Genomic DNA, 56,621 nt, shown 5'->3' on the forward strand with positions numbered 1-56,621 from the left:
GATGGCAATCACCAAGCGGAGATGCGAAAGCACCAACTGCCGTGCCGCATCGAGATCTTCCTCATCACGAAAGCGGGTGGCCAGACGAAATTCTTCTTCCTTGCTCAGCAGCGGAAACTGCCTGGCCGCCTGGATATAAGCGTCAATACTGCCGACGGCAGAAACCGTCGGAAATGCCAAGGCCTGGGTCATGTGGATGATTCCTCCTGCACGTTACTGATGACAAGTTTCATTTTAGCACTCGTTGCCTGAGAGTGCTAATGGACAGAAAAGTTCGTCCAACTAACGGTCATGACTTTTCCAGACACCCCCGATCATGAAAGTCATGACCGTTTCCCTCTCCCCCGACCCCTCCCACGGCCCGCGCTGCATCGCGGGCCGGCTGCGGCGGCGCGGAGCAGTGCTCCGCGAAACCCCGCCTTCGCCCCCGCGAGGGGGGAGGGGAGATTCGTGAATCGCATACGCGACTTCCACATCAAACCCAAGCTCCAGAATGGCGGTGAAAAAATATTTGCCTTTGGTGTAAGTAATTCCAGCCTGCATGCGTCTAAGCAATGTCAGAGAACTGGTTTCAGAACGGCCAGCTTTGACCCAATCCATCCACTAAAGAGGAGAAAGAAATGTCGAATCAACTGTCTGGTGTCGCTATCGCCGCCGCTGCGGCTGCCCTTCTTGCCACTGGCGGCATGCTGGCGCCGACCGTCCACGCTGCGGAAGGAGGCCCGGTACACTGTGCCGGCATCAACTCGTGCAAGGGCCATTCCGAATGCAAGACGGCCAAGAGCGAGTGCAAGGGGACCAATGCCTGCAAGGGCCAGGGCTGGGTGACCAAAGCCAGCGCCAAGGAATGCACCGATGCGGGTGGCAAGGTGGTCAAGTAAGCTCGATGCAGGGGGGCGTGACCGGGCTGCCGACCGGCAGGTGGTCACCCCCGGCGCCAACCTGAAGGAGACGCCATGCGCGAGACCATCAAAGGCTTCGGCCTGGGCCTGCGTACCGAACATTACCGGGATTTTGTCGAGTCACCACGAGGGGTGGACTGGCTCGAGATCATATCCGAGAACTATCTCGTCGCGGGTGGTAAACCGCTTTACTATCTCGATCGCATCCGCCGCGACTATCCGATGGTGATGCACGGTGTTTCGCTCTCGATCGGTGGCAGCGATGCCCTGGATCCGGAGTACTTGCGGCAGTTGCGGGCGCTGGTCGACCGCGTTGAGCCTGCCTGGGTTTCGGACCATCTGTGCTGGACCGGAACCGGATCGTTGAACCTCCACGACCTGCTGCCACTGCCTTACACCGAGGCGGCACTGCGGCAACTCGAGCCACGCGTGGCACAGGTCCAGGAGGCTCTCGGCCAGCCGCTGTTGCTCGAGAACGTTTCCAGCTATGTGCGCTACCGGGTTGACGAGATGAGCGAATGGGAGTTCATTCGCGAGTTGGTCAGGCATACCGGCTGTGAGTTGCTGCTCGACGTGAATAATGTCTACGTGAGCAGCGTCAATCACCATTTCAATCCGCACACCTTCATCGATGCCATACCGCCTGCGGTGGTTCGCCAGATCCATCTGGCCGGACACGAGGAGCATGGCAGCTACCTCATCGATACTCACGATCAGCCGATTTGTGAGGCCGTCTGGGATCTGTACGCCTATACCGTTGGGCGACTTGGTCCAATACCGACGATGATCGAGCGCGACGACAACATGCCGCCGCTTGCGGTGCTCATCGCCGAACTCGATTATGCTCGCACGCGGGCACAACACACCCAGATCGAACAGGCCGCATGAGTACCCTGGCAGAGTTGCAGCAGCGTTTCCAGAAAGCCATTCTGCTGGAAAATTTCACCCCGGATTTGTTTGCTGCGGAGGGAGCACTGCTGGCGGGTGGTATCGGCGTTTACCTGCAGGCTTACCGTGCCCGTCTGACGGCGGCCCTGCGCGACAATTTCCCGGTTCTGCAGCGGGCGCTCGGCGATGACGCTTTTGATCTTCTGGCGCGCGCGTATATCGATGAACATCCATCACATTTCCGTTCGATTCGCTGGTTCGGCCACAGGCTGGTGGAGTTTCTCGACGCTGCGCCAGGGCGCTTGCCACACCCCGCGCTGCTCGACCTGGCGCGGATGGACTGGGCGATGCGTACGGCGTTCGACGCTGCAGATGCTGCCGCTCTCACCCGTGACGACCTCGCTGCGTTGCCGCTGCAAGACTGGCCTCTGCGGCGATTCAGACCCCTGCCTTCCTTGCAGTTGATCGATCTGGCGTGGCGTGTCGAGCCGGTCTGGAAAGCGCTCAATGCGAATAGCGAAGTCGCCAGCGAGGAACCGCAACGATTGCCGCATGTGCTGCTGATCTGGCGACCGGCGCTCGATTGCTGCTGGCGATCTGCCGAAGCCTGCGAAGCGGCGGCCCTGCAAGCCTTGACCCAAGCGGCCAGTTTCGCCGACTGTTGCACGTTGATCGCCGAGTCCGGTGTGCCGGAACCGGCGCAGACGGCCGCCGGTTTTCTCCAGCGCTGGATCACCGAAGGCCTGCTGGCTAAGGATTGAGAGGAGGACATGCCAATACTCCCGGAAAACACCATGACGACGCGGTGTACGGACTGCGGCACCGCCTTTGTCTGCGGTGCGGTGGTCGGCCACTCCACTTGCTGGTGTATGGAAAAGCCGACGCTTACCCTGGAACCGGGCGCTGCTGCTGTCGGCTGTTACTGCTCAACTTGCCTGGAGCAGCGGCTCAGCGCACAGACATCCGCTCCGGCAGCATGAGAATTGCGTCGCGGTTGCTCCACGAAAAACATTTCGCGGCCGCTTCGCGCCACGGCAACCAGCAGTAACGCAAATGCTCTTCGGCAGCGACGGTGACCGGCTGTGCTGCCGGAAGCAGCAGCGAGAAGACGTGCTCGGTATTGTGCAGGACCCCCGGAGCGTAACGATGACGCCACTCGGCAAAAATCTCGTAGCAGTTGCTGAGCCGCCAATCCAGCAGATCCTCGGCGCGCACCTGGATCCCGGTTTCCTCGCCGACTTCCCGGATGGCAGTTGTCAGCAATGGCTCATCGTTTTCCTGGCTGCCGGTGACCGATTGCCAGTAGCCTGCATGGGCAGCACGTTCGAGCAGCAGCACCTGCAGATCCCGGGTATGGATCACGACCAGCACCGACACCGGTCGCTTGTATTGCTTCATGCCAGGGTCGGGAGAACCGCCAGTCCGTCAGCACGAAGATCGTAAAACACCCACATCGGTAAACCCTGCAAGCGCCATTCGGCAATGGCCGCGGCAAATACCTCGTTTATGGCATGAAAAGCCGCCGGGTCCTGGGCTCCCAGGATTTCAGCCCGGGTGATGATCAGTACATAACCTGCGGCTTCACACCACGAAAAATCGGTCAGACAATCCTTCAGGGCATCGAGGTTGTGTCCGTACCACTCGGGAAAGTCGAGATCTCGTCCGAGTTTAGCGAGTACGATGTCGACACGGTCGGAGTCGCCAAAACTGAGGTCAAAGCAGGCGAAGCCGGCGGCTTCCGCAGCGGCTTTGACGACTCTGTGAGCACTCCAGGGCAAGTGGTAGATCCCGGCTTGTGTTGCATCTTCGAGCAGGTTCTGCAAGTCGTTCTGGCTCATGGCTATTCGCGTATGCGGCGGAAACTGCGGTAATGATCATCCGTGTAATAGAACTCGCTGGAGTTGGCGACATCACCGCCGCGCCCATCGCCGGCGATGATTCGGCGCGCTCCACGGTCTCGGCTACCCGGTGTCGGTACCGTGTACTCCCGATAGTAGCCGTGTGCCTGCAAGGGCAGGCGTTTCTCGAAATTGCCAAAAGTACTCCCATCCTTGCGCGGGTAGGGAAAGGGTCCACCCTGCCGGATCAGAAGCAGGGTCTGCATTACCTCCGGTGGCAAGTCGGCCAACGCGACCCTCGCCAGGGATCTGGGTTCACGTGCATGGGCCGCGCCAAGCAGACCACCGAGCAGCGCGGCCAGCAGCAGCAGCCGCAGAAAGGTCACGATTTTCAGCACCTGCAATTAGCCTTTGCCAATCTCGATCTGCGTTTCGACTCTCTGGCGCAGGCGGATGTGCAGTTCCCGTAGCTGCTTTTCGTCCACACCGCTCGGTGCGTCGGTGAGCAGGCACTGCGCACGCTGGGTTTTCGGGAAGGCGATCACATCCCGGATCGACTCGGCTCCGGCCATCATCGTCACGATGCGATCCAGACCAAAAGCCAGTCCGCCGTGCGGTGGAGCGCCATACTTGAGGGCATCGAGCAGGAAGCCGAACTTGAGCTTCGCCTCTTCCTCACCGATGCCGAGCGCCCTGAAGACCTGTTCCTGGACTGCCGCCCGGTGAATCCGCACCGATCCTCCACCGAGCTCGGAACCGTTGAGTGCCAGGTCGTAGGCCTTGGCCAGACAAGCGCCAGGGTCACTTTCCAGCAGCGCCAGATGCTCGTCTTTCGGACTGGTGAAGGGGTGGTGGCAAGCTGTCCAACGCTTCTCCTGCGCGTCATGCTCGAACATCGGAAAGTCGACAACCCATACCGGCTCCCAGGCATGGCCATTGACGAAGCCCTTTTCGTGTCCGATCTTGGCGCGCAGGGCGCCGAGCGCGTCGTTGACCACCTTGCATCTGTCGGCACCAAAGAAAATCAGATCTCCCGACTGCGCGCCAGTCCGCTCGACGATCGTCTGCAGCGCGCGCGCGTGCAGGTTCTTGACGATCGGTGATTGCAGGCCAGCCTCGTTGAGTTGCGTGACATCATTGACCTTGATATAGGCCAGCCCTCTGGCGCCATAGATGCCGACAAACTGGGTGTAGGCGTCGATCTCGCCACGCGTCAGGCTCGCCCCTCCGGGAATGCGCAAGGCGGCGATACGACCCCCTTCGCTATTGGCGACACTGGCGAAGACCTTGAAGGAAACATCCTTCAGCGCGTCGGCGACTTCGACGAGTTCGAGAGTCACGCGCAGATCGGGTTTGTCTGAGCCATAGCGATGCATGGCTTCAGAATGGCTCAGGCGCGGGAAGGGATTGGGCAGATCGGCGGCGATCGCTTCCTTGAAAACCGCCCGGATCAGTTCTTCCATCAACCCGATGATTTCGCCCTCGCTCATGAACGAGGTCTCGATATCGACCTGGGTGAATTCCGGTTGGCGGTCTGCGCGCAGATCCTCGTCGCGAAAGCACTTGGTGATCTGATAGTACCGGTCAAACCCGGAAATCATCAGTAACTGCTTGAAAAGTTGCGGCGACTGGGGAAGCGCGAAGAAGTGGCCGGGATGCACCCGCGAGGGAACCAGATAGTCGCGCGCGCCCTCCGGAGTGCTCTTGGTGAGCATCGGGGTTTCAATGTCGATGAAACCGGCATCGTCCAGGAAGCGGCGGAAGGCCCGCGCCGTGCGGTAACGAAGTTGCATGTTGTTCTGCATCTGCGGACGCCGCAGGTCAAGCACCCGGTGCAACAGGCGAATGTTCTCCGAAAGATTCTCTTCGTCGAGCTGAAACGGCGGTGTCACCGACGGATTGAGGACTTCCATCTCGTGGCAAAGAATCTCGATCGCACCGCTGGCGATGTTGGGGTTGACCGTGCCCTCAGGTCGAGCGCGGACTTTGCCGGTAATCCGCAGGCAGAACTCGTTGCGGACCGACTCGGCAGTCTTGAACATCAGCGGCCGATCGGGGTCGCATACAATCTGTGCCAGACCCTCGCGATCACGTAGATCGACGAAGATCACGCCACCATGGTCGCGGCGCCGATGCGCCCAGCCGCAGAGCGTAACCTCCTGGCCAATAAGCTGTGAATCGACTTGTCCACAATAATGAGTACGCATGCTGTTGTCCGGGTAACTTGTTTCAGTTTATGGTCGGCTGGGAGTGTTCGCGGCCTGTGGTCGTAGCTGTGGGGCCACCACGCCCATCGAGATCACGTACTTGAGTGCGGTATCCACGCTCATGTCGAGTTCGATGACATCCGTTATCGGCAGCATCAGAAAGAAGCCCGAGGTCGGATTCGGCGTCGTCGGAACGTAGACACTGACATGCTCGCCATCGAGATGCCGAAGTACTTCACCGCCCGGTTTACCGGTAAGAAAGGCGATGGTCCAGGTGCCGCGCCGCGGATATTCGATCAGCAAGGCTTTGCGAAAAGCGTTTCCGGATGATGAAAAAAGCGTGTCTGAAACCTGCTTGACGCTGTGATAGATCGAATTGACGACTGGAATGCGCGCCAGCAACAACTCCCACCAGACGACCAGCCGCTGCCCGATGAAATTGGTAGCCAGAAGCCCGGTGAGAACGATGATCAGCAAGGTCAGGATCGCCCCGACCCCCGGGATGTCGAAACCAAGAACCGTGTGCGGATGTATCACTTCCGGCAACAAGCGCAAGGACTGATCCATGGTCCCGACGATCAGCATCAGCACCCAGGCGGTGATCGCCATGGGAACCCAGATCAGCAAGCCGGTGATGAAGTAGCGTTTGATCAGTGGTCGGCGCACGCCGTCGCTCCGGTCGGGGATGCGGGCGCTTTTTCGGTGGTTTTGGCGCCGGCTTCCGGCTTTTCGGTCGGGGCAGAGGGCTGGCCACCCTTGAAGTCTGTCGCGTACCAGCCACTGCCTTTCAACTGAAAACCGGCAGCAGTCAGCTGCTTGGTATAGCTGGCCTGACCGCATTGGGGACAGATGCGCAATGCCGAGTCGCTCAGTTTTTGCAGATGATCTTTCTCGAAACCACAGGAAGTACAGCGATAGGCGTAGATCGGCATGACTAACCCCCAGAAAACGCTTCAAAACCTGCAATTATACGCGAACTGCGAACTCGTGAGGGAAGCGCGGCCGGCCATCAGGCAGACGGCTGGCAGGCAAAGCGCATGATGTAAGTGGTAAGATGCTGCGCCGCACAGGCTGCGCCGCACAGGCTGCGGCGGGCGAGTGGCGGAGCGCCCAAAAGAATTTCCCGGAAGCACAAAAATGGAAGGTTCGACAACAAGGCAATGGCCGAACAACAGGCAGAGAAAGGTTCCATTCAGGTCATCGAGCGGATGATGTCACTCCTCGACGTGCTGGCCGACATGCCGGGACCGGTGAGTCTCAAGATCCTGGCCCAGCGTACCGGCCTGCATCCCTCCACCGCGCATCGCATCCTTGCAGTGATGACCGGCGCCGCGCTCGTCGAACGCCAAGACGCCGGTACCTACGCGCTCGGCATCCGGCTGCTCGAACTGGGCAACATCGTCAAGTCGCGGATCAACATTCGCCAGGTGGCGCTGCCCTACATGCAGCAATTGCACGAGCTGATCGGCGAAGCGGTGAATCTCGGCATTCGCCACGAAGACGAGATCATCTACGTCGAGCGAACCTCGAGCGGTAGCTCGCTGGTGCGCGTGGTTTACCTGGTCGGCGGACGCGCGCCGCTACATCTCACCTCGGTCGGCAAGCTGTTTCTGGCGGCTGACGGGCTGGCCGATGTGCGAGCCTACGCCAGGCGTACCGGCTTGCCGGGCAAGACTCCGCATTCTTTGACTCGCCTCGATGCACTCGAAAAGGAACTCGACAAGATCCGCCGCCACGAATTGGCCTACGACAACGAAGAAGCCGAGATCGGCTTGCGCTGCATCGCCGCGCCGGTCCGCAACGATGAAGGTCAGTTGGTCGCCGGGCTCTCGGTATCAGCACCCAGCGATCGCCATAACCCGGACTGGGTGAGGCCGATCAAGGCGACAGCCAATGAAATATCGCAGGCTCTGGGCTTTCGCCAGCCATTGCGCACCTAACCTTGACGACCGCGACGCACCGCCGTGAGAATGCCGCGCAGGATCTCGATTGGCTCTGGCGGGCAGCCGGGTACTGCGACATCGACCGGAATCACGTTGGCCACCCGACCGCAGCTCGCGTAACCCTCACCGAAAATGCCTCCATCGCAGCCGCAGTCGCCGACGGCAACCACCAGCTTGGGTGCCGGCGTCGCCTCATAGGTGCGACGCAAAGCCAGCTCCATGTTCCGTGCAACGGGTCCGGTCACCAGCAGCATGTCGGCATGGCGCGGGCTGGCAACGAATCGAATGCCGAGGCCCTCGATGTTGTAGTAGGGGTTATTGAGGGCGTTGATTTCGAGTTCGCAAGCGTTGCAGGAACCGGCATCGACTTCGCGAATGCTCAGAGCCTGGCCGAGAATTGCGAGGATTTCGCGCTGAATCTGCTCGCCGTCGACGCGCAGGGCATCGTTGCCCGCGGGCGGGGCTTCGCTGCGGATGCCGTTGCGTGCGATCTGTCTGAGGATGCGCCACATCAGAGGTCGTGTCCTGAATAGCTGAGGTTGAAGGACTTGTTGATCAGCGGAAAGTCGGGAACGATGTTGCCGATCACCGCATGCACGAGTACCGGCCAGTTTTGCCATGAGGGATCGTGGATGTGGCAGCGACGGATGCCGTTGCTGCCGTTCTCGCCATCCCATTCGAGTGCCACGAAGACTTCGCCGCGCCAGCCTTCGACCCAGCCGGCACCGAGCGCTGCCTTCGCCGGCAAGCGTAGTTCACGGCGCGTCTCGCCCGCGCCCTCGCTAAGCCGGCAAAGAATCACGCGCAGCAAGCGCAGCGATTCGCTGATCTCCGCAAAACGCACCATCACGCGTGCAGCGACATCGCCGTCGCTGCACGTCGCGATCTTCACCTGCAATCGGTCGTAAGGTGCCCAGGGCTGGTCGCAACGCAGATCGACCGCCTGGCCGCTGGCCCGACCCGCGAGGCCGGTCAGGCCGAGTTGAGAGGCGAGTTCAGGCGTCACGCGGCCAGTGGTCATGAAGCGATCCTGCAGGCCGGAATGCTCGTCGTACACCTGCTGCAGTTGCAGTACTTCGCGCTCGACGCTGTCGCATTGACGGAAAAGCCGGTCGGCGCTGGAGCGGTCGATGTCCGAGGCGACGCCACCGGGGACGATACCGTCCATCATCAGGCGGTGGCCAAAGGCTTCTTTTGCGAGTCGCAGCCAGTCTTCCCGGAGCCGTGAGAACTGCGCGAGTCCGAAGGCGAACGCTGCGTCGTTACCGAGTGCACCGAGGTCGCCGAGGTGGTTGGCGACGCGTTCACGTTCTAGCAGCAAGGCGCGCAGCCAGCACGCACGCTCGGGAATCTCGCAGCTCGCGAGTGACTCCAGTGCCATACAGTAGCTCCAGGCGTAAGCCACCGTAGAATCGCCCGAAATCCTGCCGGCCAGGCGATTCGCTGCGAGTGGCGGCAGCTCGGTGAAACGCTTTTCAATTCCCTTGTGCTTGTAGCCCAGGCGTTGCTCCAGGCGCAGCACTTTCTCGCCGACGACCGAAAAACGGAAGTGCCCAGGTTCGATGATTCCGGCGTGCACGGGTCCTACCGGGATTTCGTGCACGCCATCGCCTGCGACGCGAACGAACGCGTAGTCGGTAACTTCCTGTGCCGCAGGCAGGCCTGGATGCGGATCCTGCCGGCGTAGCGGATGCCAGTTCGCTGGCCAGGCACCATGGTTGAGCCATGCTCGCCGGTCAGTCGCCCCTTCGGCAACGACGCCGAGCAGATCGGCAGCCGCCCGCTGCAGGTGCGCCGCGCAGGGAAAGAACGGGACCAAGTCAGGATAGCTCGGATGCTGCGGATCGATCACACTTCGCTCGCCAAGCGGCAGGTCGAGCCAGAGCAAGCCTTCGCGAACCACATAAGCCGCCGAGATCACCAGACTGCCGGATGCGCCGCGCGTGCGATCGGACCCCCACAACGACAGCAGCCTTCCTCCTGCCTCGGACACCGCCTGTGCAACCCGCCGCCAGGTATCGGCGCGAACTGTCCGGTAGTGCATCGGCAGTGGCCCCGGCAAGTGTTCAAGATCCTCGATGAATTGTGCAATCAGCATCGCATTAACCGCCAATCATCCGGGCCGCATGGCGATACCAGGCATCCAGATACGGCGGGATATACAAGCCCAGCATCAGGCCCAGACCAAGGTGGACAAAGACCGGGATGAGCGCCGGCGGGTGCCGCAACGGCTTGACCGAGGTTTCACCGAAAACCATCGGCTGCACCCGGCTGAAAACCGAGGCGAAAGCAACGCCGAGCGCCAGCAGCAGAAACGGCGTCGCCCATGGTTGCTCACGCATGGCAGTGGTGAGAATCAGGAATTCGCTGGCGAAGACGCCGAAAGGGGGCATCCCGAGGATCGCCAGCGAGCCGAGCATCATACCCCAGCCGACCGTCGGGCTGACCTTGATGAGGCCGCGGATATCTTCCATCACCTGCGTTCCCGCCTTCTGCGTCGCATGCCCAACGGCGAAGAAAATGCCCGACTTGATCAGCGAATGCACGCTCATGTGCAGCAGGCCGGCGTAGTTGGCAATCGGTCCACCCATGCCGAAGGCGAAAGTGATCAGCCCCATGTGCTCGATCGATGAATAGGCGAACATGCGCTTGACGTCCTTCTGTCGCGACAGGAAGAATGCCGCCACGAGTACCGACAGCAGGCCGAAACCCATCATCAACTGCCCGGCAAGGGGATTCTGCAGCGCCCCGTCGGTCAGTACCTTGCAGCGCAGCAGGGCATACACGGCGACGTTCAGCAGCAGACCCGAGAGCACGGCCGAAACCGGTGTCGGTCCTTCGGCGTGGGCATCTGGCAGCCAGTTATGCATTGGCACCAGACCGACCTTGGTGCCATAGCCGATGAACAGGAAGGCGAAGGCCAAAGTGATGATGCCCGGATCGAGCTGCGCCTTGACCGCGTCGAGATTGGTCCATAACAGGGCGCCGCCCTCGGTGCCGATCACCTTTTCCGCTGCCATGTAGAGCAGCACGGTGCCGAACAGCGCCTGGGCAATGCCAACGCCGCAGAGGATGAAGTATTTCCAGGCCGCCTCGAGGCTCGCAGGCGTCCGATACACGCTGACCAGCACGACGGTGGTCAGCGTCGCTGCCTCCATGGCAACCCACAGGATCCCGAGGTTGTTGGTCATCAGCGCGATCAGCATGGTGAAGTTGAACAATTGATACATACTATGGTAGAGACGCATGCGATTCGGCGTCATCTTGCCGTGGTCACGTTCGACGCGCATGTAGGGGCGCGAGAAAATGGCGGTGGTTAGGCCGACGAAGGCGGTCAGGGTGAGCAGAAAGACATTCAGCGGATCGATATAGAACTCGCGGTTCCAGGCGAACAGCGGGCCACCTGAGATCACTTCCGCGGTCAGCGCGCAGGTGGCGAGGAAAGTCCCCAGGCTGAAGGCGACGTTGATCTCGCGCGCGCCGTCGTGCTGCCCGGTGAAGGCCAGAACGACGCTGCCGAGCAGGGGTATGGCGAGGACCAAATACAGCATTTGCAAGTCAGTCTTCCCTGAGCTTTTCGAGGTGGCTGATGTCGAGGCTATCGAACTCTTCGCGGATATGGAACATGAATACGCCGAGAATCAGGATCCCGACCAGCACGTCCAGGGCGATGCCGAGTTCGACGACCATCGGCATGCCGTAGGTCGCCGAGGTGGCGGCGAAGAACAGGCCGTTTTCCATCGACAGAAAACCGATCACCTGTGGCACCGCTTTTGAGCGGGTAATCATCATCATGAACGAGAGCAGTACGCAAGCGAGCGCGATGCCGAGCGTGCCGCGGGCGATACTGACCGACAACTTGGAAATCGGCAGTGCCAGGTTGAATGCGAAAATGACGAGCGCAATGCCGATGATCATTGTCATCGGGATGTTGATCAGCGTCTCGACGTCCCAGCGCACGTCGAGACGATTGATCACCCGATGCAGCAACAGCGGGATTAGGATCACCTTTAACACCAGCGTGATTCCTGCCGAGACGTAGAGGTGTGGCTGGTGGGTGGCGTAGCCGACCAGCAGCGTTGCGGCGACCAGGATCGCGCCCTGCGCGGTGAACAGGTGAATCAGCGACAGAATCCGCCGCTGCGATATCATCGCGAACGACAGCATCAGCAGGATTGCCGCGAGGAGATTGATCAACTGGCCGACGAGTTCGCTCATCATCTCACTGCCCCAGGAGAATCGAGACGAGCATGCCGATCACCGCCAGCAGAAAAGCGGTAGCGAGGAATTCCGGCACGCGAAAGATGCGCATTTTGGCGCTCAGCGTTTCGAGTAGCGCGAGCAGGACGCCGCCGATCGCCAGTTTGAGAATCAGCACCGGCATCGCCAGCAGCAGCGCCAGCGGCGCCTCGGCCTCGGCCACTCCCCAGGGGAAAAACAGCGCCAGCCCGATACACGAGTAGGCAAACAGCTTCAAGCTGGCGGCCCATTCGAGCAGCGCCAGATGACGGCCCGAATATTCGAGGATCAGCGCCTCGTGGATCATCGTCAGTTCGAGATGAGTCGCCGGGTTGTCCACTGGAACTCGGGCATTTTCGGCCAGTGAAACCATGGTGAAGGCCACGCCGGCCAGGGCAAGGCTCGGATAGATCGCCAGATGGCGATGTGCCAGCGTCTCGACGATGGTGGTCAGCGAGGTCGACTTCGAGATCAGTGACGCCGAGAACAGCACCATCAGCAGCGCCGGTTCGGCAAGAAAGCCGATCAGCATTTCGCGCCGGGCGCCGAACGTTCCGAACGAAGTGCCGACGTCCATCGCCGCCAGCGAAATGAACACCCGTGCGACGGCGAACAGGCCGACCAGGGCAATCGCGTCGGCCGCCGGTGACAAGGGCAGATCGGTCGACAGCGTTGGAATGATCGCACTGGCCAGCGCCATGCAGCCGAAAACGATATACGGCGCACCCCGGAACAGCGGCGATGCGTGCTCGGAGATCAGCGATTCCTTGTTGAACAGTTTGTGCAGCATGCGGTACGGCTGCAGCAAGCCGGCGCCCGACTTGTTCTGCAGCCAGGCGCGACACTGGTTGATCCAACCGCTGAGCAAGGGCGCCAGCAGCAGAGCCATGACGATCTCGAGCAGTTGCGAAGCGACACCGAGCCCCGTCATTGTTTCACCACCGTCAGCACCAGCAGCAGGGTCACGAAGCTGTAGAGCAGGTACACCGCAATCCGCCCCTGCTGCAAGCGGCCGATCAGGCGCGCCAAACGCTCGACGACGCTGGCCAGCGGCAGGTAGAGCCAGTGCCAGATGGGGTCGCCAACGCTGACGTGATAGCGGGGTTGGCGATCAAACGGCGTCGGAAGTTCGCGCTCTATCCGGAAAAAAGGCTCGAAAATCTGCCGGATCGGTTGCCCAAAACCCTCTGCCGTATCCTGCATGCGGGCGTTCTGCCAGGGGTAGCCGCAGTCCCAGGGCGGCGCGCGGCGCAGACGACCGTGGTAAAAAATGCGGACCAGCAGGAAAGCGATCGCGAAGCTGGCCGCAACGCCGAGCAGGAAGATCGCCGGCCCATAACTCGCACGTTCCATCGCCACCGGCACCAGCAGCCAGCCACCGGCAGCCACCGTATTGCCCATCCCGGCGCCGACCATTGTGCGCGTCACTGGATCGATGAGGGCAATGAACTGCACCGGAAACAAGCCCAGCGCAACGCAGCCGCTGACCAGCCAGAGCATGCCGACGCGCTCCCAGCCGCCGGCGTCGTGCGCCTGCGCGAGTTTGTCCTCACGCGGCTGGCCGAGGAAGATGATGCCGAAGAACTTGACCATGGTGTAGCCGGCGAGGGCGGCGATCAGCGCAATCAGCGCTGCCACTACCGGGATCAGCATGTTCAGGAATGGACTCGGCAGGCTCGGTGAGAAAAGGAAGCTTTGCAGCAGCAACCATTCCGAGACGAAGCCCCCGAACGGCGGCAGACCGGCGCTGGCCAGCACCGCAAGCAAGGTAATCCAAGCCACCCAGGGCATGTAGCGGATCAGGCCACCGAGTTTGCCCAGGTTGCGTTCGCTGGTGGCATGCAGTACCGCACCGGTGCCGACAAAGAGCAGGCTCTTGAAGAAGGCGTGGCTGGTGACGTGGTAGAGCACCGCGGTCAGCGCCAGTGACGCCATCGGCTGCATGCCGTAGGCGGAAAACAGCACGGCCAGACCAATACCCGTAAACATCAGACCGATGTTCTCGATTGACGAGTAGGCCAGCATGCGTTTCATATCCACCTGTACCGCGGCGAAGACGACGCCGAACAGCGCGGTCGCCAAGCCAAGCACCAGGAGCAACAGGCCCCACCACCAGACCTGGGTGTGCAGCAGATCGAAAAGTATCCGCAGCACGCCGTAGATGGCGGTCTTCAACATCACTCCGCTCATCAGTGCCGAAACCGGCGAGGGAGCGGCCGGATGCGCCTCGGGGAGCCACACATGTAGCGGCAGAATGCCGGCCTTGGCGCCAAAACCGAAGAGCGCGAGCAGGAAGGCGATCGACGCCGACAACGGCGAAAGCGCCTGGGCGCGCATATTGGCAAAGGTGTAGTCGCCGGTATTCGCTTGCAGCACGCCGAAGCAGAGCAGGATGCCGATGGAGCCAATATGCGCGACCAGCAGATAGAGATAGCCGGCACGCTGGATCTCGACGATACGATGGTTTGCGGTGACCAGAAAGAACGACGACAGGGCCATCGTTTCCCACATCACCATGAACACATAGGCATCGTCGGCGAGGACCACCAGCGCCATGCTCGCGAGAAAGAGGTGGTACTCGAAAGCCAGCAGACCGGGCGGCGTTCCTTCGCCCTGGCGGAAATAGCCGGCGGCGAATGCCGACACGCCCGCCGAGATGCAGCCGATGAGCATCAGGAAGAAAGCCGACAGGCTGTCGAGGCGAAAATGGAAGGGCAGGCTCGGCAGGCCGATCGGCAGCACCGCGACTTCGGGCGAACTCAGCGCTGCACTCAGGGCAATGCCGAATAGGGCCAGTCCGCAAGCACCACCGACGGGAAACAGCACCTTCGCCACCAGCGTCAGGTGGCGCAAGGCAAAGATGCCCGCCACGCCAAGTAGCAGCCACGCGGCCACCACCAGCAGAACCCAGTCCAGATGCACCCACTGCGCCGCCGCGTGCAGCCCGCTGGTGGTCACGATCGGTTGTCACCGCGGCTGTCGCGTGCAGCAAGTGGACGATCAGCAGTAATAGCGAAGATCATACCGTTCAGGCATTTCGGAAAAACTCGTCTGGATTCAACGGAAGGGGCACTTTAAAGTGTTCAGAACGGGGCGAAACCTACCCTGTCGAGCATGCTACTATCTTGATTCGAGAACCATTATATTCGCTTCTGATACTATTGCAATGATAATTTAATTAACACGCAAAGTGCTCCTATGGAAAATCGTACCTCACGCCTCACCATCCTAATCGACCCGCGCAAGAAGCAGATTTTCGAAGAGATCTGCGCATCGCATGACCTGACGCCTTCGCAGGTGGTGCGCAAGTTGATTCGGCAATACATCATCGACAACGCCGGCGACCGGGATCTGCCGGACTGGCTACGGGGGCGGTCTTCACCCGAGCGGGAGAGTTGATCCTGGCCAGCAGTGCCTGGCCATCGTCGGCCCCTGAGCGCGTGCACCCGTACCAGCAAGGCTACTGCCTCGGCCTTGATCGGAGGTGCCTGGAAAAGTCATGACCTTTTGGTCAACGTAAAGCTCTTGTGGAGCGTTAAGCAATGCTGCAGGACGCCAGGCGGACAGAGGCTTGGTGATTTGCGACCCCAATCTCACCAGGAGGAACGCCATGCACAAGCTGATTACCCTGTTGCTCACTTTGCTGATGATCACGATGAATGCCTTTGCTGCGGTCAATGTGAATACCGCCAACAAGGACGAACTGCAAATGCTCACCGGTATCGGTCCGGCCAAGGCCCAGGCAATTATCGATTATCGCACCAAGAATGGTGACTTCAAGACGGTGGACGATCTCACCAAGGTGCCCGGCATTGGACCGGCAGTCCTCGGCAAGATGAAGAGTGACGTGACCTTGACCGGGGCGACAACGGCCAAGCCGGCAGCTACAGCAACACCGGCGGCGGCCAAGGCTGCACCCGCGAAGGCCGAGCCTGCCAAGGCCGCACCCCCGGCAGGCGCCGCTGCACCAGCAAGTGCGCCCACGGCTGCTCCGAAAACTCCGGCGACTCCCGCAGCGGCTGCGGCCACCAAGCCTGTCACTACTCCCGCTGCCGCGGCAGGCGCTCCAGCACCGGCAACCACCAAACCGGCAGCGACTCCTGTCGCACCCGCCGCCAAGGCCGAGCCAGCGAAACCCGTTGAGAGCAAAGATGCAGCCAAACCGGCGACCAGGAAAGACGCCCCGAGCGATGCCAAGAGCACGGATGCCGCTGCAGCGAAGAAGTAATCTCCAACCGCCTTTCTCGGCAAGATGCAATGACAAACCCCGCCTTTGCGGGGTTTGTCATTGCTGCCCTGCGCAGACCAGGGCCTGCCGTTCCGACCGCGGGCCGCCATCGCTGCCGCGATGCTTGCTACACTCCTGTCCTGCGTCCATAAGCCGAGCCCATGCGTCCCCTGCCATCGCTGCTGCCTTTTCTCTTTGTATTCCTGTGGAGCACCGGCTTCATCGGCGCCAAGTTCGGGCTGCCGTACGCCGAGCCGCTGACTTTCCTGCTCGCCCGCTACCTCCTGGTGCTCGTGCTGATGACGCTGTTTGCCCTGGCGACGCGTGCGCCATGGCCCGCCGACGGGCGTCAGCTTGTCCACATCGGCATTTCCGGGCTGTTGGTGCACGCGCTCTACCTGGGCGGGGTGTTCACGGCCATCAAGCATGGTCTGCCGGCTGGCGTAACGGCGCTGGTGGTCGGCATGCAGCCGCTGCTGACCGCTTGTGGTGCCGGTTTTCTGCTCGGTGAACGCGTATCGCCACGGCAATGGCTGGGCCTGGTGCTGGGCTTTGCCGGCGTGGCGCTGGTGGTTGCCAATAAACTCGGCGACCTGCCGCTGGCGGCGATGCTGCTGCCGGCGTTCGCCGCCTTGCTCGGAATCACGCTCGGCACGCTTTACCAGAAGCGTTTTTGCCCGCACTTCGACCTGCGTACCGGTTCGGTCATTCAATTCCTGCCGACCGCGGTGCTTACGGCGCTCGCCGCCTGGACCAGCGAAAGCATGCACATCGAGTGGACGCCGCAGTTTGCCTTTGCCCTGCTGTGGCTGGTGCTGGTACTCTCGTTTGGTGCGATCAGCCTGCTCAATGTGTTGATTCGCAGCGGCAGCGCGGTCAACGTCGCCAGCCTTTTCTACCTGACTCCCCCCAGCACGGCGGTGATCGCCTGGCTGGTGTTCGGCGAAACGCTCGGCGGACTGGCGCTGGCCGGGATGCTGCTGGCGGTCGGCGGGGTCTATCTGGCACGGGCGCAAAACCGATGAGCGCCGCTGCGAGACCGGTGCTGCGCATTCTCGGCATCGACCCTGGTTTGCGCATCACCGGCTTCGGATTGATCGAGAAAACCGGCAACCACCTGGCCTACCTCGCCAGCGGCTGTATCCGCACAGACGTCCGGGATTCGCTGCCTGGCCGTCTGGGAACGATCTACGCCGGCCTGCGCGAACTGCTGGCACAGCACCGACCGGACCAGGCGGCGGTGGAGATCGTGTTTGTCAACGTCAATCCACAATCGACGCTGCTGCTCGGCCAGGCGCGTGGCGCGGCGATCACGGCGCTGGTCGCCAGCGGCCTCGAAGTTGCCGAATATACGGCCTTGCAGGTCAAGCAGGCGGTGGTCGGCAACGGCCATGCCGACAAGGTGCAGGTGCAGCACATGGTGCGCCGCCTGTTGTCCTTGTCGGCAGACCCCCGCCCGGACGCTGCCGATGCGCTGGCTTGCGCCATCGCGCACGCGCACGCTGGGCAGGGGTTCGGGCAACTGGCCAGCAGCGGCCTGCATGTACGCAACGGCCGCCTGAGGGTGGCCAGGGAGAACAAGCGATGATCAGCCGACTGACCGGAATCCTGCTGGAAAAAAATCCGCCACAGGTGGTGGTCGACGTGCACGGCGTCGCTTACGAGCTCGATGTTCCGATGAGCACTTTTTACAATCTGCCGGCAAATGGCGAGAAGATCAGTTTGCTGACCCACTATGTGGTACGTGAAGATGGACATTTTCTCTACGGATTCGCCAGCGAAGGTGAACGCTTTGCCTTTCGCCAGTTGCTGAAAATTTCGGGTGTCGGTGCACGTCTGGCACTGTCGGTGCTATCCGGGCTATCGGTGAGCGATCTCGCGCAGGTCGTGGCGCGGCAGGAGGTCGGCCGCCTGACCAAGGTGCCCGGCATTGGCACCAAGACCGCCGAACGCCTGCTGCTCGAACTCAAGGGGAAATTCGCAGATGCGCTGCCGGCAAGCGCCGTTCCTGCCGCTGCCGCGCACAATGACATTCTCAATGCGCTGCTGGCTCTGGGTTACAATGACCGCGAAGCAGGGGCAGCGATGAAACAGCTAGCGGCCGACGTCACCACCTCCGACGGCATTCGGCAGGCGCTCAAGCTGCTGTCAAGAGTCTGAATCGACCATGAATCCCGGCCACAAACAACTTATCCAGATCGCGCTCGTCGCCTTGCTGCTGATCGGCTGCATTGCCGTCTTGTTGCCGTTCACCGGGACGCTGCTCTTCGCCATCGTCATCTGTGTCACCACCCTGCCAATCCGCAATCGCCTGCTCACCCTCTGCGGCGGGCGTAGCAATCTGGCGGCGCTGCTGGTGTCGATTCTGCTGCTGCTGGTGCTGGTAGCGCCCGTGGCACTGCTGTCGGGATCGCTTGCCGACGGCGTCGAGATTGCGATTCGCTACCTCAAGCCATTGATGGAAAAAGGGCTGCCCGCCGATCCGCCAGCCTGGCTGGCGAGACTGCCGATCGTCGGTCGCGATGCCGCTGCCTATTGGCATGAACTGATCGAGAGTCGCGAGGAAATGAATGCCCTGCTGCATCAGTTCGTGGATCCGACGCGCCGGCTGGCCTTGGCTACCGCCGCGCTCCTGGCACAGGGACTGTTGCAACTGGTGCTGGTGATTTTCTTCGTATTTTTCATCTTTCGTGACGCACATCTCTATGCGGACGCACTGCACACCGGCAGTCGCGCACTCGCCGGCGATCTCGGCGAGCGCATGCTGGCGCTGGCGGAAGGGACGGTCACCGGGGTCATGGTCGGCATCGTCGGGACGGCGGCCGCACAGGCGCTGGTGGCGATGATCGGTTTCATCATCGCGGGTGTGCCGGGGATCATCATCCTGACCGTGGCCACCTTCTTCTTCTCGATGGTGCCGGTGATCGGGGCCACGCTGATCTGGCTGGGCGCTGCCGTCTGGCTCTACAACGAGGGCCAGACCGGCTGGGCGGTGTTCATGGTGGTGTGGGGGATGTTCGGCATCAGCAGCGTCGATAACTTCATCAAACCGATTCTGATTTCACGGACCGCCAGCCTGCCACTGTTGTTGATCGTCGTCGGTGTCTTTGGCGGCGTGCTGGTCTTCGGCTTCATCGGCCTGTTCCTTGGGCCGACCTTGCTGGCACTCGGGCAGGTGCTGGTTCGCGAGTGGCTGGCGCATGCCGATTCGGAATCGTTGCTGTCAGAGGAGATTTCGCAGCGATGATCGAAACCGACGATCTTGGCAACTCCGCCGTCGACCGGCTGATCTCGGCCGAGGCGAAATCCACCCAGGAAGAAGCGATCGAACGCGCCCTGCGGCCTCGCCGTCTCGCCGATTACGTCGGTCAGGCCAAGATTCGCGAGCAACTGACGATCTTCATCGAAGCGGCCAGGCGGCGCAACGACACGCTCGATCACGTTCTCCTGTTTGGTCCGCCAGGTCTCGGAAAGACCACACTGGCACACATCATTGCCACCGAGATGGGCGTCAACCTGCGCTCGACCTCGGGCCCGGTCCTCGAACGCGCCGGTGATCTGGCTGCCATTCTGACCAATCTCGAACCCCGCGACGTCCTCTTCATCGACGAGATTCACCGCCTCTCGCCGGTCGTCGAAGAAATCCTGTATCCGGCGCTGGAGGACTTCCAGATCGATATCATGATCGGCGAGGGTCCGGCAGCACGTTCGGTCAAGCTCGATCTGCCCCCGTTCACGTTGGTGGGTGCGACCACTCGCGCCGGCATGCTGACCAATCCCTTGCGCGATCGCTTCGGGATTGTCTCGCGACTCGAGTTTTACACGCCCGAGGAACTGATGCTGATTGTCACACGCTCGTCGCAACTGCTCAAGGTGCCTGCCGATCCCGGCGGCGCCCTGGAAATTGCGCGCCGTTCGCGGGGCACGCCACGCATTGCCAACCGACTGTTGCGGCGCGTCCGCGATTTCGCCGAGGTCCGGGCAAACGGCCACATCACGCAGGAAGTTGCTGATCAGGCATTGCTGATGCTCGATGTCGATCATGGTGGCCTTGACGTCATGGACCGCAAGCTGCTGTCCGCGGTGATCGACAAGTTTGCCGGTGGCCCGGTCGGTGTCGACAATCTCGCTGCCGCGATCGGCGAAGCGCGCGACACCATCGAAGATGTTCTCGAACCGTATCTGATCCAGCAAGGCTTCCTGCAGCGCACGCCACGCGGTCGGGTGGCAACCGCGGCGGTTTACCGTCATCTCGGCCTTATGGCGATGCTCGGCGAAGCGCAGGGTGCTCTCTGGCGGGCGCCCTGAGAGGACGCAGCCTGATCACAAACCCTTACATTCGCCAGCAGAATGCTGCCCTAGAATCGGCGTTAGCCATGAAACATCCACAAAAACCCAACGCGTTCACCATCCCAGTTCGCATTTACTACGAAGACACCGATGCCGGTGGCGTCGTGTATTACGCCAATTACCTGAAGTTTTTCGAACGCTGCCGCAGCGAATGGCTGCGCGCGATCGGTCACCAGCAGGCCGAACTGCTGCGCGATCCGGGGATTGCCTTCGTCGTTCGCAGCGTCAGCATCGACTACCTGAAACCGGCGCGACTCGACGATCAACTCGTCGTCGGTCTCGAAGTGGAGAAAATCGGCCGCGCACAGATCTTCTTTCGCCAGCATATCCGGCGCGCCGATGCGACTGTCGAAGGGCACTGGCAGGAACTGGTCAGCGGCACCGTGCACATCGTTTGCGTCAACTCGATGCAGATGAAAGCAACTTCGATTCCCGCAATTCTGCGTACCAAACTGGAAGCCCTGCAATGAATGTCTCGCAAGACCTCTCGATCCTGCATCTGATCCTCAATGCCAGCGCCGTGGTGCAGGCCGTGATGCTGCTGCTGGCCGGCGTCTCTTTCATGTCCTGGTACTACATTTTCCGCAAGTGGTTCACGGTGAAAGCGGCGCGTGCGCAGACCGAGCAGTTCGAGCGTGACTTCTGGAGCGGTGGCGACCTCAACAGTCTCTACCAGAGTGCGATCAATGACCGCCATAGCACCGGCAGCATGGAACGTATCTTCGAAGCAGGTTTTCGTGAATTCACCAAGCTGCGCAGCCAGAAGAACCTCGATCCGAAAGACGTCATCGACGGCTCGCGTCGCGCCATGCGCGCCACCTACCAGCGCGAGATGGACAGCATCGACTCGCACCTCGCCTTTCTCGCTTCGGTTGGTTCGGTAAGCCCGTATGTCGGCCTGTTCGGCACTGTCTGGGGAATCATGCATTCCTTCCGTGGTCTCTCGAATGTCGGTCAGGCAACGCTCGCTGCGGTCGCGCCGGGCATTGCTGAAGCACTGGTGGCGACCGCCATCGGCCTCTTCGCGGCGATCCCGGCGGTGGTCGCCTACAATCGTTTTGCGCACGAGATCGATCGCTTGTCTTCGCGCTTCGAGTCCTTCATGGAAGAGTTCTCGAACATCCTGCAACGGCAGATGAGGTAAGGCCATGCGTCCACGCCGTCTGAAAAACGAAATCAACGTCGTTCCCTATATCGATGTCATGCTCGTGCTGCTGGTCATCTTCATGGTGACGGCGCCGATGATGACTACCGCCAGTATCGACGTACCGTCGGTCGGCAAGGCCGCGCAGCCACCAGCCGAAGCGCTGCAGGTGATCGTCCGCGCCGACCGGACGCTGGCGCTGCTTGCCCCCGGCAAGTCCGAACGCCCGCTCAGCCGCAACGAGCTATCGGAAGCGATTGTCGCCGCGCAGCGCAAGAACCCCGAGCAGGCGGTAGTCATCGCCGGCGACAGGAATGTCAAGTATCAGGCGGTGCTTGAGGTCATGGACGATCTTCAGCAGAAACAGGTCAAACGCATCGGCCTTCTCGTGCAACCCACCGGCAAGTGAGTCCCTGATCGGTGGAAGCTGTCGAAGCCCTCCCGCGGCCGCCGCAGGACGACCCAGCCAAATGGCCGTCGCTGGCTCTTTCCGCGACCGTCCATTTGCTGCTGCTCGGCGCGCTGTTCGTGGGCATGCAATGGAAGAGCCAGCCGCCATCTGCGGTCGAGGTCGAAGTCTGGCGTGCCGCGCCAGCTCCGACGGTGGCCAGTCAGCCCGAGCCGAGAATGGAGCCAAGGCCCGAACCCAAGCCCGAACCCAGGCCGGAGCCAAAGCCCGAACCCAGGCCGGAGCCAAAGCCTGAACCCAAACCGGTAGCCAAGGCAATCGCGAAGCCTGAGCCCAAACCGGAGGCGAAGCCGAAACCGGAGCCGAAACCGGAGCCGAAACCGGAGCCGAAACCGGAGCCGAAACCGGAGCCGAAACCGGAGCCGAAACCCGTTGCCAAGGCAGTCGCAAAACCGGAATCGAAACCCGAAGCCAAGCCTCCTCTCAAGCCGGACATCCCTCTGAAGGAGGAGAAAAAGCCCAAGGAACCACCAAAGGAAGCCAAGGTCAAGGAAACTCTCAAGGAGCCCAAACCGACGGAAGCGCCCAAAGAAACCAAGGCGAAGGAAACGCCCCGGAAGGAAGAACCCAAACCGAAAGAACCCCCGCGCAAGGAAGAGCCCAAGGCCAAGGAACCATCCCGAAAGGAGGAACCCAAGGCAAAGGAACCCGTGCGCAAGGAAGAACCCAAACCCCGGGAGCCTGAACGAAAAGACGAGCCGAAGGCAAAGGAACCGCCCCGGAAGGATGATCCGCGTAAACCGGAAACGGATCCGAGGCCAAACCCGCGAGATGCCGTGGACCGTGAACTAAAGGAACTCAAACAGCAGAAGGCTGAGCAGAAAGCCGCCGAGGATAGGCGCGCGCGCGATGAAGCTCAGGAGCGTCTACGGAAGCAGTTGCAGACCGAGCAGGCGTCGGCCGAGAAAGCGCGTACGCAGTCGCTCGACGAGGAGGCGTACAAGCACAGAATTCGCCTCAAGGTTCGCAATAACGTGTCGTTGCCACCCGGCATCCAGGGCAATCCGAAGGCGGAGTTCGAAGTGACTCAGCTTCCCACCGGCGATGTGCTCGATGTCAGGCTGCTCCGGTCGAGCGGCAACCCGGCGCTCGATGCTGCGGTCGAGCGAGCGATCCGCAAGTCGTCGCCGTTGCCCAAGCCGGCCCAACCCGAACTCTTCAAGCGTGTTCTGAACCTGTACTATAGACCACATGACGACTAGCAAAGCACTGCGGTTGCGCATGCAAGATCACGTTTGGTTACAAATCAAGAGCATTCAGAGACGATATAATCGCGCATTCTGTATTGGACTGTCCCATGTCTGGAATCGGACTCAAACTGCGCCGGATTGGCCTGCTTGCCGTCAGCGCACTGGCCTTTCTGCAGCCTCCTGCACACGCCCAACTGACCATCGAGATCACCGGCGCCGGCGCCAACCGTATCCCGGTGGCAATCGCCGATTTTGGCGGCGAGGCGAGCGCCTCGCGGGTGGTGACTTCGGTGGTGCGTGGCGACCTGGAACGGAGCGGTGTGTTCAAGATGATTGACACGAGCGGGGTGGCCATGACCGAGACGTCCAACCCGGCCTACCCGGAGTGGCGAGGCCGTGGTGCCGACGCACTGGCCGCCGGCAGTATCGGCGGCAGTGACGACGGCCGGCAGGAGGCACGTTTCCGTCTTTACGACGTCAACAAGCAGGCCGTTCTTGGCGGCTCTGCTTTCGTGACCTCCAAAGCCATGCTGCGTGCTGCCGGCCATCGCATCGCCGACATGATCTACGAAAAACTGACCGGTGAGCCCGGCGTCTTCTCGACTCGTGTCGCTTATGTGGTCAGGGTCAGCGCTGCTCGCTACGAGCTGCATATTTCCGACGCGGATGGCCAGAATGCACAGGTCGCGCTGATCTCCAAGGAACCCATCATCTCGCCTTCCTGGTCACCAGATGGTGGCCGTCTGGCCTATGTTTCCTTTGAAAACAAGAAGCCGGTGGTCTACGTTCACTCGCTGGCTTCAGGCAAGCGGGTCGTCGTCGCCAACTTCAAGGGTTCCAACTCGGCGCCAGCGTGGTCGCCTGATGGCCGCAAGCTGGCGGTGGTGCTGAGCAAGGAGGGTGGCTCGCAGATCTTTATCGTCAACGCGGATGGTTCCGGTGCACAGCGTCTGACGACCGACAACGCGATCAATACCGAGCCCAACTTCTCGCCTGACGGGCAATTCGTCTATTTCACCTCGGATCGTGGCGGTAGCCCGCAGATTTACCGGGTCAGTGTCGGTGGTGGCGAAGCCCAGAGAGTGAGCTTCGAAGGCAGCTACAATGTGACCCCGCGTCTTTCTCCTGATGGCAAGACGATGGCGTTCATCAGTCGGCGGGATGGCAGTTTCCGTCTTTCGGTGATGGACCTTGCCAGCCGGCAGGTGCAGGTCCTGACCGACTCGCACAAGGATGAATCACCGACTTTTTCCCCGAACGGCCGGATGATCCTGATTGCCACCGAGATGGGCGGTCGCGGGGTGCTCTCGGCGGTTTCCATTGATGGCCGTATCAAGCAACGCCTTTCCATTACGGCGGGTGATGTTCGCGAACCGGCGTGGGGTCCCTTCAACAAATGAAAATCGATTTTCCCTTTAGCCTCTTGCGCAGGAGAAACCGCATGAAACCACTCGTCCTTCCGGCCGTCTTGGCCCTCCTGATAGCCGCTTGCAGTTCAACCCCCGAGAGCGGTGATCAGGCTGCCGGTGCGCCCGTCGAGACACGCGCAGCCGGGCCGGGGGTGGCAACGGTGACGACCGGCGGTGTGGATAGTCGAGGCCTGCCGGCGGCACTCACCGATCCGAAGAGCGTCCTGTCGAAGCGTAGCGTGTACTTTGACTACGACAGTTACGAAGTCAAGGCCGAGTACAAGGATCTGGTGACCGCACATGCCAAGTTTCTTACCGAAAACCGCCAGTTCAAGATGCTGATCCAGGGGAATACCGACGAGCGCGGCAGCCGTGAGTACAACCTGGCGCTGGGCCAGAAACGCGCTGACGCGATCCGGAAGATGTTGTCCTTGCTCGGTGCTCGCGAAGATCAGCTCGAATCGGTGAGCCTTGGCGAAGAAAAACCGAAGAACGAGGGCCATAACGAGAGTGCCTGGGCAGAGAACCGGCGCGGCGACATGCTCTACAACGGCGAGTTCTAGCATGCCGGGGCTGTCGATGCGGCGCTGCTCCGGCCAGGCGCGCGTTCTGACGATGGCTTTGTTGCTTGCTGTGCCGGGAGTATTCGGGGTGCGCCACGCGCATGCCGGACTCTTCGATGACGAGGAGGCTCGCCGTCAAATCAGGGACATTTCGACCAAGACCAACGAGCGCCTAGACACTTTTGCCAAGGGACAAATCGAGCTGGCCAATCAGATTCAGGCGCTACGCGAAGAGAACTCGCGTCTTCGTGGCCAGGTCGAGACGCTGATCTATGAACTCGATGCGGCCAGGAAGCGGCAACAGGACTTCTACGTCGATCTCGACGGTCGCCTGCGCAAGCTCGAACCACAGGCTGCGCCTAGCACCGAGGCAAAACCTGCGGACGAGGGCAAGCCGCCGCTTGATACCCCCCCCAGGAAAGCTGCCAGCGATCCAGCCGCTGAAACGCGTGAATACGAGGTGGCGCTCAACCTGTTCCGGGCCAACAAGCTCAAGGAGGCGGCTGCGGCTTTCGAGGCTTTTGCCAGGGCACATCCGGACAGCAACCTGACTCCCAGCGCACAGTACTGGCTTGGCAATGTCCATTATTCGATGCGTGACTGCAAGAAGGCAATCGATGCACACCGGGTGGTAGCCAGCAAATGGCCAACTCACGCCAAGGCACCAGACGCGCTGCTCAACCTCGCCACCTGCCAGCAGGAACTTGCAGATGCCAAGGGTGCGAAGATGACGCTCGAAACCCTGGTCGCCAAGTACCCAGACAGCGCCGCTGCTACCACCGCCAGGCAGCGCCTGAAGAAATAGGGCAGTGAAGGCCTCTGTCCGCCCGCTTTCGCTGAAGATCAGCGAAATTTTCCTGTCTCTGCAAGGTGAGAGTTCACGCGTCGGATTGCCGTCGGTTTTTGTCCGCCTGACCGGCTGCCCGCTCCGTTGTGTCTGGTGCGACACCGCTTACGCCTTCAGCGGTGGCCAGACCATGTCGCTGCCGGACATCCTTGCCGAGGTGGCGCGTCATGGGGTAGCTCACGTTTGCGTGACCGGCGGCGAACCGCTCGCGCAGCCGGCGTGCCTGCCGCTGTTGAGCAAGTTGAGCGACGCCGGCTATGCAGTATCGCTGGAAACCTCTGGCGCTCTCGACATCAGCGGCGTCGATGTCCGGGTTTCGCGAATCGTTGATCTCAAGGCTCCGGGCTCCGGCGAGTTCGACCGAAATCGCTGGCAGAACCTGGCCCTGCTGACCAGCAACGATGAACTCAAGCTGGTTCTCAAGGACCGTGCCGACTACGAGTGGGCACGCCAGTTGATCGTCGACTGCCAGCTTGCTGCGCTCTGTCCGGTGCTCCTCTCACCGGTCGAGGGAGAGCTGGCGGCGACGACGCTGGCGGACTGGATACTCGTCGATCGGCTACCGGTGCGCTTTCAGTTGCAACTCCACAAAGTGCTTTGGGGTAAGATGCGTGGCAGGTAGCTTGAGAGAGACCCCTGTCATGAGCGAAGAACGCCGCCAGTATTCCCGAATCTCCTTTGCATCACCAGCGCAACTGCTGTTGGGCAAGCTAATATTCGAGGTGCAGGTGCTGGACCTTTCATTGAAGGGCGCGCTGCTGTGTCTGTCGGACGATACCGCGGTGGCGATCGGGGCGGCTGCCGTCCTGGACGTTCCCCTCGATGAGCTCGGCAACCGGATTCGCATGCAGACCACTGTCGCCCATTGCGAAGGCAGACAGGCGGGCCTGGTGTGCCAGCTCATCGACATCGACAGCGTTACCCACCTGCGACGCCTGGTTGAACTCAATCTTGGCGACGCCGATCTGCTACAGCGGGAGCTTGCAGCGCTGCTTTCCGGGTAGAACTTCGTATTTCCGGAGTATTCATGCTCTGTGCATGGTCGCGACGCGGTGCGCAAGCGGTCTTCCGGCGGTTCCTGTCTGCTGCCAGCACGCTTCACACCGCACTGGCTGCCAAGCTGTCGCGCCACGGTTCGTCAGGCTTGAACACCATGACGCGGCCCTGATTCTTGTTGACGATCAGGATGTCACCGGCCGCGACCAGTTCGCCGTTCTGCCTGGCCACCGCCACCGCGCAGGGTTTGGAGAGATCCGGGTGCTTGAGTACCCCAAGCTGCCTTCCCCGTGTTGAGACGAAGCGCAGAGAACCCGGTTGCAAGCCCAGGTGATCGCCAAACTCGGCAATCAGAAAGCCCTGCTTGACAGTCTCGAAATCATCGAAGACCTGCAGCGCGGCGGTATCGATGACCTGCGGTTCGCTGGCGCTGCCGTCATGGTTGATCTTTACACTTCCGAATACGGCTGCTGGAATACCGTTGCCGGTGTAGTACAGGGTGTCGTCCCGGATCTTCAGGCCATTGGGTTTGCAGCCCGGCGGGCGGCACCAAGGGATATCCTGAACACTGACGCCAGCAGCTTCAAGGGGCACGCGGTAGATGCCGGGCGTGAGGCTCGGCCCGCTGTTGGCGACATAGAGGCAGCGGCGCTGCGTGTCAATGGCGATTCCATTGGCCAGGACATTGTCGGGGAGGCTGCCGAGCACATCGGTGAAGGCCGCTGGTGTCTTTCTCAGGTCACAACGGACGATCCAGGATTCGGCGTGAAAGGTGAATGCCGCAAGGTAGATCTGCAGCAAGCCCATACTCGTCTGCTCTACATTGTTGACATCGTCCATGATCGCCTTGAGCAGCGGATTATCACTTTGATGGACATGTGCGCAGGCCAGGTACAGGTAATTGCCGTGCGCGGCGATGCCGTTTTTCAGGAAGCTTCTGGGTAAGTCATTGACGCGAACGGGGATGAGCTTTTTCTCACAGACGCCGCCGGAGCCACCCAGCAGCTCGTAGACCCCCTCGCGGGCGGTGACGAACAGGCGCTGCTCCTCGCTGATCACGAGATTTTCGGCATTTGACACGTCGCGACATAGCGTTCTAAGAGACCCGCTCACTGCCTGCGGTGGTGATACCAGGGAAGTGTACAGGGACATCATCATCGGATCTCCGATTAGTAATTGTGCCAACTGCCTGGCTGGACAGGTGGAAGCGATTCTCCTGATTCCCGCTGCCGCTGGAAAGCGGTATATTTGTCAGGCCATGAATATACCACTTCCACTGCCCGGCAGGCGTGCAGTCGTTCTCCTCTCAGGCGGACTCGATTCGGCAACCACGCTGGCGATCGCCCGCGCGAGTGGTTTCGCGTGCTACTGCCTGTCGGTCGACTACGGTCAGCGCCATCGAGCCGAGCTGCGCGCGGCAGCGGCTGTTGCCGGCTCTCTCGGGGTCTGTGAGCATCGGGTGCTGCTCCTGCGACTGGATGTCTTCGGGGGTTCGGCTCTGACCGACACCCGCATCGCTGTTCCCGTCGACGGTCTGCAGCCGGGAATTCCTGTCACTTACGTACCGGCACGTAATACCATCATGCTCTCGCTGGCCCTGGCCTGGGCCGAGGTGCTGGGTAGTCGCGATATTTTCGTCGGTGTCAACGCAGTCGACTACTCGGGTTATCCCGATTGCCGGCCGGAGTACATCGCGGCCTTCGAAAGCATGGCCAATCTCGCCACCAGGGCTGCCGTCGAAGGCGCGACGCTGCGCATTCACGCACCACTGCTCCATCTTGGCAAGGCCGAGATCATTGCTCGCGGCAATGATCTGGGCGTGGACTATGGTCTGACGGTTTCCTGTTATCAGGCTGACCAGGACGGACGTGCCTGCGGCGTTTGCGATTCTTGCCGATTGCGACGAGCTGGTTTTGCTGCGGCCGGTCTCGCCGACCCTGGCGCTTATCGGGTATTCTGACCGCGGTCAGTGCGATCATTCGCTGGCATCGACCGCCGCCTCGCTGAAGCGCAGCCTGCGCGCGACCAGCACCTTGTCCACTCGATTGCGGTCCATGTCGACCACTTCGAAACGCCACTCGGCCCATTCAAAGTGATCCGATGCCACCGGAACGCGCCCGAGCACGTACATGATGAAGCCACCCAGCGTGTTGAAGGCGTTCTCGTCTTCCCCCGGCAGCACCGCGTTGATCTCGAGAACGGTCTTCAGGCGTTCGATGGTGACGCTGCCATCCGCCAGCCATGAACCATCCGTGCGGATGACGATATCCTGTTCCTCGGCAGTATCCCAGCTCGGGAGATCGCCGACGATCGAAGCCAGCACGTCGCTGAGGGTGACCAGACCCTGCAGGTCGCCGTATTCGTCGATCATCAGCGCGCACTGCTGGCGCGCCCTGCGGAAGGTTTCGAGCAGTTGGGTGGTCGTGACGCTGGCCGGTACATAGAGCGCTGGCCGGACAAATGGCTCGACTGTGAGAGGCTCGCCGAAGAGGGCGCCCTTGAGGAGATCGCCGGTGCGCAGGATGCCGACGACGTTCTCCAGGCCGTCGCGGCAGACGACAATCCGCTTGTACGGACTCTCGGCGAGATGCTTGCGAATTTCCGCTTCGCTCGCATTCAGGTCGAGCAGGTAGATATCCTTGCGCGGGGTCATGATCGCGCCAATGTGCTGCTCGTCGAGGCGCAGCACATTGGCGACGATGGCCTGCTCGCTTTCGTGGAAGACGCCTGCCTTGGCGCCCTGGCTCATCAGGACCTTGATCTCGTCGTTGCTCACCGAGGACTCCTGCGTGTGGCGCGCTCCAAGCAGGCGCAGGAGCAGGTTGGATGACGAAGCGAGCAGCCATACCAGGGGACGCGCCAGTCGCGAAAGCAGGTTCATTGGTGGCGCAATCAGCGCGGCGATACGCTCCGGGGCCAACAAGCCGAGACGTTTGGGCACCAGTTCGCCGACCACGACCGAGAAATAGGTCAGCACGGCGACGACCAGCGTCAGTGCGATCGCGCTGGCGTGGTCCGCGAGGACTGAGAACTTTCCCAGCCATTCGGCGAGTGGAATGGCCAGTGTCGCCTCGCCGATGGCGCCGCTGAGGATACCTACCGTGGTGATGCCGACCTGGACGGTGGATAGAAAAATCGATGGCTCGAGACTCAATGTCAGAGCTGAGCGTGCGCCCGCATTACCGTCTTCAGCCAGCTTCAGCAGGCGTGACTGCCGCGAAGAGACGACAGCGATTTCCGACATGGCCAGAACGCCGTTGAGCAGGATCAGAAAGAGTAGCAGGGCAATGTCCACGATGGCTAGGTTGTTGCGAAATACCAACAAAAATGACACGGCGACATCGCCGTCGAACGGCATTATAAGGTTCTCTGGCGATGTAGGGAGGCATTGCCAAGGCCTGCTCCGTTCAATGCGAAAGGCATTTCCGGAGCTGCCGGTATGGGTATTTCACCGGTGCATTTCCAAGGCAGGTTGACAAAATCGATACTTATCAATAGACTGCAATTTCTGCAGTAGCAAACAAACGCATCGCAGTCAGTCCGCTGCATATTTGCCGCTCTGTTCGCAGGCCATCAAGGCACACAGAGTTCCGGCCTCAGGGGAAGTGTCCCCCTAGTATTCGAGGCTTTGCACCCGCCTGTAACCGTTCATCGTCAAGCCATTTTGTAGCGAGACGACCACAGTGAAGGAGAGAGCATGTCCGCAACAATTTCACTCGGAAGTATCACGGGGCGTCGTATTGACGCCACTTTGAGTTTGATTCAACACAGCCTGATCATCGTTGGGCTGATGGTCGTACTGGGCACCTTCAAGCTTCCAGTCGCCGACAGTGCGGCTACCGACAGTCAGCCAGCCGTCGAGTCCTCGAATGCCGCCGAAGCATCCGAAACGGAAGCCGTCAAGCCCGCTGTCGAAGTGCTGCCGCTGCGTTTGCAACGCGCCCTGGATTTCGTATCGCGGCGCTACCGGGTGGCGCCTGAAGCGCTGATCCCGATCTTTGAGGCGGCGCAGGCAGTTGGCCGGGAACGTCGCCTCGATCCCCTGCTGATCATCGCCATCATCGGGATCGAGTCGCGTTTCAATCCCTTTGCCGAAAGCGCGAGTGGTGCCAAAGGCTTGATGCAGGTGATTCCGGGCTATCATCTGGACAAGGTGCCGCAAGGTGCCGGGTTGCAGCCGTTTCTCGACCCAGTGACCAATATCCAGGTCGGCGTGCATGTCCTGGAGGAGGCAATCCGCTGGCGTGGCAGCCTGACTGCCGGCCTGCAGCACTACGGCGGCGCCTCGGAGGATCCGGAGAGCGGCTACGCGAGCAAGGTACTTGCCGAGAAGGAGCGGATCGAGCAGGCTGCGCGGCGGGGTTCTGGCGCGCGTGTCTGAGTTTCGTGTTGCCTTACCGGGAAAGTCGCGGAGCGACTTTCCGATTAACGGCTCACCCCGGCGCGTGCGATGCGCCGGATGGCTCGCCTGGCCTCGACCGAGAGGACGAGTTCGGAATGGGTCAGCGGGGTCATCAGACGCTCGTCAAAATGCAGCAGTTCATTTTCGTCCTCGCGCAGGAATTCCGCTTCGATCAGGTTGGCGATGAAGGCAGAGAAGGTCGCCTTCTCAGGAAACTCCGGCGTATTGAACTCGTAGAGCAGGGATAGCCGCTGCGCCAGCAGATGGCAGTGGTTTTCGAGTGCCTGGCGAGTCAATTGGCCCGTCCCATGCCGTTGCAGCAGCGACAGCGTAAGGAAGTGACGTTCCAGCAATGGGCGAATGGTTTCTCCGAGCAGGTGTAGTTCGGCAAATTCCTGACTGACGGGCTCCGGCGCAACGAGCCTTCCCGAGACTTCCGAGCGACCCAGCAGGCCGCGCCTGACGAGCACGCCAATGACCTCTTCGGTGGCTGTCGCCAGGTCGTCGAGAGGCCAGCGCAGAAACAGTTCTGCTCGCATCAGGGTGCAAATGCCGCCCACTGCCCGTGCCACGCGCGCGCCATCGAGGTGGCGGTTATGGCTCAGCAGGCAGGCGAGAACTGCTGGCAAGGCAAACAGGTGCAGGACGTTGTTGCGAAAATAGGCGAGCAGGGGTGCCTGTTCGTTGCCAACCCGGATCAGATCTCCTAGCGGATCGGCAAAGCGTTCGACGACGGCAAGTCGCTCGGCGTAGGCCACGATTTCTTGTGCTGCAAGTCCGCAGGCGATGGTTGTCGGCGCATACGGGGCATCTCTGGCGAGCGCCTGGTAGTGCTCGATCATCCGCAGCAGGGCGCGCTCGTCCGCGGTATGCTTGGGTGTCGCCAGCAGCGCGAGAGCAATCAGGTTGATTGGATTGAGAACTGCCGCGGCGTTGATCCGTTTGGCGAGTTCGGCTGCCGCGGCGCGCGTGGCGGTGCGCGACCATGACGATTCGCTGGTGGAGTCTTCCTCTCTCCAGCCCGGGTGATGGGCATCCAGAAAACCGGCTAGCGGCAGCGGTTCGCCAACGTTCACATGCACCTGGCCAAAAACCCGCTTGATACTGCGCACGCTCTTCAGGATGCCCCACAGTGATTCACCTTGCTTGGGTTTGCCTGCCAGTTCACCGAGATAGGTGTGCCCCTCCATCAGCTTCTCGTAACCAATGTATACCGGTACGAACACCAGCGGTCGCGCGTGTTCGCGGATGAAGCTCTGCACGGTCATGCCGAGGATGCCTGCCTTGGGCGTCAACATCCTGCCGCTGCGGCTGCGCCCGCCTTCGATGAAGTACTCGATCGGGAAGCCGCGCGCGAGCATCAGGTGCAGGTATTCGTGGAATACGGCAGCATACAACGGCTCACCCTTGAAGCTGCGGCGCAGGAAGAAGGCGCCGCCGCGGCGTAGCAGCGATCCGACGATCGGCAGATTGAGGTTGGCACCGGCGGCGATGTGAGGTGGCGTCAACCCCTGGCGGACGATGATGTAGGACAGCAGCAGGTAATCGATGTGGCTGCGGTGGCAGGGGACATAAACGATTTCATGTCCGGAGGCGATGCGGGTGACGACGTCGAAGTGATGCAGCTGGATGCCGTCGTAGAGACGAGTCCACAACCAGGAAAGGAATAGTTCCAGGGCGCGCAGAACCCCGTAGGAGTAATCGGAAGCGATCTCCAGCGCGAAGTGGACGGCCCTTGCTTTAGCCTCGCCGAGCGGGATGCCTTGTGTCGCGGCTTCGCTAATGATCGCCGCGCGAACCTGTTCGCCGGCGAGCACCGCATCCACCTGGGTGTTGCGGTGCGAGAGGTCGGGTCCGATGGCCATCTGGCGCTGGCGGCGAAAATGTACCCGCAAGACGCGCGACAGCTTGCGTAGTGCCTGCTCCTCACCCAGTCCTCCCTGCAGCAGATTGCGCAGCGAAATGGGCGTGTTGTAGCGCACCAGGACATTGCGACCATGCAGCAGAATTGCCAGCAATTGCCGCCATGCGCCAGGCGGACGCCAGGTTTCGGAGAACAGCGCTTTGAGGACGGAATCCTGGGTGTCAGGACTGCGTCCCCAGAGGATGACCACCGGTACCAGCTGGACGTCGAGCGTCGGGTCGGCGACTGCCTGGTGCATCAGGCTCGCCAGCAATGGGGAGTAATTGTTGCCGTCGCGTGCTCTGCCGGCGAGGCTGCGGTCACGGTTGAGAAAGAAGAATGAGCGGGGCAGCCGCTGTCCGCCCAGCGCCATCGGCACCTCTGCGCGCGGCAAGCCGGCTCGGCGCGATTCCTCGAAGAGCACCAGCAGGTTCGAGAGATGCCTGTCCTGCAGGACGTAACAGACCGGCATCGTCGGGTCGAGTCCCACAGCCTGCAGATTTTCCGGAAAAACCGAGGTTCGTACCCAGGCGTAGAGCAGGCGTCGCGCCAGCGGAATGAACCAGTTGGAGACCTTGAAGACCTCGCCCACGACGACGCTGCTCGTCCTGATTTCTTGCCTACTCCTCCTCGACGACCTTGTGCTGCGCCGCCAGTTGCTGTTGTGTCGCCGGCGGTACCTGGGCGTAGTGCGAGAAGGCGATGCTGTACGAGCCCTGTCCGCCGGTCAGTGACTTGAGGCGCGACTGGTAGCTCTCGAGTTCGGCCAGCGGTGCCTGACCGGTAATCGCCATGACGCCCGGAGCACGTGGTTGGGTGCCGGTGAGATGACCGCGTTTGCTGGAAAGGTCGCCAGTGACGTCACCGGTGACCGCTTCCGGTGCGAGGATTTCGATGTCGACGACTGGTTCGAGGATGATCGGTCTGGCGGCACGAATCGCCTCGACCGTTGCCTTCTTGGCGGCCATGAAAAAGGCGATGTCCTTGCCGTCAACCGGATGTGTCTTGCCGTCGTACACGGTGACGCGCAGATCCTCCACCGGGAAGCCGGCAACGACGCCATCGGCAAGCGCCTGGCGAACGCCTTTCTCGACTGCCGCCATGAAGACACCAGGGATCACCCCGCCTTTGACGATATCGACGAACTCGAAGCCGGCCCCCCGTTCGAGTGGCTCGATTCGCAGCATTACTTCGCCGAACTGGCCCGCGCCACCACTCTGTTTCTTGTGCCGGCAGTGCCCTTCGGCCGAACCGGTAATCGCTTCACGATAAGCAATCTGCGGCGGCTTGGTGTCGAGTTCCAGCTTGTACTGCTGTGCCAGGCGCGTCAGTTTGGCGCGCAGATGCATTTCGCCGATGCCGCGAATCACCGTCTCGTTGGTCGTCGGATGCCGTTCGATCCGGAAGCAGGGGTCCTCGACTTCGAGTTTGTGCAGGATCTCGAACAGCCGCTGTTCGTCGGCCTTGCGCCGCGCATGCACGGCCAGACCGTGCATCGGCAGCGGGAACTCGAGTGGCTGCAGATGAATGTGGTCTTCGTCATGCGAGTCGTGCAGTACGCAGTCGAACTCGATTTCCTCGACCTTGGCAATTGCACCCAGGTCGCCAGGTACCAGTGTTTCGACCTCGACATAATCCTTCCCCTGCAGGCGATAGATGTGGCCGACCTTGAACGGACGCTTGCCATCGCCGACGAAGAGCTGCGAATCTTTCCTGATCGTTCCCTGATGCACGCGGAATACCCCTACTTTGCCGATGAAGGGGTCGCTGACGATCTTGAAGACGTGCGCCAACACGTGCTTCTGCGGATCGGGTTCGGCTGCGAAGGGCACGACCGGCCCGCCTGGTTCGCCGCGATAAAAGGGCGGCGGGTTACCCTCCGCCGGATTGGGCGCGAGTCTGGCGAGAACGTCGAGCAATTGCGGGATTCCGGCTCCGGTCTTTGCCGAAACGAAGAGAATCGGAATCAGGTGGCCGGCACGCAGAGCCCTCTCGAATGGCAGGTGCAATTCGTCCGGAGTCGGATCGACACCGTCGTCGAGGTACTTTGCCAGCAGATCCTCGTCTTCCTCGACGATCTGGTCGATCAGCGCACGGTGCGCTGCTGCCACGGATTCGAAATCGCTTTCGCCATCGTCATGGCCGAGCAGCTCGACGACTTCACTGCCCTGTCTGGCTGGCAGGTCAAGCAACATGCATTCACGACCGAAACGCTCACGGATCTCGCCGACCAGTGCCGGAAGATTGACGTTCTCCGCGTCGATCTTGTTGATCACGATCATCCGGCAAACGCTGCGAGCTGCGGCCAGCTTCATCATACGTTCGCTCGAGAGCTCGATGCCGTTTTGTGCATTGATCACCACCAGTGCCGTGTCCACGGCGGCGAGCGCGGCAATCGCCTGTCCGGCGAAGTCGGGAAAGCCCGGCGTATCGAGCAAATGGATCAACACTCCTTGCCAGGAAAAACTCGCCAGCGCTGAATTCAGCGAGTGGCCAAACTCCTTCTCTTGCGCATCGAAATCACAAACCGTGTTGCCCTTTTCGACGGCGCCCCGGCTGCTGATGGCGCCGGCTGCGGCGAGCAGGCTTTCGGCAAGCGTCGTTTTGCCGGCGGCACCGTGGCCGACGAGAGCAACAGTGCGAAGGTTACTGGTGGCGGTCTGGCCCATTCATCATCTCCCATTCAAGTCGAACGCAAGCCGCAGCTGCAGAAATAACCCCATGGTATGTTGGCTGCGCGTGCGTTCAGCATTTTACCCCCGCGACAGCCGCAGCGCTTGCTCGTCGTGGTGTCGCTTCCGAACTCTGGCGCACAAAACCGGTCGACATCGCCATTGCAGATCACATCAGTTTTGTGTTCTCCGGTTGAGTCGGCTAAAGTAGCGGGCTTTTACGTCGACGAACACCGTGTCAGGAGGCAACATGGAAAAGAATAATCCCCCAAAAGCTGATCTTTGCGAGGCTGCCCTCGAATATCACCGCTATCCGACTCCAGGCAAGATCGCCGTCCAGCCCACCAAGGGCTTGAGTAATCAGCTCGACCTGGCACTCGCCTATTCTCCAGGTGTTGCCTATGCCTGCCATGCCATCGTTGATGACCCGGCTGCGGTCAGCTGGTACACCTCGCGAGCCAATCTGGTGGGCGTCATTACCAATGGTACTGCCGTGCTCGGCCTGGGGAATATCGGTCCTCTGGCGGCCAAACCGGTGATGGAGGGCAAGGGTTGTCTATTCAAGAAATTCGCCGGGATTGATGTCTTTGACATTGAACTGGCCGAGAGCGACCCGGACAAGCTGATCGACATGATCGCTGCGATGGAGCCGACGCTGGGGGGCATCAATCTCGAAGACATCAAGGCCCCTGAGTGCTTCTACATCGAAGCCAAGCTCAAGGAGAGGATGTCGATTCCGGTCTTTCACGACGACCAGCACGGCACGGCAATCATTTCATCGGCAGCGATCCTGAACGCACTCAAGGTGACCGGCAAGGCGATCGGCGAAGTGAAAGTGGTCTGCTCCGGAGCGGGTGCTGCCGCGATCTCCTGCCTCAATCTCTGGTGCGATCTGGGCGTACGGCACGAGAACATCACCGTTTGCGACTCGAAAGGGGTGATCTACGCCGGCCGCGACCCCGACATGGAACCGACAAAAGCGGCCTATGCGCGCGAAACCGAGGCCCGCACGCTCTACGAGGCGATCGACGGTGCCGACGTCTTCCTCGGACTCTCTGCCGCGGGCGCACTCGAACCGGAGATGCTCGCCCGCATGGCCAAGCAGCCGATCGTTTTCGCTCTGGCCAACCCGACGCCGGAAATCATGCCCGAGCTTGCCCGCGAGGTTCGTCCCGACGTGATCATGGCGACCGGTCGATCGGACTATGCCAACCAGGTCAATAATGTCCTGTGTTTCCCGTTCATTTTCCGCGGCGCACTCGATGTGGGCGCAACACGCATCAATGAGCAGATGAAAATGGCCTGTGTCAGGGCCCTGGCGGCGATGGCCGAGGAAGAGGTGAGTGCCGAAGTGGGGATGGCCTATCCCGGTGAGGAACTCTCGTTCGGTCCGGAATACCTGATCCCCAAGCCCTTCGATCCGCGCCTGATCACCATCATCGCGCCGGCCGTGGCGCAGGCGGCGATGGATTCCGGTATTGCGACCAGGCCAATTGCGGATATGGCCGCTTACCGGGAAAAGCTCAAGGAGTTCGTCTACCAGACCGGGGTTGGCATGCGCGCAGTGTTCTCGGCCGCCAAGCGGGGACGAAGGACGCGCATCGTCTATCCCGATGGTGAGGAGGAACGCCTGTTGCGCGCCGTGCAGATCATTCTCGATGAAGGCTTGACACGCCCCATATTGATTGGCCGTCCCGATGTCATCATGGCACGACTGGAAAGGATTGGCTCGAAATTGCGGGTAGGCACAGATTTCGAGGTCGTCGACCCGAACAGTGATCATCGCTACAAGGAATGCTGGACGGCCTATCATCAGCTCAGAAAGCGCCAGGGCGTGACGATCGACATTGCCAAGACACGCCTGCGCAGCGATAACACGATCATCGGCGCCATGTTGCTCAAGCTCGGCTACGCCGATGGAATGATCTGCGGCCTTACCGGCCGTTTTCTGCATCATCTGCGACACGTTGACGAGATCATCGGCAAAGCGCCGGGCTGCAAGACGATGGCGGCAATGGCGCATCTCTTGCTGCCTGGTCGCGCCATGTTCATCTGCGACACGCATGTCAACGAAAATCCTGATGCCGAGCAACTGGCCGAAATCGCCTTCATGGCCGTGGAAGAAGTGCGCCGTTTCAAGATCCGGCCCAAGCTGGCGATGCTGTCGCATTCCAACTTCGGATCGTCGCGGAGCACTTCAGCCCGCAAGGTGGCCGAGGCTGTGGCGATTGTGCGTGCCAAGGCGCCTGATCTGGAAGTTGACGGAGAAATGCGCGGTGACAGCGCTCTCTCAGCGGAGATACGCAAGCAATTTGACCCACAATCGCCACTTACCGGTGAGGCCAACGTACTGGTGATGCCAAACCTGGACGCTGCCAACATCTCCTTCAACCTGCTCAAAATGACCGGCAGTGACGGTATGGCTGTCGGCCCGATCCTGCTTGGAGCGGCACGGCCAGTACATGTGCTTGGGCCCACCTCGACCGTTCGCCGGGTGGTGAACATGACCGCCCTGGTCGTGGTGGACGCAGCCAGCAAGTAGGGACGCACACTCCCTTCTTTACAAACACGCTCAGCCAATGCATCATCAGGTTGGCAAACTCGGTATGGTCGGGACCTGATGGTTAACCAAGCATAGTAGAGTCCTATCGCGAACAATGGCAGCCAATCCGCAACAATCACCGCTCAGCGGGCTTGCCCGTGCGCTGGTACAAGCTGGCCGAATCAAGGAAGCCGAGGCAGAGTCCCTGCTTGCGCAAGCCACTGCCAAGAAGACTTCGTTAATCGAACAGCTGGTCGGCGCGAAGAAGGCGACCTTCCTTGAATTGGCGCGTTTTGCGTCGGACAAGTTCGGTTTTCCGCTGCTTGATCTGTCTGCCTTCGACGACGCGAACATCCAGAAAAATGCGATTGACCGAAAGCTGATCGCGACCCACCAGGTCGTACCACTGCACAAGCGCGGCAATCGCCTGGCGGTTGCCATCGCGGACCCGACCAATCTGCGTGCGCTGGACGAGATACGCTTTCAGACCGGGTTGACGGTTGACCCGGTGATCGTTGAGGAAAACAAGCTCATTCCTCTGGTCACGAAGATAGCCGAAACGGCCGACGAAGCCCTGAAGGGTTTAAGTAACGAGGACATCAATCTCGAGTTCACCGACGAGCAAAGCCAGGAGAAGGAAGAGGTCGCAAACCTTGAGGTCGATGACGCTCCGGTCGTCCGGTTCATTCAAAAAATGATGCTCGATGCTATCAATGAAGGTGCATCAGACATTCATTTTGAACCCTACGAGAAAAACTATCGCATCCGCTTTCGCTCTGACGGCATTTTGCGGGAAGTGGCCGCGCCGCCACTGGTCATCAAGGAGAAGATTGCTTCCCGTATCAAGGTGATTTCGCGCCTGAACATTGCCGAAAAACGTGTGCCCCAGGACGGCCGCATGCGGCTGGTACTTTCGAAGAATCGATCGATCGACTTCCGTGTCAGTACCCTGCCGACGATGTACGGCGAGAAGATCGTTTTGCGGATTCTCGACCCGGCTAGTGCCACCATGGGGATTGATGCCCTGGGGTATGAACCCGAGCAGAGAGCGGTGTTGCTTGACGCCATTCATCGCCCTTACGGGATGATCCTGGTGACCGGTCCCACGGGTTCAGGGAAAACGGTCTCGCTGTACACCTGTCTGAACATCCTGAACAAACCGGGGGTCAACATCTCGACAGCTGAAGACCCTGCCGAAATTCCCTTGCCGGGAGTCAATCAGGTGAACGTCGATGACAAGGCCGGGCTGACTTTTCCGATAGCCCTCAAGGCTTTTCTCCGTCAGGATCCGGACATCATCATGGTCGGCGAAATCCGTGACATCGAAACCGCAGAGATCGCGATCAAGGCAGCGCAAACCGGGCACATGGTTCTGTCGACCCTGCACACCAATGATGCGCCGGCAACCCTGACTCGCCTGATGAACATGGGTATTCCGACTTTCAATCTGGCCGCGAGCATCCTGCTGATCACTGCCCAAAGGCTGGTTCGTCGGCTCTGTACGTCCAAGAAACCTCTCGATGCGCCGATCGAGACACTGCTCAATGCCGGGTTCCTGGAAAGTGATCTTGATGGGAGCTGGACCTTATACGGCCCGGGAGAATGCGAACGCTGCAAGGGAAGCGGTTATAAGGGACGCGTCGGACTCTACGAGGTGATGCCGGTGACCGAGGCAATTCAGCGCATCATCATGGCCAATGGAACCGAACTGGATATTGCGGCCCAGGCCCGAAGGGAAGGTGTCAATGATCTGCGTCGTTCCGGCTTGCTGAAGGTCATGCAAGGGCTGACCTCTCTTGATGAGGTTCTCGGCAGCACCAACGCTTGAAAAAGAGGTAAGCATGGCGACCGCAGCAAAATCCACCAAGAAGATCGCGTCGGAAGTCAAGGAATATGTTTTTCTCTGGGAGGGGAAGAACAAGCTTGGAAAGGTTGTCCGTGGAGAGCAACGTGCTTCCAGCCAGACTGTGGTTCAGGCGACGCTGCGGCGGCAGGGGATTCTGGTCAGCAAGATTTCGAAGCAGCGTTTCAAGGGTGGACGGCAGATTTCCGAAAAGGATATCACGCTGTTTACCCGCCAATTGGCGACGATGATGAAAGCCGGCGTGCCGCTGCTCCAGACTTTCGAGATCGTCGGTCGGGGGCACGATAATCCGGCGGTTGGCAAGCTGCTGCTGGATATCAAGTCGGATGTCGAAACCGGCAGTTCGCTTTCGCAAGCATTCCGGAAGTATCCCCTACAATTCGACAACTTGTATTGCAACCTGGTGGCTGCCGGCGAACAGGCGGGTATTCTCGAAACCCTTCTGGATCGTCTGGCCACCTACAAGGAAAAAATGATCGCCATCAAGGCGAAAATCAAGGCCGCTCTGTTCTATCCGGTGGCCATCATCCTCGTCGCCTTCATTATTACCGCGGTGATCATGATCTTCGTGATTCCCGCATTCAAGGAGGTCTTCAAGAGTTTCGGTGCCGACCTCCCGGCGCCAACTCTGGTGGTGATCGCCATGTCGGATTTTGTCATTGCCTGGTGGTGGGCGATCTTTGGGGGTATCGGCGGCTCGATCTATGCTTTTTTTTATACCTGGAAGCGATCGGAAGTCATGCAGATCGCTTTCGACCGCATGTTTCTGCGCATACCTGTTTTTGGCGACATCATTCGCAAGTCGGTCATCGCCCGCTGGACACGCACGCTGGCCACCATGTTCGCGGCCGGCGTCCCCTTGGTCGAATCGCTCGACTCGGTCGGCGGTGCTGCTGGAAACTATGTTTACAAGGTGGCGACCAGGAAGATCCAGAGCGAGGTGAGTATCGGCACCAGTCTCACCGCAGCGATGCAGAGCAGCGAACTCTTTCCGAACATGGTGAATCAGATGGTGGCCATTGGCGAGGAATCCGGCGCCCTCGATTCCATGCTCGGCAAGGTTGCCGATTTCTTCGAGGCAGAGGTGGATGACGCGGTCGAGGCGCTGTCCAGCCTCATGGAACCCATCATCATGGTCGTTCTGGGGGTGTTGATCGGCGGTATGGTGATCGCCATGTATCTGCCGATCTTCAAACTGGGCGCTGTGGTCGGATAATGCTGTCCGCATTGACTTCCGATTTGGAGCCGACCCTGTTCATCTTCCTCTGTGGTGTTCTCGGACTGCTGGTCGGCAGCTTTCTCAACGTCGTCATTCATCGTTTGCCCAAGATGATGGAGGTCGAGTGGCGTACCCACTGTGCAGAACTCAGAGGCGAAAAGCCTGCCGACAATGAAACGCTCTCGCTGCTCAAGCCTCGCTCGCGTTGCCCGGCCTGTGGGCATGCAATTACCGTTATCGAGAATATTCCAGTCCTGAGCTGGTTGTTCTTGCGCGGTCGCTGTTCAGCCTGCCATGCGCCGATCTCTCCGCGTTACCCGCTGGTCGAGATAGCCAGCAGCCTGTTGTGTGCATTTGCCGCGTTTCATTTTGGCTACGCCTGGGCTGCAGCAGGTGCGATGCTGCTGATCTGGTGCCTGCTCGCGCTGACCGGTATCGATGTGGATACCCAGTTGCTGCCGGACTCGATTACCTTGCCCTTGCTCTGGGCTGGCTTGCTGTTCAATCTGTCTGCTACCTTCGTCGACCTGCCATCGGCAGTGATCGGCGCGGCCGCCGGTTATCTCTCGCTCTGGCTGGTTTACTGGACATTCAAACTGACGACGGGCAAGGAGGGTATGGGCTACGGTGATTTCAAGCTGCTTGCGGCGCTGGGTGCCTGGCTCGGATGGCAGATGCTGCCCTTGACCATTCTGCTTTCGTCACTGCTCGGTGCCGTGGTCGGCATTACCCTGATGGTGGTGAACAAACGTGGCCGAAGCGTACCGATTCCCTTCGGCCCGTACCTGGCGGTAGCGGGGATGCTGGCGCTGTTTTACGGAAAACCTCTGACTCGGGCCTACATTGGTCTGTTGTAGTCTTTCGACGGAGCTTTCTCGGAACGAATAGGGGGGAAATCACCGATGAAGACAAACCCCAAGGTTGCAGTGGTGATACCCAGTTACAAGGTAATCCATGGCATACTCGGTGTAATTGCGGCAATTGGTCCAGAAGTAAGCCGAATCTATGTGGTTGATGATTGCTGTCCCGATGGTTCTGGTGATCTTGTAGAAAAGAATTGTAATGATGCGCGTATTATGGTCATCCGTCACCGTGAAAATCAAGGGGTGGGTGGCGCGGTAATGACGGGCTACCGGGCGGCGATTGCTGATGAAATGGATGTCATCGTCAAGCTGGATGGTGATGGCCAGATGGATCCGGCGCTGATTCCTGATTTTGTTTCGCCCATTCTGGAGGGTGAGGCGGACTACACCAAGGGGAATCGTTTTTTTGACCTGGAAGAGATCGGTGCAATGCCGAAAATCCGCTTGCTCGGTAACGCGACCTTGTCTTTCATGACCAAGATTTCTTCCGGATACTGGGATGTGTTTGATCCAACCAATGGCTACACCGCGATCCATCGAGATGTGCTTCGACATCTGCCATTAAACAAGATAAGCCGTCGCTATTTTTTCGAAACCGACATGCTTTTTCGGCTCAATATCCTGCGTGCCGTGGTTGTGGACATTCCGATGAAGGCCAGATATGGTGAGGAGGTGAGCAATCTTCAGATATCCAGAGTGATTGGAGAATTTTTTGTCAAGCACTGCCGTAATTTTGCCAAGAGAATTTTTTACAGCTATTATCTCAGAGGGATGTCGATTGCATCGATCGAGCTTCCTCTCGGGGTCGCCATGTTCTTGTTTGGAAGCATATTCGGTTCCTGTCAATGGATGAATTCCATAAGCTCGGGTCAGCCTTCGTCAGCAGGAACAGTAATGCTCTCGGCTCTGCCGGTAATTGTCGGGCTGCAACTGGTATTGGCTTTTCTGGGCTACGACATCCGGTCGGTTCCGAGCAAGCCCTTTCACCTGCTAAAAAGAAATCGATACCTGGATGCGAAGGCAAGTGGAGTACAGGATGCAAAGTGAGGATAAGGAATGGATCGAATACAGGGAAAGATTTTCGGAAGTTTATGATGACGCAAACTATTCGAGCCCGCTCCAGTCTGCGGTGATGCGGGCAAGTCACAAGCTTGTAGAAAACGAATATAATGAGTGCACGAATTTTAGTCGCATTATTGAAATTGGCGCAGGTACCGGCGAACATCTTCCCTACGTACGTCACGGATTTGATGAATACATACTTTCCGATCCGGACCAGAAAACACTGGAAGTTGCCAGGAATAAACTTGCCGGAATGCACGCGGGGAAATTGGGATTCGTGGCTCAAACAGGCAGCAAGCTGGATTATCCGGAGCACACTTTTGACCGGCTGGTGGCCACGCATGTCCTGGAGCATATCTACCATCCCCACCTCGTACTGAAAGAGTGGCGCAGGGTTCTCAAACCCGGAGGTGTTCTGTCGATTCTGATTCCCACGGATCCGGGGCTGGCCTGGCGGCTGGGAAGGCATCTGGGACCTCGCAGGAATGCGCTTGCACAGGGAATTCCATACGACTATATCATGGCCAGGGAGCATGTAAATCCATGCAATAATCTCGTCGCGCTCTTGCGCCACTATTTCCCAGATGCCAAGGAAGCATGGTGGCCATTCCCTGTCCCATCCATTGATTTGAATCTGTTTTTTGCATTTCATGCAGTCATCAATAATCAGGAGGTCGCTCAATGACCGTATATGCGATTGCCGTCCTGTGCGTCGTAGCTCTGGCGGTCGGGCAGATCTTGTTCAAGGTTAGCGCTGCCGCATTGAGCGCAAGCAGTTCCCTGTTTTCACCCAAAGCAGCCACCGCGCTTGTTGCCGCGATGTGTCTTTATGGAATCACATCCGTCGCCTGGGTATGGATTCTGCAGAAAGTCGAACTCGGGCGTGTATATCCGCTGATGGCACTGGCATTCGTTCTGGTCCCGATCGGTAGCCACCTTGTTTTCGGTGAACGATTCCAGGCACAATATTTCATCGGTGTTGCACTGATCATGCTGGGGATCATCATTGCGGTGAGAGCATGAAATGCTCTTCTCCTGTTTCTGCGAATGTTCCTGCGCATGGAGGGTGGCTGCTGTTCCCCGTCGCATTATTTCTGGCCTGTTTCCTGTCATCCGTAATCATCCCGCCATTTCAGTCGCCGGACGAGTTTGATCATGTCAAGCGCGCTTATTTATTGACGCAGGGCCGGATCGTTCTTGATTCGCCAGAGGGCAATTCATCGGGCGGCATGATCGACACCGGCTTGTTGGCCTACATGCGCTCCTATGGCAATGTTCCGTTTCATCCGGATAGAAAACTCTCTGCTGACGAGATCGATGAGGCAAAATCTATTCAATGGGCGGGAGCCAAGGAATTCAGTCCAGCTCCGGGTACTGGTTATTATTTTCCACTGATTTATGCACCACAGGCAACCGGTTTGATCATTGGAGAAATGCTTGGTGTTTCGGTTGAGCAATCCTATAGGCTTGCGCGATTTTTCGTATTGGTGTTTGCCTCCCTAATCATTGCCATTGCCTTCCTGATTCATCCCCCGTCTCCATTGGTGGCTGCGCTTCTGGTCATCCCGATGAGTTTGTTCCAGTTCTCGTCAGCCAGTCTGGATGGCCTGTCCACTGCCGTCTCGATATTGGCCATTTCCGTATTCATGCGGATAGCCGTGGAAAAGAAGCAGGCAAGACCCTGGCTCCTGCCCGTATTGACCGGCAGTGTGATCCTTGTCGTTGGCTGCCGGGTACATTTGTTGCCATTGATACTTCTGATATTTGGAACCTTTTTTTTTACCAAGAGCCACAAAAGCCTGATTGCAGGTGGTGTTGCCGCGATCCTTGTCGTTCTGTGGCTGGCCGTTGCATTCAAAAGCACGGTCGATCACAGATTCGCCGCCGGCCTGCCTGTTTCAAGAATACTGTTTTATTATCTTGCGAATCCCTCCTCTTTTGTCAGGGTTTTAATTGCAACACTCACCAGTGCGGATCTCGCAAGATTTTACGTGCAATCCTTCTTCGGTATTTTGGGTTGGCTCGATGCACGATTCCCGGATGACATTTACACATGGCTGTACGCCCTGTTTTTTCTGGTGGCGATTTTTTCCACCTCATTCAGAAGAATCGAGGCTGAATGGCTGGTGAGCTTGCTCCTGGTTATTTGTGCTTTCTGTTCAATCTTGCTGATTTTTCTTGCACTTCTCGTCACCTGGAATGCACACCCGGCAAGCGTCATTAATGGTGTTCAGGGTCGTTATTTCATCGTTCCCGCTCTTCTGATTGCATATTCCCTGGACTGCGGTTCAGGGGGCGAGTCACCTGTTGGTCCCGCTCTGCTGGCCGCATTTTCCCTGTTTTCCCTATTCAATACAGGCAATTTGTTGCTGGACAGATATTATCTCTTTGCCGAACAGCCGCAGATGGCAAAGCTTGAAATGCGTGCCACTCCTCCCCTGGCAAGAGGTGTATCAATTACACTGAGCATGCATCAAATACAAAAGGAAAAGCCATCTCCATTGAAAAGAATCGCCGTCATGTTTGGCACCCATATGCGAAAGAATTCGGGTTCGGCCGAGTTGCGGATGACCACCAAGGAGGGCGATGGCCTGACAGTCTCTTTTGATTTGTCCGATCTTGCGGATAATCAGTACAGATGGTTTGATCTGGATGATCGTTCGTATGTCGCCGGCGAGATTCTTTTCTCGACTGGTGGTGGTATAAGCATCTGGGAAGTTCATGACGATAAAGGCCCTGTATCTTCCTGTCTGATATATGAATTCAGCAATGGCAGCAAACGGTACACGCAAGCATGCCCGCGTTTTTGATCCGCTCATCGGGCCGACCGGAGCCGGGGTTGATGGCGTCAGCGTTTTTCGACGCGCCTCACGCGATCAATGTCCACTTGCGACTGGTGCGATATAATCCGGCCCTTCGATGCTGAAGAGACCGCCGATGGCCCGCGCCTGAGTCGGCCAAAATTCCCTGATGACACAGAAATTGACCGAGTATTTCTGGCCCGTGCGCCATGTGGATCTGATCCATCAATTCGCGAAGCGCGAAGTTCTTGTTCGTTATCAGGAGTCGGTACTGGGCTCCATTTGGGCTGTAGTAACGCCGTTGCTGTCTCTCCTGGTTTACACGCTGGTTTTTCGGCATGTGTTCAAGGCACAATGGGGAAACGCTGGAGAGTCGGGCCTGGATTTTGCGCTCAATATCTACGCGGGTCTGTCAGTATTCAATTTTTTTTCGGAATGCCTGCTGCGTGCGCCTCGCCTGGTGGCGGAGCAGCCCAATCTTGTCCGGAAGGTGGTGTTTCCGTTGGAAATCCTGCCTTGGGTTCTGGCATTTTCGGCGCTGTTTCACCTCGGCATCGCCCTGGTCATTCTGATCGCCGTGAGCGGCTGGATGCACCATGGCTGGCCAGTAAGCCTGCTTTGTCTACCCTTGGTATGGTTGCCGCTGCTGCCGCTGGTTCTTGGTGTTGGCTGGCTGTTCTCGGCGCTGGGGGTTTTCCTGAAAGACATCAATCAGTTGCTGGGAGTGGTCGTGAGCCTGTTGATGTTTCTCAGCCCGGTATTCTACCCACTCGAATCCTTGCCTGCGTTGTGGCGCCCCTGGATGCATCTGAATCCCCTGGCATTGGTCATGGAAGCCACCCGGGACGTGGTGCTGAATGGTCGCTGGCCGGACTGGTCTTCCCTGACCCTGGTCATGGGCGAAAGCCTGGCCGTGGCGCTGCTGGGGGCCATGTTTTTCCGCGCGGCGCGACATGAGTTCGCTGATGTCCTCTGAACTCATCATTCAGGCGCAGGGAATCGGCAAGCGCTACGCTTTGTTCGAGCGTCCGGCGGATCGTCTGAAACAACTGCTTTTCGGCCGTTTTCGTTCCTACCACCAGGAGTTCTGGGCGTTGCGGGGTGTCGATCTTGCCATCCGGGCGGGGGAAGTGGTGGGTCTGGTGGGCCGTAACGGTGCCGGAAAATCCACCCTGCTACAGATGATCTGCGGTACGCTGGAGCCGACGGAGGGAAGCTTGGCGGTGCGCGGGCGGGTCGCAGCGCTGCTGGAACTGGGCGCCGGTTTCAATCCCAATTTCACTGGCAGGGAAAACGTCTATTTCAACGCCGCCATCCTCGGGCTGAACAGCGACGAAGTGCATAAGCGCATGGACGACATTCTGTCCTTTGCGGACATCGGCGATTTCGTCGACCAACCGGTCAGAACCTATTCCAGCGGGATGTTCGTTCGCCTGGCTTTCGCTGTGGCGACCAGTGTGGATCCGGACATTCTGGTGATAGACGAGGCGCTCTCCGTGGGGGATGGCGCCTTCGCACGCAAGTCCTTCGATCGCATCATGGGCATGAAGGAGGCCGGCAAAACCATCCTGTTCTGCTCGCACTCGATCTACTCGGTGGAGGTGCTGTGCCACCGGGCCTTGTGGATCGAACACGGCCGCTTGCGCATGCAAGGCCCTGCGGCAGAAGTGACCTCGGCCTACGCTGCCAGCCTCGAAAGTCCCGCCGGAGGCGAGGAGACCGGGCGCGCCAGACCCGTGGCTCACGCTGGCGGAGGGCGCATCATTCGGGCCACTGCCTGTGCGGAAGGCGTATGCGGCACCAGGGTCAGCACCGTATCCGGGGTGAGCGAGCTTTCGGTCACCATCGAGTTCGCCATCGACCCGAGCCTGCTTCCTCCCAGTGTGGCGGTCGTCTTCGGTGATGCCGCGCACAGGGTCGTAGCCAGCGCCAGTTCGCATAACGACGGGGTGACGCTGTCGATGGATGCGCAGGGGCATGGCCGCTGCGTGGTGGTCTTCCCGGCCTTGCCGTTGCTCAAGGGGCGCTATTCGATCACTTCCTACCTGTTCTGTGAGAAGGGATTACACATCTATGACCTGGCGGACCAGAGCATCAGCCTCGACGTGACGCAGCAAGGCGTTGAGCAGGGGGTGGTCACCTTGAAGCACGCATGGCTCACGGCATGATGAATTTTGACCAAAGCATGCGCATTGGCGAATTGTCCTTCAGCCGTCGGGATATCGTTCTCGAAGACCAGGCCGACGTATTGGCGCTGCACAACCGGGTGTTCAGCGCGGGCGCCACTCCCGCCTGGTTCCGCTGGAAGTATGGCGATGGCGGTGCGGAGGCGACGGGCCTCTGGGACGAGCATGGCCACCTGGTGGCACTCTGCGGAGGAACGCCACGTACCCTGCTGCACGAAGGAAAAGCCGTGGCCGCGATACAGCTTGGCGATGTCATGGTCGCGCCCGAAGTCCGAGGCCTGTTGACCCGTCGCGGACCGTTCTTTCAGGTCTCCAGTCATTTTTACGAGTCGCGCATCGGCAGCGGTCGACCCTACCGAATCGGCTTCGGTTTTGCCAGCAAGCGTCATGTACGGCTGGCTGTCGCCCTGCGGCTGGCCTGGAATGAGGGGACTCTACAGTCACTGCAGTGGTCTGATCTGGCGGGCAAGCTACCTTGGGGCTGGCGCTGCACGCCCCTCGAACCGGAGCATCTGGAACAGGCTGCGACCGAGGCCTGGCAGCTCATGCAGGAGGGCCTGACTGGTCTGAGCGCCGGCTGCCGGGATGCGGATTACCTGCGACACCGTTTCCTGGATCGGCCCAAATATGTCTATCACCTGTACCGGATTCAGCGCATCTGGTCGCGGCGAACATTCGGTATTCTCGTTCTGCGCATCCAGGGCGAACTCGCTCATTGGCTGGACTGGATCGGACCTCCGGAGGAAATCGGCCTGGCTGCACGTGTTGCGCAAACCCGGGCGGCGGCAGCCGGCGCCCGTACGATGACCCTATGGGCCTCCGCAGCGGTCTGCGAATCCCTGGGAATCTGCTCGCCGGAAGAGTCGACTGTCGCCTGGGTGGGAATCCCCTGCGCTTCCACGCTTCTTGAGGAGGACGGTATCCGGCGGAAATGGTGGTGGATGGGGGGAGACACGGATTTCCTGTGACGACGTGAGGGCAACGGAAAGCGACATGCTGCCTTACCGGGCGCAGCAGTTGATTCCCGCGACCGGGGTGCTGGTGCTCGCACCCCATCCTGACGATGAGGTGTTCGGCTGTGGGGGTGCGCTTGCGGCGCATGTCGCCGCGGGCGTTCCTGTGCGCGTCGTCATCCTCACCAACGGCGCGCTGTTCGGCGACCCGCACACGCGGCTGAACGAAAGCTGTACCGCGGGCCGTTTGCTGGGCTATGGCAAGCCGGAAAGCTGGAATTTCCCGGATCGCGGCCTCGAGTATGGCGAGCCTCTGGTGGCGCGTTTGCTGGCGGCCATCACCGCCAGCGCTGCCGATCTGGTCTATGCGCCGTCACTCCGGGAAATCCATCCGGATCACCGACAACTGGCGATGGCCGCTGCCGAGGCCGTGCGCCGAGTCGGCGGAGCGCTTCGCCTCGCCCAGTATGAGGTGGGCGTCCCACTGCGTCCCAATCTGTTGCTCGACATCACCCCGTTCGCGGATCTCAAGCAACAGGCCATGGCATGTTTCGTTTCCCAACTGCGGCATCAGCGCTATGATGAGCACATCCTGGCGCTGAATCGCTACCGTACCTATACACTGACGGCGGAGGTCCGCTTGGCCGAGGCCTATGCCCTCGTTTCGGCACAAGCACTGCGCGAGAATGCGCTGCTCGATCTGGTTGAGCCGGAATACGTCTTCCAGGCGCGACTGGGATTCCCATGCTCCAGCCAGGACGTGCCACTCGTTTCGGTGGTCATCCGCCGCCCCGCCGGGTCGGACCTGCGCCTGAGCCTGGACAGCCTGGCTTTGCAGACCTACCCGAACATCGAGGTGCTCCTCGTGGATGGTGACCCTGGGCTGCCGGCGCTGCCCGGCAATTGCGGTCGTCATCTCCTGCGCCAGATCAGGACGAACCGTTGCCTGTCTGCAGCCGCGGCTAGCAATGCCGGATTCGACGAGGCCAGTGGTACGTACTGCCTGGTTCTCGATGCGGGCAAGTCGATTCCGCCGGAGCACGCCAGCAGCCTGGTGTTCGCGCTGCGCAAGCAATCGTCCTGCCATGTCGCTTATGCCAGCGCACCGCAACGAGAGGGGCATGCCTGCCAGGCGAGCGGGGAGGGTATCGACTGCGACGCGGTACGCCTCCTGTGCCGACCCGATATCCCTTTGCGGGCCGTACTGTTCGATCTTTGCCTGGTGAACAAGGGCTGTCGCTTCGACGAGTCCCTTGAAGGCGAGCAGGATTGGGATTTTCTGTTGCAGTTGAGCCTTGCCAGCGCATTTCTCCTGGTGGCTTGCGCGGACCCATTCCCGGAAGAACCGGCCAATGCGCGGGAAACTCCTGACCCCACTTCCCTGCTGGCGATGTGCGAACGCTGGAGGACGCGCTGCTCGTCGGCGCAACTCGCGTCGCTGATGCGGCGAGCCTGCGACCCTCCGCAGTTGGCGGTACTGCGCCGCCAGATGGCCGAACTACGGCTGACCATGGAAGAGGAAAGACAGTTCCTCGCCGTGAGGGATCGCGAGTTGCTAGAGTGCCGGAGCACCGTCGAGAGTCTGCGCATCGAACTCGACGAGAGGGACTTGCGGATTGCGGAACTGCGCCTGCAAGTCCAGGAGCACGAACGACAGCGAGCAGAAATGCTCGCCAGCCATAGCTGGAGGATCACCCGTCTGCTGCGCTGCCTGTCCGCCGCCTGGCGGGAATGGCGCAGGAAATAGGCCGGGACAGCATTGACTAACAGTCATGACCGTTTGTTCGGTCAGTTCGATCCTGATCCGCGAGAAGATGCGACCATCGAAGGCGCACGCGGACTGGCGGCCCTGATGGTCCTGGCGGCTCACTATGCACACCTGTTCGCGGCCCAGAGCTGGCTGCTTCGCTTAGCCACCACGGGCGTCGATCTGTTTTTCGTCCTCAGTGGCTTTGTCTTTGCTCCTTACCTGTTGGGCAAACCCTTGCCGCTCCTGCCCCACCTGGTGCGTCGATTCTTCCGGCTGTATCCGCTCTATCTTGCCGCACTGATCGCTTACGTACTGCTGCATGATCCACCCGCCCAGGCCTGGGAGCACTTCCCTGTCCACCTGTTGATGCTCCACTCTCTCTCGAAGGAGACCGCCTTCTACTACAACCCGGCGTTCTGGAGCCTGCCGCCGGAGGTGGAGTTCTACCTGCTCCTGCCACTGCTCGCCATCTTGGGCAGAAAAGGGAGATTTGCCGCGGTGCTGGGGATCTCGCTCGTGGTCCACATGACGCTGGCCCTGTCTCCGGGCAGCGCCGACTTTACCTCCTGGCGCCAGATCGCCGGCGTTCATCTGCCCGGCCTGCTGCCGGAATTCCTGTTGGGTGGGGTGGCTTATGCCATCAGCCAGCGCCGCCTGTCGGTACGCCTGCAGTGCTTGCTGCTTCTCGCCGGAACCAGTTGCCTCGGGCTGGTCGCCTGCGTCTTCAAGGCCTTCGTCGTCGATGCCGAGGCGGGAAGCGTGGTGCCGCCGTGGATCGGCGGCAATATCGGTCTGCTGGCCGCATTGGGCTATGCCCTGGTGCTGGCGGCCCTGTCGAAGCTGCTGGCGCAAGCCAGGGGGCCGGCCACGCCTCTCCTGCTCGTGGCCGGCTCACTGAGTTACGGCATCTATCTCTTCCACAACCTGATGCCGGTCCTGCTGCGCCGGATCTGGCCAAGCCTGGATGGCGCCTGGCTGGCACTTGCCGCCCTTGCCTTCACCCTGGGACTGGCGACGCTGGCTCACTACGTGCTGGAACGGCCCTTGCGGAATTATGGTCGGCAGATCAGCCGCTCCCTGCAGCCCGCTCGAAGCTGAGATAGCGCAGTTTTCCCGGCAAGGCCGGATGCGCAAGTGCCAGCATATAGCGGCCGGGCTCAAGCAACTGCCAATCCTCCAGTGTGAACGATACGGCGCTGGCCGATAGCGGCCGGAAAGCGGCGGGGATCATCATTGGCGATGGGCTCCAGGCGACGATGCGCGCACCATCGAGATGCGCATCGAGTTCGGCCGCGTCGCGGATCGAGGCACCGAGGCAATCCCCCCATTCCTCCCAGCGTAGCGGCTGGCGGAGTCGCTCCAGCAGAGCCAGCTGACGCGTCCAGCGGTGGAATAGCGGGTGGCGCTTGCGGAAATAAATGATCCGGGTTTGCGCCATCAGCGGCGCCTTCAATCCCTTGTGGCGATATGCATGCACTGCCGTGGCAGCGGGGACCACTGCCAGCCGGTATCCGGTCTGTCGCAGACGCCAGGCAAGGTCCGTGTCTTCATAGAACATGAAGTAGTCCGGATCGAACAGGCTTCCCGTCGCCAGGACGGCTTCCCGCCGGAGCAACAGCAATGCGCCGGCCAGGAATGGCGTTTCCACCGGCCGAGGGCTGGCCATCTGCCGCTGCATGCGCGCGAGGTAGAGCCGGAAAGCCGCTCGGCAAAGCCGGGGATACCTGCTGGCCAGCGCCAGGGAGATTTCCGCCAGAGGCGATTGAGGAAAGGCCGGGGGCAGCAGAAAACGATGGTCGCGATCCCAGAAAGTCCTGGGAGAAACCGCAGCCAGCCGGGGATCGGCTCCGAGGGCATCGACAAGGGTCTCCAGATCCCTGGGCGAGAGCAGTGCGTCCGGATTCAGCAGCAGGCAATAGGGCGCGCCCGATTCGGTAAACGCCAGGTTGCACCCCCGGCCAAACCCCAGATTCTTTCCCGGCAGCAACAGCCTTGCCCAGGGCATCTGGCGGATGCCCTGCGCCAGTGTCCCGGCTTCCTCAGGATCATCGCTGTTGTCCACCAGCCAGAGTGTGCCGAAGCGCCACGGCATGAGGGATTGCACGGCTTGCAGCGTGTCCGCGGAAGACCGGTAGTTGACGATGATGACATCAACGTGCCTGGATGAGGACATGGAAGCTATCGGTGCCGAGGCTCTGAAAAGCAACAATCTGCCCGAAACCGGCGGCCTGGTCCAGAAAGGCCTGGAGGTTTGCGGGCAGGGGGGAAAGACAATCCCGCCACCGGGCCACCTGAAAGCCCGCGTCCTCGATCAGTTTCTCGAGGCCCCTGCGCGTGAAGAAACGCAGGTGCCCGACGCAGAGAATGCCCACTGGTTGATAGTCGAATTCTCCCTGCAGCAGATCCTGGACAACCGACCAGTGACCGACGTTGGGCACGGCAAGCAGCACGTGCCCCCCCGGCTTGAGTAGGCTGTGTGCCTTGCGGAGGGCAGCCAGGGGGTCGGCGAGGTGTTCCAGCACGTCCAGGAATGCGATGCAGTCGAAGGTGGTGATGTTCCGCAGTTGCTCGAAGGGCCCGCAATGGACGGTCAATCCCCTCGCCATTGCCCGTTCTCCTGCTGCCGGGTTCAACTCGGCCACGCTGGCCTGGCCGCCGAAGCGCTCGACGAATGCCGCCGCGAATCCCCCTTCACCACCCCCCACATCCAGCAGCGAGTTTGTTCCGGCAGGCAGCAGGTCGAGCATTTCCGCGCGCGTGTTCTGCTGGTAGTCGGACCAGGAATGAATGAATGTTCGCTGCGCCAGCAGGGCACGGGGACCCAGGATCTCCGGGATACGCTCCCAGGTGACGGCCTCGTCCTGGGCGACGACCTGACGCAAAGCTTCAATGGTGATCATGTACAGCCACGGGGCCTGACCGGTATACGCTCCGGCGGCCGGAAGCCTCGAGCGACGGGCGACATGGCGGTCGAAACCGGGGCGGCTGGCATAGTCGACGGCAACCGCTCCGGCGCTTCTCGGATCGGCAGGCAGAGCGCAGGCGACCTGGCCGCCAGGGGTCAGGCCGAGCAGTTCATCGACCAGGTTGTCCGCAACGAGCACGGCCGGGTCGAGAATGACCAGGATCCGATCGGCGTGGCAGAATTTCAGAAAATGGGCCGGCGGGATCGGCCGATTGCCGGCGCCCGCATGCCACCAGCGATCGGCATGAATCCGCCGCCGCAGTTCCCTGTGACCCAGAGCGAACTCCTCGGACAGGCGCAGGGTGCCGCCATCGAACAGCAATACCTCGAACACGGGCCTACTCCTGATGAAGCGCTTGTGGTCCACCGGTGCAGGAAATACCCTTGTTTGGTCCGGACAAGTGGACATCAGGCAGTCTGGCGTCCGGTGCCACGGGAAAATGGGCCTGCACAAAACGCTCCACATCGCCAGGTTCGCTGATGTGGAAACAGGGGGTGGCCAGCGGGAGATGGTGACGCCACTTCGTTTCAAAGATACGGGCATCGGCGATGAGACGATCAGCGAATTCCCTCGTCACCGGGCCGCTCGTCGGCGTATCCGACCAGTGTTCGCAACAGCAATCCACGACAGCCGCTGTCCAGCCCCCTTGCCTGGCAGCAAGTACCAGATCCGTGGCATAGAAATGGTATCGTAGTGCGGGATCGAGGATCAGCCGGCTATCTGTTCGCACCGCCACGAGCACTTCGTCCAGGCTGGCTGCTTCGCACGGCAGTGCTTGCGGCTCCCGGAGAATCCTGCCCCGGTCCAGGACATGTCCGGCCCGTCGGCCCAGCAGGTCGATCCCGTAGACTCCGACGACAGCCAGCTTGGGGATCACCATTTCTGCCTGTGCAAGTGCCGCCAGAAATCGACGATCCCAGCCTTCCGGCAGGAAGACATCCTGATGCACCCAGACCAGCCAGCCTTCGCCGCTGCTGTGGTCCATCTCCTCGTTGAAAGCCCTGGCAGCGGAAGGGCTGTCGAAATGGATCGCCAGCCGGTAGCGCCGCGACTTCAAGCACTCGGATGCCAGCAAACGCTGCTGTAACACCTCCGGATCGGATGCGCACACCACGAAGGCCAGCGGCCGGGGAACCATGGGCATCTTCTGCATTTCGGCCGTCTTCCCGCATCTCTTCAAAGGATCGATTGTACCGCCTCCGTCCGAGCGATGGCGAAAGTACTCAGCAGTGTGCGCTGCGCCGCGAGAAAACCGCGCAGAATGCGCACTACTCGTTAAAATGCGCTCATGCTGGCCATCGCGCCTGCCACCTCAGCATGTCGCACATGAGCCCGTCGCCCGAACAAGAACGCTTTTCCCCTCTGGTTTCCATCCTGATACGCAGCATCCAGCGGATGCCTCTGCTGCAGCAAGCACTGGCGTCGCTTGCCGGGCAAAGTTACTCCCGGATCGAAATTCTGGTCGTGGCGGCGGTGCCCGAGCATCCGGACATGCCAGCAGCCTGCGGCCCGCATCCGCTGCGCCTGCTGCCCACCGACCGACCCCTGCATCGCTGTCGCGCCGCCAACGCGGCGCTTGAAGCGGCAAACGGCGCCTACCTGCTCTTCCTGGACGATGACGACTGGCTCCTTCCCGATCATCTGGAGAAGCTGGCGGCGGCGCTGACCGATTCGCCCGAATTGCTGGCCGCCTATACCGGTGTACAGCCTACCGATGAGGATGGCCAAGCCAAGGGCGCCCCTTTCGATCTGCCTTTCGACGAACTGCGCCTGCTTGCGGGCAACTTGATGCCACTGCACGCGGTACTTTTCAGGCGCCAGGTCATCGATCTGGGTTGCCGTTTCGACGAAAACCTGGATCTGTTCGAGGACTGGGATTTCTGGCTCCAGATTGCCCGTCACTCCCGCTTCGTCCATGTCCCCGGCGTTTCCGCCTGTTATCGCATGCACGCCAGTTCCGGGGTGCATGCGATTGCGCCATCTATCGGCCCGGCCTATGCACGCGTCTATGAAAAGTGGCGGCACCTGTGGAGCGAAGGGCAGATTGCGGGAATCATGGCGCAGGTGTGGAACTACCCCGAGCTGCAAAAACGCATCACCGGGCAAGAAGAGTGCATCACCGGGCAGCAAGAGCGCATCACCAGGCAGGAAGAGCGCATCATCGCGCAGCAAGAACGCATTACCGAGCAGCAACGCCTCATCATTCAACTGGAAGAGCAAATCTC

At 60.3% G+C, this 56,621-nt stretch carries 57 protein-coding genes (2 of these 57 only partly in view); 37 read left to right on the forward strand and 20 right to left on the reverse strand.

All coding sequences use genetic code 11. The features are described from left to right. Window positions 1-192: the beginning of an RNA polymerase sigma factor RpoH gene (rpoH, locus tag V5B59_RS22845; protein ID WP_169070721.1), read on the reverse strand. The gene continues 669 nt to the left of window position 1, outside the view; the window shows 192 of its 861 coding nt (coding positions 1-192); its start codon is at window positions 190-192; its stop codon lies beyond the left edge, outside the window. Window positions 193-620: 428 nt separating this feature from the next. On the opposite strand from rpoH, the gene bufA2 reads away from it, so the two are divergent. From bufA2 to V5B59_RS26415, 4 genes are all read left to right on the forward strand, one after another. Further along, window positions 621-881: a BufA2 family periplasmic bufferin-type metallophore gene (gene bufA2, locus V5B59_RS22850; RefSeq protein ID WP_034917118.1), complete on the forward strand. Its 261-nt coding sequence runs from the start codon at window positions 621-623 to the stop codon at window positions 879-881. Window positions 882-956: 75 nt separating this feature from the next. Next, a complete protein-coding gene (gene bufB / locus V5B59_RS22855) occupies window positions 957-1,790 on the forward strand; it encodes an MNIO family bufferin maturase (RefSeq protein WP_034917116.1) in 834 nt (277 codons plus the stop codon). Continuing rightward, a complete protein-coding gene (locus tag V5B59_RS22860; protein WP_169070720.1) occupies window positions 1,787-2,551 on the forward strand; it encodes an HvfC/BufC N-terminal domain-containing protein in 765 nt (254 codons plus the stop codon). The genes bufB and V5B59_RS22860 overlap by 4 nt, the downstream gene beginning before the upstream one ends. A 33-nt stretch (window positions 2,552-2,584) precedes the next feature. After that, window positions 2,585-2,770, forward strand: a complete 186-nt coding sequence (locus V5B59_RS26415; RefSeq protein ID WP_408612963.1) for a cysteine-rich CWC family protein — start codon at window positions 2,585-2,587, stop codon at window positions 2,768-2,770. Here the strand turns inward: V5B59_RS26415 and nudB are convergent. The 6 genes from nudB to V5B59_RS22890 are packed head-to-tail and all read right to left on the reverse strand — an operon-like array spanning window position 2,739 to window position 6,767. Further along, window positions 2,739-3,188: a dihydroneopterin triphosphate diphosphatase gene (nudB, locus tag V5B59_RS22865; protein ID WP_169070718.1), complete on the reverse strand. Its 450-nt coding sequence runs from the start codon at window positions 3,186-3,188 to the stop codon at window positions 2,739-2,741. The two genes, V5B59_RS26415 and nudB, sit on opposite strands and share 32 nt — an antisense overlap. Next, window positions 3,185-3,628, reverse strand: coding sequence for a barstar family protein (locus V5B59_RS22870; RefSeq protein ID WP_169070717.1), 444 nt, complete (start codon window positions 3,626-3,628; stop codon window positions 3,185-3,187). Before V5B59_RS22870 ends, nudB begins: the two co-directional genes overlap by 4 nt. Before the next feature lie 2 nt (window positions 3,629-3,630). Continuing rightward, on the reverse strand, window positions 3,631-4,026 hold the full coding sequence (locus tag V5B59_RS22875) for a ribonuclease domain-containing protein (protein ID WP_372703681.1): 396 nt from the start codon (window positions 4,024-4,026) through the stop codon (window positions 3,631-3,633). Window positions 4,027-4,032: 6 nt separating this feature from the next. Continuing rightward, a complete protein-coding gene (aspS, locus tag V5B59_RS22880) occupies window positions 4,033-5,835 on the reverse strand; it encodes an aspartate--tRNA ligase (RefSeq protein WP_034917109.1) in 1,803 nt (600 codons plus the stop codon). Window positions 5,836-5,862: 27 nt separating this feature from the next. Continuing rightward, window positions 5,863-6,444, reverse strand: a complete 582-nt coding sequence (locus V5B59_RS22885; RefSeq protein ID WP_169070739.1) for a DUF502 domain-containing protein — start codon at window positions 6,442-6,444, stop codon at window positions 5,863-5,865. 41 nt (window positions 6,445-6,485) lie between these two features. Continuing rightward, window positions 6,486-6,767: an FmdB family zinc ribbon protein gene (locus V5B59_RS22890; RefSeq protein WP_034917104.1), complete on the reverse strand. Its 282-nt coding sequence runs from the start codon at window positions 6,765-6,767 to the stop codon at window positions 6,486-6,488. 228 nt (window positions 6,768-6,995) lie between these two features. Between V5B59_RS22890 and V5B59_RS22895 the strand changes: the two genes are divergently transcribed. Then, window positions 6,996-7,775: an IclR family transcriptional regulator gene (locus V5B59_RS22895; RefSeq protein ID WP_169070716.1), complete on the forward strand. Its 780-nt coding sequence runs from the start codon at window positions 6,996-6,998 to the stop codon at window positions 7,773-7,775. Here V5B59_RS22895 and V5B59_RS22900 read toward each other — a convergent pair. The 6 genes from V5B59_RS22900 to hyfB are packed head-to-tail and all read right to left on the reverse strand — an operon-like array spanning window position 7,772 to window position 14,975. Beyond that, a complete protein-coding gene (locus V5B59_RS22900) occupies window positions 7,772-8,290 on the reverse strand; it encodes an NADH-quinone oxidoreductase subunit B family protein (RefSeq protein ID WP_169070715.1) in 519 nt (172 codons plus the stop codon). The two genes, V5B59_RS22895 and V5B59_RS22900, sit on opposite strands and share 4 nt — an antisense overlap. After that, window positions 8,290-9,876: an NADH-quinone oxidoreductase subunit C gene (locus V5B59_RS22905; protein WP_169070714.1), complete on the reverse strand. Its 1,587-nt coding sequence runs from the start codon at window positions 9,874-9,876 to the stop codon at window positions 8,290-8,292. The genes V5B59_RS22900 and V5B59_RS22905 overlap by 1 nt, the downstream gene beginning before the upstream one ends. Before the next feature lie 4 nt (window positions 9,877-9,880). Next, the gene (locus V5B59_RS22910; RefSeq protein WP_372703678.1) at window positions 9,881-11,329 is read right to left on the reverse strand and encodes a hydrogenase 4 subunit F; all 1,449 of its coding nucleotides are present in this window, start codon (window positions 11,327-11,329) and stop codon (window positions 9,881-9,883) included. A gap of 7 nt (window positions 11,330-11,336) precedes the next feature. Next, on the reverse strand, window positions 11,337-11,996 hold the full coding sequence (locus tag V5B59_RS22915; RefSeq protein ID WP_034917124.1) for a formate hydrogenlyase: 660 nt from the start codon (window positions 11,994-11,996) through the stop codon (window positions 11,337-11,339). A gap of 4 nt (window positions 11,997-12,000) precedes the next feature. Next, entirely contained in the window at window positions 12,001-12,948 is a 948-nt protein-coding gene (locus V5B59_RS22920) for a respiratory chain complex I subunit 1 family protein (protein WP_169070712.1), read from the reverse strand. Beyond that, on the reverse strand, window positions 12,945-14,975 hold the full coding sequence (hyfB, locus tag V5B59_RS22925; protein ID WP_332352351.1) for a hydrogenase 4 subunit B: 2,031 nt from the start codon (window positions 14,973-14,975) through the stop codon (window positions 12,945-12,947). The genes V5B59_RS22920 and hyfB overlap by 4 nt, the downstream gene beginning before the upstream one ends. Before the next feature lie 240 nt (window positions 14,976-15,215). Here hyfB and V5B59_RS22930 point away from each other — a divergent pair, with 240 nt between their 5' ends. The 16 genes from V5B59_RS22930 (at window position 15,216) to V5B59_RS23005 (ending at window position 27,221) form a co-directional block, all read left to right on the forward strand. Continuing rightward, complete coding sequence (locus tag V5B59_RS22930) at window positions 15,216-15,416, forward strand: CopG family transcriptional regulator (RefSeq protein ID WP_169070711.1); 201 nt, start codon at window positions 15,216-15,218, stop codon at window positions 15,414-15,416. A 211-nt stretch (window positions 15,417-15,627) separates the two neighbouring features. Continuing rightward, window positions 15,628-16,245 (forward strand): ComEA family DNA-binding protein, encoded by a 618-nt coding sequence (locus tag V5B59_RS22935; protein ID WP_034917091.1) that lies wholly within the window; start codon window positions 15,628-15,630, stop codon window positions 16,243-16,245. 161 nt (window positions 16,246-16,406) lie between these two features. Then, window positions 16,407-17,270 (forward strand): DMT family transporter, encoded by an 864-nt coding sequence (locus tag V5B59_RS22940; RefSeq protein WP_169070710.1) that lies wholly within the window; start codon window positions 16,407-16,409, stop codon window positions 17,268-17,270. Next, window positions 17,267-17,833, forward strand: coding sequence for a crossover junction endodeoxyribonuclease RuvC (ruvC, locus tag V5B59_RS22945; RefSeq protein ID WP_169070709.1), 567 nt, complete (start codon window positions 17,267-17,269; stop codon window positions 17,831-17,833). The genes V5B59_RS22940 and ruvC overlap by 4 nt, the downstream gene beginning before the upstream one ends. Then, entirely contained in the window at window positions 17,830-18,405 is a 576-nt protein-coding gene (gene ruvA, locus V5B59_RS22950) for a Holliday junction branch migration protein RuvA (protein WP_332352352.1), read from the forward strand. Before ruvC ends, ruvA begins: the two co-directional genes overlap by 4 nt. A 7-nt stretch (window positions 18,406-18,412) precedes the next feature. Continuing rightward, window positions 18,413-19,492, forward strand: coding sequence for an AI-2E family transporter (locus V5B59_RS22955; protein WP_034911223.1), 1,080 nt, complete (start codon window positions 18,413-18,415; stop codon window positions 19,490-19,492). Continuing rightward, window positions 19,489-20,553 (forward strand): Holliday junction branch migration DNA helicase RuvB, encoded by a 1,065-nt coding sequence (gene ruvB, locus V5B59_RS22960; protein WP_169070708.1) that lies wholly within the window; start codon window positions 19,489-19,491, stop codon window positions 20,551-20,553. Before V5B59_RS22955 ends, ruvB begins: the two co-directional genes overlap by 4 nt. Before the next feature lie 68 nt (window positions 20,554-20,621). Then, on the forward strand, window positions 20,622-21,065 hold the full coding sequence (gene ybgC, locus V5B59_RS22965) for a tol-pal system-associated acyl-CoA thioesterase (RefSeq protein WP_169070707.1): 444 nt from the start codon (window positions 20,622-20,624) through the stop codon (window positions 21,063-21,065). Next, the gene (gene tolQ / locus V5B59_RS22970) at window positions 21,062-21,739 is read left to right on the forward strand and encodes a protein TolQ (protein WP_034924219.1); all 678 of its coding nucleotides are present in this window, start codon (window positions 21,062-21,064) and stop codon (window positions 21,737-21,739) included. The genes ybgC and tolQ overlap by 4 nt, the downstream gene beginning before the upstream one ends. 4 nt (window positions 21,740-21,743) lie before the next feature. Continuing rightward, a complete protein-coding gene (gene tolR, locus V5B59_RS22975) occupies window positions 21,744-22,148 on the forward strand; it encodes a protein TolR (protein WP_169070706.1) in 405 nt (134 codons plus the stop codon). An 11-nt stretch (window positions 22,149-22,159) separates the two neighbouring features. Further along, window positions 22,160-23,410, forward strand: a complete 1,251-nt coding sequence (locus tag V5B59_RS22980) for an energy transducer TonB (RefSeq protein ID WP_169070705.1) — start codon at window positions 22,160-22,162, stop codon at window positions 23,408-23,410. A gap of 95 nt (window positions 23,411-23,505) precedes the next feature. Beyond that, entirely contained in the window at window positions 23,506-24,798 is a 1,293-nt protein-coding gene (gene tolB, locus V5B59_RS22985) for a Tol-Pal system beta propeller repeat protein TolB (RefSeq protein ID WP_169070704.1), read from the forward strand. 41 nt (window positions 24,799-24,839) lie between these two features. Next, on the forward strand, window positions 24,840-25,370 hold the full coding sequence (pal, locus tag V5B59_RS22990) for a peptidoglycan-associated lipoprotein Pal (protein WP_034911202.1): 531 nt from the start codon (window positions 24,840-24,842) through the stop codon (window positions 25,368-25,370). Window position 25,371: 1 nt separating this feature from the next. After that, window positions 25,372-26,175, forward strand: a complete 804-nt coding sequence (ybgF, locus tag V5B59_RS22995; protein ID WP_169070703.1) for a tol-pal system protein YbgF — start codon at window positions 25,372-25,374, stop codon at window positions 26,173-26,175. Between the two features lie 4 nt (window positions 26,176-26,179). Continuing rightward, window positions 26,180-26,839: a 7-carboxy-7-deazaguanine synthase QueE gene (queE, locus tag V5B59_RS23000; RefSeq protein WP_169070702.1), complete on the forward strand. Its 660-nt coding sequence runs from the start codon at window positions 26,180-26,182 to the stop codon at window positions 26,837-26,839. 19 nt (window positions 26,840-26,858) lie between these two features. After that, a complete protein-coding gene (locus tag V5B59_RS23005; protein WP_169070701.1) occupies window positions 26,859-27,221 on the forward strand; it encodes a PilZ domain-containing protein in 363 nt (120 codons plus the stop codon). A gap of 94 nt (window positions 27,222-27,315) precedes the next feature. Here V5B59_RS23005 and V5B59_RS23010 read toward each other — a convergent pair whose 3' ends face one another. Then, window positions 27,316-28,293, reverse strand: coding sequence for a hypothetical protein (locus V5B59_RS23010; RefSeq protein ID WP_034911208.1), 978 nt, complete (start codon window positions 28,291-28,293; stop codon window positions 27,316-27,318). A 178-nt stretch (window positions 28,294-28,471) separates the two neighbouring features. Between V5B59_RS23010 and queC the strand changes: the two genes are divergently transcribed. Next, a complete protein-coding gene (gene queC / locus V5B59_RS23015) occupies window positions 28,472-29,173 on the forward strand; it encodes a 7-cyano-7-deazaguanine synthase QueC (RefSeq protein WP_034911209.1) in 702 nt (233 codons plus the stop codon). A gap of 15 nt (window positions 29,174-29,188) precedes the next feature. Here the strand turns inward: queC and V5B59_RS23020 are convergent, their stop codons facing one another. Then, window positions 29,189-30,508, reverse strand: coding sequence for a hemolysin family protein (locus V5B59_RS23020; RefSeq protein WP_169070738.1), 1,320 nt, complete (start codon window positions 30,506-30,508; stop codon window positions 29,189-29,191). 402 nt (window positions 30,509-30,910) lie between these two features. On the opposite strand from V5B59_RS23020, the gene V5B59_RS23025 reads away from it, so the two are divergent. Then, window positions 30,911-31,594 carry a transglycosylase SLT domain-containing protein gene (locus V5B59_RS23025; protein ID WP_034916426.1) on the forward strand — a complete coding sequence of 228 codons (684 nt, stop codon included), beginning with the start codon at window positions 30,911-30,913 and terminating at the stop codon, window positions 31,592-31,594. Window positions 31,595-31,638: 44 nt separating this feature from the next. On the opposite strand, the gene plsB is transcribed toward V5B59_RS23025, so the two are convergent. Continuing rightward, entirely contained in the window at window positions 31,639-34,110 is a 2,472-nt protein-coding gene (plsB, locus tag V5B59_RS23030) for a glycerol-3-phosphate 1-O-acyltransferase PlsB (RefSeq protein ID WP_169070699.1), read from the reverse strand. Between the two features lie 28 nt (window positions 34,111-34,138). Then, the gene (fusA, locus tag V5B59_RS23035) at window positions 34,139-36,187 is read right to left on the reverse strand and encodes an elongation factor G (RefSeq protein WP_169070698.1); all 2,049 of its coding nucleotides are present in this window, start codon (window positions 36,185-36,187) and stop codon (window positions 34,139-34,141) included. Between the two features lie 253 nt (window positions 36,188-36,440). Between fusA and V5B59_RS23040 the strand changes: the two genes are divergently transcribed. From V5B59_RS23040 to V5B59_RS23100, 13 genes are all read left to right on the forward strand, one after another. After that, window positions 36,441-38,732: an NADP-dependent malic enzyme gene (locus V5B59_RS23040; RefSeq protein ID WP_169070697.1), complete on the forward strand. Its 2,292-nt coding sequence runs from the start codon at window positions 36,441-36,443 to the stop codon at window positions 38,730-38,732. A gap of 115 nt (window positions 38,733-38,847) precedes the next feature. Then, window positions 38,848-40,560 carry a type IV-A pilus assembly ATPase PilB gene (gene pilB / locus V5B59_RS23045; protein WP_332352354.1) on the forward strand — a complete coding sequence of 571 codons (1,713 nt, stop codon included), beginning with the start codon at window positions 38,848-38,850 and terminating at the stop codon, window positions 40,558-40,560. A gap of 13 nt (window positions 40,561-40,573) precedes the next feature. Further along, window positions 40,574-41,812 (forward strand): type II secretion system F family protein, encoded by a 1,239-nt coding sequence (locus tag V5B59_RS23050; protein ID WP_332352355.1) that lies wholly within the window; start codon window positions 40,574-40,576, stop codon window positions 41,810-41,812. After that, on the forward strand, window positions 41,812-42,672 hold the full coding sequence (locus V5B59_RS23055) for a prepilin peptidase (protein ID WP_169070696.1): 861 nt from the start codon (window positions 41,812-41,814) through the stop codon (window positions 42,670-42,672). The genes V5B59_RS23050 and V5B59_RS23055 overlap by 1 nt, the downstream gene beginning before the upstream one ends. Before the next feature lie 45 nt (window positions 42,673-42,717). Further along, a complete protein-coding gene (locus V5B59_RS23060; protein ID WP_332352356.1) occupies window positions 42,718-43,725 on the forward strand; it encodes a glycosyltransferase family 2 protein in 1,008 nt (335 codons plus the stop codon). Continuing rightward, complete coding sequence (locus V5B59_RS23065) at window positions 43,715-44,425, forward strand: class I SAM-dependent methyltransferase (protein WP_169070695.1); 711 nt, start codon at window positions 43,715-43,717, stop codon at window positions 44,423-44,425. The genes V5B59_RS23060 and V5B59_RS23065 overlap by 11 nt, the downstream gene beginning before the upstream one ends. Further along, entirely contained in the window at window positions 44,422-44,763 is a 342-nt protein-coding gene (locus V5B59_RS23070; protein ID WP_169070694.1) for a 4-amino-4-deoxy-L-arabinose-phospho-UDP flippase, read from the forward strand. The genes V5B59_RS23065 and V5B59_RS23070 overlap by 4 nt, the downstream gene beginning before the upstream one ends. Then, window positions 44,760-46,550, forward strand: a complete 1,791-nt coding sequence (locus V5B59_RS23075; protein ID WP_332352357.1) for a DUF2142 domain-containing protein — start codon at window positions 44,760-44,762, stop codon at window positions 46,548-46,550. Before V5B59_RS23070 ends, V5B59_RS23075 begins: the two co-directional genes overlap by 4 nt. A 172-nt stretch (window positions 46,551-46,722) precedes the next feature. Continuing rightward, on the forward strand, window positions 46,723-47,517 hold the full coding sequence (locus tag V5B59_RS23080; RefSeq protein ID WP_332352358.1) for an ABC transporter permease: 795 nt from the start codon (window positions 46,723-46,725) through the stop codon (window positions 47,515-47,517). Next, window positions 47,507-48,709: an ABC transporter ATP-binding protein gene (locus V5B59_RS23085; protein ID WP_332352359.1), complete on the forward strand. Its 1,203-nt coding sequence runs from the start codon at window positions 47,507-47,509 to the stop codon at window positions 48,707-48,709. Before V5B59_RS23080 ends, V5B59_RS23085 begins: the two co-directional genes overlap by 11 nt. After that, the gene (locus V5B59_RS23090; RefSeq protein WP_332352360.1) at window positions 48,706-49,695 is read left to right on the forward strand and encodes a GNAT family N-acetyltransferase; all 990 of its coding nucleotides are present in this window, start codon (window positions 48,706-48,708) and stop codon (window positions 49,693-49,695) included. The genes V5B59_RS23085 and V5B59_RS23090 overlap by 4 nt, the downstream gene beginning before the upstream one ends. Before the next feature lie 25 nt (window positions 49,696-49,720). Next, window positions 49,721-51,427 carry a PIG-L family deacetylase gene (locus V5B59_RS23095; RefSeq protein ID WP_332352361.1) on the forward strand — a complete coding sequence of 569 codons (1,707 nt, stop codon included), beginning with the start codon at window positions 49,721-49,723 and terminating at the stop codon, window positions 51,425-51,427. A 12-nt stretch (window positions 51,428-51,439) separates the two neighbouring features. Further along, complete coding sequence (locus V5B59_RS23100) at window positions 51,440-52,528, forward strand: acyltransferase family protein (protein WP_332352362.1); 1,089 nt, start codon at window positions 51,440-51,442, stop codon at window positions 52,526-52,528. Here V5B59_RS23100 and V5B59_RS23105 read toward each other — a convergent pair. The 3 genes from V5B59_RS23105 to V5B59_RS23115 are packed head-to-tail and all read right to left on the reverse strand — an operon-like array spanning window position 52,497 to window position 55,549. Beyond that, window positions 52,497-53,603 carry a glycosyltransferase family 2 protein gene (locus V5B59_RS23105; RefSeq protein ID WP_332352363.1) on the reverse strand — a complete coding sequence of 369 codons (1,107 nt, stop codon included), beginning with the start codon at window positions 53,601-53,603 and terminating at the stop codon, window positions 52,497-52,499. The two genes, V5B59_RS23100 and V5B59_RS23105, sit on opposite strands and share 32 nt — an antisense overlap. Beyond that, window positions 53,581-54,729 (reverse strand): class I SAM-dependent methyltransferase, encoded by a 1,149-nt coding sequence (locus V5B59_RS23110; RefSeq protein ID WP_332352364.1) that lies wholly within the window; start codon window positions 54,727-54,729, stop codon window positions 53,581-53,583. The genes V5B59_RS23105 and V5B59_RS23110 overlap by 23 nt, the downstream gene beginning before the upstream one ends. Before the next feature lie 4 nt (window positions 54,730-54,733). Beyond that, complete coding sequence (locus V5B59_RS23115) at window positions 54,734-55,549, reverse strand: hypothetical protein (RefSeq protein ID WP_332352365.1); 816 nt, start codon at window positions 55,547-55,549, stop codon at window positions 54,734-54,736. Window positions 55,550-55,722: 173 nt separating this feature from the next. Here V5B59_RS23115 and V5B59_RS23120 point away from each other — a divergent pair, with 173 nt between their 5' ends. Continuing rightward, a protein-coding gene (locus V5B59_RS23120) for a glycosyltransferase (RefSeq protein ID WP_332352366.1) crosses the window boundary here: on the forward strand, window positions 55,723-56,621 show its beginning. The gene runs 1,966 nt beyond the window's last position; the window shows 899 of its 2,865 coding nt (coding positions 1-899); its start codon is at window positions 55,723-55,725; its stop codon lies off the right edge, out of view.

Source organism: Candidatus Accumulibacter contiguus, from assembly GCF_036625285.1.
Taxonomy (GTDB): Bacteria; Pseudomonadota; Gammaproteobacteria; order Burkholderiales; family Rhodocyclaceae; genus Accumulibacter; species Accumulibacter contiguus.

Bases quoted from the DNA above. Each gene is read 5' to 3' on its own strand.
- bufA2 (WP_034917118.1), top strand. From the start codon at position 621: ATGTCGAATCAACTGTCTGGTGTCGCTATCGCCGCCGCTGCGGCTGCC.
- bufB (WP_034917116.1), top strand. From the start codon at position 957: ATGCGCGAGACCATCAAAGGCTTCGGCCTGGGCCTGCGTACCGAACAT.
- V5B59_RS22860 (WP_169070720.1), top strand. From the start codon at position 1,787: ATGAGTACCCTGGCAGAGTTGCAGCAGCGTTTCCAGAAAGCCATTCTG.
- V5B59_RS26415 (WP_408612963.1), top strand. From the start codon at position 2,585: ATGACGACGCGGTGTACGGACTGCGGCACCGCCTTTGTCTGCGGTGCG.
- nudB (WP_169070718.1), bottom strand. From the start codon at position 3,188: ATGAAGCAATACAAGCGACCGGTGTCGGTGCTGGTCGTGATCCATACC.
- V5B59_RS22870 (WP_169070717.1), bottom strand. From the start codon at position 3,628: ATGAGCCAGAACGACTTGCAGAACCTGCTCGAAGATGCAACACAAGCC.
- aspS (WP_034917109.1), bottom strand. From the start codon at position 5,835: ATGCGTACTCATTATTGTGGACAAGTCGATTCACAGCTTATTGGCCAG.
- V5B59_RS22885 (WP_169070739.1), bottom strand. From the start codon at position 6,444: ATGGCGATCACCGCCTGGGTGCTGATGCTGATCGTCGGGACCATGGAT.
- V5B59_RS22890 (WP_034917104.1), bottom strand. From the start codon at position 6,767: ATGCCGATCTACGCCTATCGCTGTACTTCCTGTGGTTTCGAGAAAGAT.
- V5B59_RS22895 (WP_169070716.1), top strand. From the start codon at position 6,996: ATGGCCGAACAACAGGCAGAGAAAGGTTCCATTCAGGTCATCGAGCGG.
- V5B59_RS22900 (WP_169070715.1), bottom strand. From the start codon at position 8,290: ATGTGGCGCATCCTCAGACAGATCGCACGCAACGGCATCCGCAGCGAA.
- V5B59_RS22905 (WP_169070714.1), bottom strand. From the start codon at position 9,876: ATGCTGATTGCACAATTCATCGAGGATCTTGAACACTTGCCGGGGCCA.
- V5B59_RS22910 (WP_372703678.1), bottom strand. From the start codon at position 11,329: ATGCTGTATTTGGTCCTCGCCATACCCCTGCTCGGCAGCGTCGTTCTG.
- V5B59_RS22915 (WP_034917124.1), bottom strand. From the start codon at position 11,996: ATGAGCGAACTCGTCGGCCAGTTGATCAATCTCCTCGCGGCAATCCTG.
- V5B59_RS22920 (WP_169070712.1), bottom strand. From the start codon at position 12,948: ATGACGGGGCTCGGTGTCGCTTCGCAACTGCTCGAGATCGTCATGGCT.
- V5B59_RS22930 (WP_169070711.1), top strand. From the start codon at position 15,216: ATGGAAAATCGTACCTCACGCCTCACCATCCTAATCGACCCGCGCAAG.
- V5B59_RS22935 (WP_034917091.1), top strand. From the start codon at position 15,628: ATGCACAAGCTGATTACCCTGTTGCTCACTTTGCTGATGATCACGATG.
- V5B59_RS22940 (WP_169070710.1), top strand. From the start codon at position 16,407: ATGCGTCCCCTGCCATCGCTGCTGCCTTTTCTCTTTGTATTCCTGTGG.
- ruvC (WP_169070709.1), top strand. From the start codon at position 17,267: ATGAGCGCCGCTGCGAGACCGGTGCTGCGCATTCTCGGCATCGACCCT.
- ruvA (WP_332352352.1), top strand. From the start codon at position 17,830: ATGATCAGCCGACTGACCGGAATCCTGCTGGAAAAAAATCCGCCACAG.
- V5B59_RS22955 (WP_034911223.1), top strand. From the start codon at position 18,413: ATGAATCCCGGCCACAAACAACTTATCCAGATCGCGCTCGTCGCCTTG.
- ruvB (WP_169070708.1), top strand. From the start codon at position 19,489: ATGATCGAAACCGACGATCTTGGCAACTCCGCCGTCGACCGGCTGATC.
- ybgC (WP_169070707.1), top strand. From the start codon at position 20,622: ATGAAACATCCACAAAAACCCAACGCGTTCACCATCCCAGTTCGCATT.
- tolQ (WP_034924219.1), top strand. From the start codon at position 21,062: ATGAATGTCTCGCAAGACCTCTCGATCCTGCATCTGATCCTCAATGCC.
- tolR (WP_169070706.1), top strand. From the start codon at position 21,744: ATGCGTCCACGCCGTCTGAAAAACGAAATCAACGTCGTTCCCTATATC.
- tolB (WP_169070704.1), top strand. From the start codon at position 23,506: ATGTCTGGAATCGGACTCAAACTGCGCCGGATTGGCCTGCTTGCCGTC.
- pal (WP_034911202.1), top strand. From the start codon at position 24,840: ATGAAACCACTCGTCCTTCCGGCCGTCTTGGCCCTCCTGATAGCCGCT.
- ybgF (WP_169070703.1), top strand. From the start codon at position 25,372: ATGCCGGGGCTGTCGATGCGGCGCTGCTCCGGCCAGGCGCGCGTTCTG.
- V5B59_RS23005 (WP_169070701.1), top strand. From the start codon at position 26,859: ATGAGCGAAGAACGCCGCCAGTATTCCCGAATCTCCTTTGCATCACCA.
- queC (WP_034911209.1), top strand. From the start codon at position 28,472: ATGAATATACCACTTCCACTGCCCGGCAGGCGTGCAGTCGTTCTCCTC.
- V5B59_RS23025 (WP_034916426.1), top strand. From the start codon at position 30,911: ATGTCCGCAACAATTTCACTCGGAAGTATCACGGGGCGTCGTATTGAC.
- fusA (WP_169070698.1), bottom strand. From the start codon at position 36,187: ATGGGCCAGACCGCCACCAGTAACCTTCGCACTGTTGCTCTCGTCGGC.
- V5B59_RS23040 (WP_169070697.1), top strand. From the start codon at position 36,441: ATGGAAAAGAATAATCCCCCAAAAGCTGATCTTTGCGAGGCTGCCCTC.
- pilB (WP_332352354.1), top strand. From the start codon at position 38,848: ATGGCAGCCAATCCGCAACAATCACCGCTCAGCGGGCTTGCCCGTGCG.
- V5B59_RS23050 (WP_332352355.1), top strand. From the start codon at position 40,574: ATGGCGACCGCAGCAAAATCCACCAAGAAGATCGCGTCGGAAGTCAAG.
- V5B59_RS23055 (WP_169070696.1), top strand. From the start codon at position 41,812: ATGCTGTCCGCATTGACTTCCGATTTGGAGCCGACCCTGTTCATCTTC.
- V5B59_RS23060 (WP_332352356.1), top strand. From the start codon at position 42,718: ATGAAGACAAACCCCAAGGTTGCAGTGGTGATACCCAGTTACAAGGTA.
- V5B59_RS23065 (WP_169070695.1), top strand. From the start codon at position 43,715: ATGCAAAGTGAGGATAAGGAATGGATCGAATACAGGGAAAGATTTTCG.
- V5B59_RS23070 (WP_169070694.1), top strand. From the start codon at position 44,422: ATGACCGTATATGCGATTGCCGTCCTGTGCGTCGTAGCTCTGGCGGTC.
- V5B59_RS23075 (WP_332352357.1), top strand. From the start codon at position 44,760: ATGAAATGCTCTTCTCCTGTTTCTGCGAATGTTCCTGCGCATGGAGGG.
- V5B59_RS23085 (WP_332352359.1), top strand. From the start codon at position 47,507: ATGTCCTCTGAACTCATCATTCAGGCGCAGGGAATCGGCAAGCGCTAC.
- V5B59_RS23090 (WP_332352360.1), top strand. From the start codon at position 48,706: ATGATGAATTTTGACCAAAGCATGCGCATTGGCGAATTGTCCTTCAGC.
- V5B59_RS23095 (WP_332352361.1), top strand. From the start codon at position 49,721: ATGCTGCCTTACCGGGCGCAGCAGTTGATTCCCGCGACCGGGGTGCTG.
- V5B59_RS23105 (WP_332352363.1), bottom strand. From the start codon at position 53,603: ATGTCCTCATCCAGGCACGTTGATGTCATCATCGTCAACTACCGGTCT.
- V5B59_RS23115 (WP_332352365.1), bottom strand. From the start codon at position 55,549: ATGCAGAAGATGCCCATGGTTCCCCGGCCGCTGGCCTTCGTGGTGTGC.